At 47.5% G+C, this 57671-nt stretch carries 55 protein-coding genes, 1 other RNA gene and 1 pseudogene (1 of these 57 running past the window's edge); 34 read left to right on the top strand and 23 right to left on the bottom strand.

Going from position 1 to position 57671, the window contains the following annotated elements; genetic code table 11:
• Positions 1–177, top strand: partial view of an NAD(P)H-dependent glycerol-3-phosphate dehydrogenase gene (locus SPB21_RS17475; RefSeq protein WP_163671854.1) — the 3' portion only. Its footprint begins 759 nt before the window's first position; 177 of the gene's 936 nt are visible here — the last part of the coding sequence; its start codon lies beyond the left edge, outside the window; the stop codon is at positions 175–177.
• A gap of 40 nt (positions 178–217) precedes the next feature.
• Here the strand turns inward: SPB21_RS17475 and SPB21_RS17470 are convergent, their stop codons facing one another.
• Positions 218–1792 carry a hypothetical protein gene (locus tag SPB21_RS17470; protein WP_499867292.1) on the bottom strand — a complete coding sequence of 525 codons (1575 nt, stop codon included), beginning with the start codon at positions 1790–1792 and terminating at the stop codon, positions 218–220.
• Positions 1793–2381: 589 nt separating this feature from the next.
• Between SPB21_RS17470 and psaA the strand changes: the two genes are divergently transcribed.
• Complete coding sequence (psaA, locus tag SPB21_RS17465; protein ID WP_163669349.1) at positions 2382–4649, top strand: photosystem I core protein PsaA; 2268 nt, start codon at positions 2382–2384, stop codon at positions 4647–4649.
• Positions 4650–4672: 23 nt separating this feature from the next.
• A complete protein-coding gene (gene psaB, locus SPB21_RS17460) occupies positions 4673–6877 on the top strand; it encodes a photosystem I core protein PsaB (protein WP_163669350.1) in 2205 nt (734 codons plus the stop codon).
• A 371-nt stretch (positions 6878–7248) separates the two neighbouring features.
• On the opposite strand, the gene SPB21_RS17455 is transcribed toward psaB, so the two are convergent.
• Positions 7249–7974 carry a Uma2 family endonuclease gene (locus SPB21_RS17455; RefSeq protein WP_499867290.1) on the bottom strand — a complete coding sequence of 242 codons (726 nt, stop codon included), beginning with the start codon at positions 7972–7974 and terminating at the stop codon, positions 7249–7251.
• Positions 7975–8252: 278 nt separating this feature from the next.
• On the opposite strand from SPB21_RS17455, the gene SPB21_RS17450 reads away from it, so the two are divergent.
• The 6 genes from SPB21_RS17450 to SPB21_RS17425 all read left to right on the top strand — a co-directional run bounded on the left by SPB21_RS17450 (position 8253) and on the right by SPB21_RS17425 (position 14094).
• Positions 8253–9071 carry a hypothetical protein gene (locus SPB21_RS17450; RefSeq protein ID WP_499867289.1) on the top strand — a complete coding sequence of 273 codons (819 nt, stop codon included), beginning with the start codon at positions 8253–8255 and terminating at the stop codon, positions 9069–9071.
• Between the two features lie 147 nt (positions 9072–9218).
• Positions 9219–11132 carry a hypothetical protein gene (locus SPB21_RS17445; protein ID WP_499867288.1) on the top strand — a complete coding sequence of 638 codons (1914 nt, stop codon included), beginning with the start codon at positions 9219–9221 and terminating at the stop codon, positions 11130–11132.
• 86 nt (positions 11133–11218) lie between these two features.
• The gene (locus tag SPB21_RS17440; protein WP_499867287.1) at positions 11219–11614 is read left to right on the top strand and encodes a hypothetical protein; all 396 of its coding nucleotides are present in this window, start codon (positions 11219–11221) and stop codon (positions 11612–11614) included.
• A gap of 1 nt (position 11615) precedes the next feature.
• Entirely contained in the window at positions 11616–11936 is a 321-nt protein-coding gene (locus SPB21_RS17435; RefSeq protein WP_499867285.1) for a hypothetical protein, read from the top strand.
• A 414-nt stretch (positions 11937–12350) separates the two neighbouring features.
• A complete protein-coding gene (locus SPB21_RS17430) occupies positions 12351–13205 on the top strand; it encodes a DUF4132 domain-containing protein (RefSeq protein WP_499867284.1) in 855 nt (284 codons plus the stop codon).
• Entirely contained in the window at positions 13093–14094 is a 1002-nt protein-coding gene (locus tag SPB21_RS17425; RefSeq protein WP_499868715.1) for a DUF4132 domain-containing protein, read from the top strand. Before SPB21_RS17430 ends, SPB21_RS17425 begins: the two co-directional genes overlap by 113 nt.
• Before the next feature lie 130 nt (positions 14095–14224).
• Here SPB21_RS17425 and SPB21_RS17420 read toward each other — a convergent pair whose 3' ends face one another.
• Complete coding sequence (locus tag SPB21_RS17420; protein WP_163669363.1) at positions 14225–15433, bottom strand: phosphoglycerate kinase; 1209 nt, start codon at positions 15431–15433, stop codon at positions 14225–14227.
• 178 nt (positions 15434–15611) lie between these two features.
• Here SPB21_RS17420 and SPB21_RS17415 point away from each other — a divergent pair, with 178 nt between their 5' ends.
• The 7 genes from SPB21_RS17415 (at position 15612) to SPB21_RS17385 (ending at position 23580) form a co-directional block, all read left to right on the top strand.
• A complete protein-coding gene (locus tag SPB21_RS17415; protein ID WP_163669365.1) occupies positions 15612–16016 on the top strand; it encodes a universal stress protein in 405 nt (134 codons plus the stop codon).
• Entirely contained in the window at positions 16013–16927 is a 915-nt protein-coding gene (gene ylqF, locus SPB21_RS17410) for a ribosome biogenesis GTPase YlqF (protein ID WP_499867282.1), read from the top strand. The genes SPB21_RS17415 and ylqF overlap by 4 nt, the downstream gene beginning before the upstream one ends.
• 174 nt (positions 16928–17101) lie before the next feature.
• A complete protein-coding gene (locus tag SPB21_RS17405; protein WP_163669369.1) occupies positions 17102–18343 on the top strand; it encodes a glycosyltransferase in 1242 nt (413 codons plus the stop codon).
• A gap of 74 nt (positions 18344–18417) precedes the next feature.
• Positions 18418–20505 carry an ABC transporter ATP-binding protein gene (locus SPB21_RS17400; RefSeq protein ID WP_499061625.1) on the top strand — a complete coding sequence of 696 codons (2088 nt, stop codon included), beginning with the start codon at positions 18418–18420 and terminating at the stop codon, positions 20503–20505.
• A gap of 92 nt (positions 20506–20597) precedes the next feature.
• Positions 20598–21596, top strand: a complete 999-nt coding sequence (locus SPB21_RS17395) for an Npun_R2821/Npun_R2822 family protein (protein ID WP_006515657.1) — start codon at positions 20598–20600, stop codon at positions 21594–21596.
• A 14-nt stretch (positions 21597–21610) separates the two neighbouring features.
• Positions 21611–22549 carry an Npun_R2821/Npun_R2822 family protein gene (locus SPB21_RS17390; protein WP_163669375.1) on the top strand — a complete coding sequence of 313 codons (939 nt, stop codon included), beginning with the start codon at positions 21611–21613 and terminating at the stop codon, positions 22547–22549.
• 41 nt (positions 22550–22590) lie between these two features.
• The gene (locus SPB21_RS17385; protein WP_499867281.1) at positions 22591–23580 is read left to right on the top strand and encodes a hypothetical protein; all 990 of its coding nucleotides are present in this window, start codon (positions 22591–22593) and stop codon (positions 23578–23580) included.
• Positions 23581–23586: 6 nt separating this feature from the next.
• Here SPB21_RS17385 and SPB21_RS17380 read toward each other — a convergent pair whose 3' ends face one another.
• Positions 23587–24387: an N-acetylmuramoyl-L-alanine amidase gene (locus SPB21_RS17380; protein ID WP_163669379.1), complete on the bottom strand. Its 801-nt coding sequence runs from the start codon at positions 24385–24387 to the stop codon at positions 23587–23589.
• Positions 24388–24582: 195 nt separating this feature from the next.
• Positions 24583–25227 carry a MotA/TolQ/ExbB proton channel family protein gene (locus tag SPB21_RS17375; protein ID WP_163699470.1) on the bottom strand — a complete coding sequence of 215 codons (645 nt, stop codon included), beginning with the start codon at positions 25225–25227 and terminating at the stop codon, positions 24583–24585.
• Positions 25228–25856: 629 nt separating this feature from the next.
• Here SPB21_RS17375 and SPB21_RS17370 point away from each other — a divergent pair.
• Both SPB21_RS17370 and lptC read left to right on the top strand, forming a co-directional pair.
• A complete protein-coding gene (locus SPB21_RS17370) occupies positions 25857–26489 on the top strand; it encodes a LabA-like NYN domain-containing protein (RefSeq protein ID WP_163669383.1) in 633 nt (210 codons plus the stop codon).
• A gap of 62 nt (positions 26490–26551) precedes the next feature.
• A complete protein-coding gene (gene lptC, locus SPB21_RS17365) occupies positions 26552–27706 on the top strand; it encodes an LPS export ABC transporter periplasmic protein LptC (protein ID WP_163669384.1) in 1155 nt (384 codons plus the stop codon).
• On the opposite strand, the gene SPB21_RS17360 is transcribed toward lptC, so the two are convergent.
• A complete protein-coding gene (locus SPB21_RS17360) occupies positions 27675–28952 on the bottom strand; it encodes a D-alanyl-D-alanine carboxypeptidase (RefSeq protein WP_499867280.1) in 1278 nt (425 codons plus the stop codon). The two genes, lptC and SPB21_RS17360, sit on opposite strands and share 32 nt — an antisense overlap.
• A 178-nt stretch (positions 28953–29130) precedes the next feature.
• On the opposite strand from SPB21_RS17360, the gene SPB21_RS17355 reads away from it, so the two are divergent.
• Positions 29131–29796, top strand: coding sequence for a cofactor assembly of complex C subunit B (locus SPB21_RS17355; protein ID WP_163669388.1), 666 nt, complete (start codon positions 29131–29133; stop codon positions 29794–29796).
• Positions 29797–29855: 59 nt separating this feature from the next.
• Entirely contained in the window at positions 29856–30125 is a 270-nt protein-coding gene (locus SPB21_RS17350; RefSeq protein ID WP_499867279.1) for a YciI family protein, read from the top strand.
• Between the two features lie 163 nt (positions 30126–30288).
• On the opposite strand, the gene SPB21_RS17345 is transcribed toward SPB21_RS17350, so the two are convergent.
• Positions 30289–30825 carry a PTPA-CTERM sorting domain-containing protein gene (locus SPB21_RS17345; RefSeq protein WP_499867278.1) on the bottom strand — a complete coding sequence of 179 codons (537 nt, stop codon included), beginning with the start codon at positions 30823–30825 and terminating at the stop codon, positions 30289–30291.
• Between the two features lie 635 nt (positions 30826–31460).
• On the opposite strand from SPB21_RS17345, the gene SPB21_RS17340 reads away from it, so the two are divergent.
• Complete coding sequence (locus SPB21_RS17340; RefSeq protein WP_163669392.1) at positions 31461–32465, top strand: glycosyltransferase family 2 protein; 1005 nt, start codon at positions 31461–31463, stop codon at positions 32463–32465.
• Here the strand turns inward: SPB21_RS17340 and SPB21_RS17335 are convergent.
• From SPB21_RS17335 to SPB21_RS17325, 3 genes are all read right to left on the bottom strand, one after another.
• Positions 32462–32869 (bottom strand): DUF4346 domain-containing protein, encoded by a 408-nt coding sequence (locus SPB21_RS17335; RefSeq protein ID WP_499867277.1) that lies wholly within the window; start codon positions 32867–32869, stop codon positions 32462–32464. The two genes, SPB21_RS17340 and SPB21_RS17335, sit on opposite strands and share 4 nt — an antisense overlap.
• 213 nt (positions 32870–33082) lie before the next feature.
• Complete coding sequence (locus SPB21_RS17330; protein WP_163669396.1) at positions 33083–34273, bottom strand: GNAT family N-acetyltransferase; 1191 nt, start codon at positions 34271–34273, stop codon at positions 33083–33085.
• A gap of 189 nt (positions 34274–34462) precedes the next feature.
• Positions 34463–35182: a RibD family protein gene (locus SPB21_RS17325; RefSeq protein ID WP_499867275.1), complete on the bottom strand. Its 720-nt coding sequence runs from the start codon at positions 35180–35182 to the stop codon at positions 34463–34465.
• A 500-nt stretch (positions 35183–35682) separates the two neighbouring features.
• Here SPB21_RS17325 and SPB21_RS17320 point away from each other — a divergent pair, with 500 nt between their 5' ends.
• Positions 35683–37695: a sensor histidine kinase gene (locus tag SPB21_RS17320; protein WP_163669401.1), complete on the top strand. Its 2013-nt coding sequence runs from the start codon at positions 35683–35685 to the stop codon at positions 37693–37695.
• Positions 37696–37790: 95 nt separating this feature from the next.
• Here SPB21_RS17320 and SPB21_RS17315 read toward each other — a convergent pair whose 3' ends face one another.
• The 4 genes from SPB21_RS17315 to SPB21_RS17300 all read right to left on the bottom strand — a co-directional run bounded on the left by SPB21_RS17315 (position 37791) and on the right by SPB21_RS17300 (position 40552).
• Positions 37791–38810: a Gfo/Idh/MocA family protein gene (locus tag SPB21_RS17315; RefSeq protein WP_499867274.1), complete on the bottom strand. Its 1020-nt coding sequence runs from the start codon at positions 38808–38810 to the stop codon at positions 37791–37793.
• A gap of 60 nt (positions 38811–38870) precedes the next feature.
• On the bottom strand, positions 38871–39641 hold the full coding sequence (gene rnc, locus SPB21_RS17310) for a ribonuclease III (protein WP_163669403.1): 771 nt from the start codon (positions 39639–39641) through the stop codon (positions 38871–38873).
• Positions 39642–39688: 47 nt separating this feature from the next.
• An RNA gene (gene rnpB / locus SPB21_RS17305) (RNase P RNA component class A) lies at positions 39689–40132 on the bottom strand.
• A 126-nt stretch (positions 40133–40258) separates the two neighbouring features.
• The gene (locus SPB21_RS17300; protein WP_036018518.1) at positions 40259–40552 is read right to left on the bottom strand and encodes an STAS domain-containing protein; all 294 of its coding nucleotides are present in this window, start codon (positions 40550–40552) and stop codon (positions 40259–40261) included.
• 276 nt (positions 40553–40828) lie between these two features.
• Here SPB21_RS17300 and SPB21_RS17295 point away from each other — a divergent pair, with 276 nt between their 5' ends.
• Positions 40829–41608 (top strand): ZIP family metal transporter, encoded by a 780-nt coding sequence (locus SPB21_RS17295; RefSeq protein WP_163669404.1) that lies wholly within the window; start codon positions 40829–40831, stop codon positions 41606–41608.
• Between the two features lie 76 nt (positions 41609–41684).
• Here the strand turns inward: SPB21_RS17295 and SPB21_RS17290 are convergent, their stop codons facing one another.
• Together SPB21_RS17290 and SPB21_RS17285 are read right to left on the bottom strand one after the other, a co-directional pair.
• Positions 41685–42290 carry a pyridoxamine 5'-phosphate oxidase family protein gene (locus tag SPB21_RS17290; RefSeq protein ID WP_163669406.1) on the bottom strand — a complete coding sequence of 202 codons (606 nt, stop codon included), beginning with the start codon at positions 42288–42290 and terminating at the stop codon, positions 41685–41687.
• Positions 42291–42381: 91 nt separating this feature from the next.
• Positions 42382–43005, bottom strand: coding sequence for a glutathione S-transferase family protein (locus tag SPB21_RS17285; RefSeq protein ID WP_499867272.1), 624 nt, complete (start codon positions 43003–43005; stop codon positions 42382–42384).
• A gap of 162 nt (positions 43006–43167) precedes the next feature.
• Between SPB21_RS17285 and SPB21_RS17280 the strand changes: the two genes are divergently transcribed.
• Positions 43168–43728: a TetR family transcriptional regulator gene (locus SPB21_RS17280; protein WP_163669411.1), complete on the top strand. Its 561-nt coding sequence runs from the start codon at positions 43168–43170 to the stop codon at positions 43726–43728.
• Between the two features lie 16 nt (positions 43729–43744).
• Here SPB21_RS17280 and SPB21_RS17275 read toward each other — a convergent pair whose 3' ends face one another.
• The 3 genes from SPB21_RS17275 to SPB21_RS17265 form a co-directional block, all read right to left on the bottom strand.
• A complete protein-coding gene (locus tag SPB21_RS17275) occupies positions 43745–45112 on the bottom strand; it encodes an MATE family efflux transporter (protein WP_499867271.1) in 1368 nt (455 codons plus the stop codon).
• Between the two features lie 471 nt (positions 45113–45583).
• Entirely contained in the window at positions 45584–45892 is a 309-nt protein-coding gene (locus SPB21_RS17270) for a cupin domain-containing protein (protein WP_499867270.1), read from the bottom strand.
• Positions 45893–46000: 108 nt separating this feature from the next.
• Positions 46001–46795 (bottom strand): phytanoyl-CoA dioxygenase family protein, encoded by a 795-nt coding sequence (locus SPB21_RS17265; RefSeq protein WP_499867269.1) that lies wholly within the window; start codon positions 46793–46795, stop codon positions 46001–46003.
• Positions 46796–47078: 283 nt separating this feature from the next.
• Between SPB21_RS17265 and SPB21_RS17260 the strand changes: the two genes are divergently transcribed.
• A complete protein-coding gene (locus SPB21_RS17260; protein WP_499867268.1) occupies positions 47079–48731 on the top strand; it encodes an FAD-dependent oxidoreductase in 1653 nt (550 codons plus the stop codon).
• 424 nt (positions 48732–49155) lie between these two features.
• Complete coding sequence (locus SPB21_RS17255) at positions 49156–49551, top strand: DUF1016 N-terminal domain-containing protein (protein WP_499867267.1); 396 nt, start codon at positions 49156–49158, stop codon at positions 49549–49551.
• A 134-nt stretch (positions 49552–49685) separates the two neighbouring features.
• On the opposite strand, the gene SPB21_RS17250 is transcribed toward SPB21_RS17255, so the two are convergent.
• The gene (locus tag SPB21_RS17250) at positions 49686–49943 is read right to left on the bottom strand and encodes a DUF1883 domain-containing protein (protein WP_499867265.1); all 258 of its coding nucleotides are present in this window, start codon (positions 49941–49943) and stop codon (positions 49686–49688) included.
• Positions 49944–50032: 89 nt separating this feature from the next.
• Positions 50033–50218, bottom strand: coding sequence for a YjzC family protein (locus SPB21_RS17245; protein WP_499867264.1), 186 nt, complete (start codon positions 50216–50218; stop codon positions 50033–50035).
• Positions 50219–50397: 179 nt separating this feature from the next.
• Between SPB21_RS17245 and SPB21_RS17240 the strand changes: the two genes are divergently transcribed.
• Both SPB21_RS17240 and SPB21_RS17235 read left to right on the top strand, forming a co-directional pair.
• Positions 50398–50721, top strand: coding sequence for a helix-turn-helix domain-containing protein (locus SPB21_RS17240; protein ID WP_499867263.1), 324 nt, complete (start codon positions 50398–50400; stop codon positions 50719–50721).
• Between the two features lie 2 nt (positions 50722–50723).
• Positions 50724–51284 carry an ImmA/IrrE family metallo-endopeptidase gene (locus SPB21_RS17235; RefSeq protein WP_499867262.1) on the top strand — a complete coding sequence of 187 codons (561 nt, stop codon included), beginning with the start codon at positions 50724–50726 and terminating at the stop codon, positions 51282–51284.
• On the opposite strand, the pseudogene SPB21_RS17230 reads toward SPB21_RS17235, so the two are convergent.
• A pseudogene (locus SPB21_RS17230) lies at positions 51277–51701 on the bottom strand (Uma2 family endonuclease); the annotation flags it as partial. The gene SPB21_RS17235 and the pseudogene SPB21_RS17230 sit on opposite strands and share 8 nt — an antisense overlap.
• A gap of 95 nt (positions 51702–51796) precedes the next feature.
• Between SPB21_RS17230 and SPB21_RS17225 the strand changes: the two are divergent.
• From SPB21_RS17225 to SPB21_RS17200, 6 genes are all read left to right on the top strand, one after another.
• Positions 51797–51997 carry a hypothetical protein gene (locus tag SPB21_RS17225; protein ID WP_163671665.1) on the top strand — a complete coding sequence of 67 codons (201 nt, stop codon included), beginning with the start codon at positions 51797–51799 and terminating at the stop codon, positions 51995–51997.
• The gene (locus SPB21_RS17220) at positions 51988–52401 is read left to right on the top strand and encodes a type II toxin-antitoxin system VapC family toxin (protein WP_499867261.1); all 414 of its coding nucleotides are present in this window, start codon (positions 51988–51990) and stop codon (positions 52399–52401) included. The genes SPB21_RS17225 and SPB21_RS17220 overlap by 10 nt, the downstream gene beginning before the upstream one ends.
• A gap of 232 nt (positions 52402–52633) precedes the next feature.
• Positions 52634–53188 (top strand): AAA family ATPase, encoded by a 555-nt coding sequence (locus tag SPB21_RS17215; protein WP_499867260.1) that lies wholly within the window; start codon positions 52634–52636, stop codon positions 53186–53188.
• A gap of 205 nt (positions 53189–53393) precedes the next feature.
• Positions 53394–54023, top strand: a complete 630-nt coding sequence (locus SPB21_RS17210) for a LysE family translocator (protein WP_499867259.1) — start codon at positions 53394–53396, stop codon at positions 54021–54023.
• Positions 54024–54025: 2 nt separating this feature from the next.
• Entirely contained in the window at positions 54026–55429 is a 1404-nt protein-coding gene (locus SPB21_RS17205; protein WP_499867258.1) for a sensor histidine kinase, read from the top strand.
• Positions 55430–55487: 58 nt separating this feature from the next.
• Entirely contained in the window at positions 55488–56900 is a 1413-nt protein-coding gene (locus tag SPB21_RS17200; protein WP_499867257.1) for a tetratricopeptide repeat protein, read from the top strand.
• A gap of 299 nt (positions 56901–57199) precedes the next feature.
• Here the strand turns inward: SPB21_RS17200 and rbp are convergent, their stop codons facing one another.
• A complete protein-coding gene (rbp, locus tag SPB21_RS17195) occupies positions 57200–57490 on the bottom strand; it encodes an RNA-binding regulator (protein WP_499867256.1) in 291 nt (96 codons plus the stop codon).
• Positions 57491–57671: the final 181 nt, after the last annotated feature.

The raw sequence follows: 57671 nt of genomic DNA, 5'->3' as shown, positions 1-57671 counted from the left end.
GGGGTGAACACGGCTCACGTCCTGATCGACATGGCCAACCGTGACGGTATTCCAGTTCCCATTGCTCGCCAGGTTCATCGTCTTTTGCGGGGGGTAATCACCCCCCAGGAAGCCGTTGGCAACTTGATGGAGCGGCAACTTAAGCCAGAGGCCTGTGATTTAAGGGCTAAAAACTAAGTCCGTTTACGCCGTAGTAGGTATGGAACGGGAGATTGGCTTAATTGCGATCGCGATTTTTCATGGCGCGATCGCTATAGTCATACAGTTTCTGAAAATAGCGTCTCGATGATGAGTCTTGCTTATCCGTAATGGGTGTCTGTTCAGACAGGGCCTCTGATGAGGGTTCAATGTTTTCCTCTGTATCAGCAGAAGTAGCTGACTCAGCACTTATCTCTAAGTCAAATTTGTCAGAACGTTCTGGCACAGCAGTTGTTTCTGTTACTGGTAAATCAGACTCATCAACTTCAGCATCATCACGATCCTCAGTATCACGATCCTCAGTCAGGCTGTTATCCTGCATGGTCTGATCGATCGAGCCGCCAGTATTTTCAGAGGGCTCAGCGGTTTCTATGATCTCCGGGGCTGCTATGTCAGGAATCTCTTGCTCCAGTGTCTCCGGTTGGGCTGGTGCTAGGTCACCAGGTTTATCTAGCTTTTCCAGAAGGGACGGTGCGGCTACTTCCGGTGCGGCTACTTCCGGTTCGTCCAGAGTGGGCGATTCGATAACTTCCGGTGCGGCTACTTCCGGTGCGGCTACTTCCGGTGCGGCTACTTCTGGTGCGGCTACTTCTGGTGCGGCTACTTCTGGTACTGCTACCTCAGGCTCTTCGACAACCGGTGGCTCATAGGTTGGATCGATAATGCCGCCCACATCTTCTAAGGCCACCTCTCCCCGGATGATTTTTGCAAGACTGTTGTTGTCATTGGGGTCATAGTCAATCAGTCGCACAGTGTTATTAAAAACCCCTGCAATTGGCTTACCGTCCTCGTTAACCAGTGTGAGCTGTACCCAGTTTTTTCCAGGTTTTAAGCCCTCTATATATATAGGTTGCCAATCTTGGAGGGTGATACTGTGGCCATTGATGGTGTATCGCACTCGCCAATCTGAAATCGTTGGGTTATCTACAGCGACTTGATGTAGAGGAGCCTCAGTTAAATAAAAATCCAATAAAATCGGCTCAGCTCCATAGACACCCATGGGTGCACCGTAGGTGAGCAGTGGCTGATTAGCTTTTGGTGCATTTTCATCCGTTTTGGCAAAGATGTGAAATGTCGCTTGGGCATAAGCCCCTTCATTTTTAAAGCTTTCATGCCAGGGGCGTTCAGCAAAGATCCTGATGGTATGGGTGCCTGGCGTTAGATCCGTCAACGTAATAGATTGATCAAGGTCGTATATCGCACCATAGGGCTGATTATCCAGCAGAAGCACTAAGTGAGGCCCCATCTCCCACCTTGTGTCCTTATATATAGGTAAATCTTTCACCCTTAGGACTACACTGACTGTAGTTTTGTCAAAAACTTCTTCAGCTTTGGGTTCCAGGATTTGGACTTGGGGTTCGTAGGTATCTAGCCACGGGGCCAATTCTTGAATCAGTTCCGGTGTGTCTACCTGCTTGATCGGAGGACTTGGCGTAAATAAGGAGGACTTAGCGGTCTCCGTGACGGTTGACGGTTCGATTCCTTGAGGATTGCTACAGCCCGTACTGAATAAAAGTGCTGTTAAAACCAACGCTCCAATTATCTTGACTAAATGCTGTTGCCAACGTCCCAAAACATTAGAAACCAGAGTCATGGTGTAGCTCTTCCTGTGACAGTTAAATGTGCCCCTGCCCTGCCTTTGAAACCAAACAGAACTGTGCTTAATCGATCCTAGCGGGCTACTGTCACGCTTAATGAGGAAATCCTCTACAACCACCGCAAGAGGAGAAAATTACTCAGCTAATTTACAAAAATAAATAAATCTAAATATATGCATGTACGAGACTGAATCCCTTACTATTATTAGATTCTATGGTGTTCATTAGGAAAAAGAAGTTGAGTTTTTGGGTTTGTATGCAATTTCCATGACTTACGGCCCAAAATAGAGATCTCTATTGAGATTTGTTAATATCACCCATGCTCGATGTCAATTTTGTGGCATTGACTACCTTGCGATCCTTATCCTAAGAGGATTTCGGAGGTTGAATTATTGTTAACTCGACGCAAAATTGGTGAAGCGCCAAGTCTATAATGCTCAGGAGCAATCCTATTAATGGCGAGCGTCAAAATTTTCTGTGAGTTAACATCTCAATGAAAATGTTTGCAATTGTTTCATTCACGAAGCATTTGCTGATCTCGTTTTTTAGGCTGTTCGTTCTTTGTCTAGAGAGAGGAGAGTCTCCATGACAACTACCCCGCGGGAGCGGGAGGCAGCAGTCAAGGTGGCAGTTGATGAGAATCCGGTACCTGTTTCTTTTGAGAAATGGGGCAAGCCCGGTCACTTCAGCCGTGCCTTGGCCAAGGGACCCAAAACTACTACCTGGATTTGGGACCTCCATGCCGACGCTCACGACTTTGATAGTCACACCAGTGACTTAGAGGACATTTCTCGTAAAATTTTTAGCGCTCACTTTGGCCATTTGGCCATCGTGTTCATTTGGTTGAGTGGCATGTATTACCATGGCGCTCGCTTTTCTAACTTTGAAGCTTGGTTAGCAGATCCCATTAATATTCATCCCAGTGCTCAGGTGGTTTGGCCTATTTTTGGTCAAGAAATCCTGAACGGTGAAGTGGGCGGCGGCTTCCAAGGTATTCAAATCACGTCTGGTTTGTTCCAGATGTGGAGAGCAGCTGGTTACACCAACTCCTTCCAGCTTTTGTGCACTGCCATCGGTGCGCTGGTAATGGCTGGTTTGATGATTAATGCCGGTGTATTCCACTACCACATCAAGGCTCCTAAGCTTGAGTGGTTCCAGAACGTGGAGTCCATGTTGAACCACCACCTGGCTGGTTTGTTTGGTCTAGGTTCTCTAGCTTGGGCTGGTCACCTGATCCATGTTTCTTTGCCTGTTAACGCTCTATTGGATTCCGGGGTGGCTCCACAGGATATTCCTTTGCCCCACGAGTATCTGCTAGATAAAGTGTTCATGGCGGACTTATTCCCTGGTTTTGCGCAAGGGATTACTCCATTCTTCACCCTGAATTGGGGTGCTTATGCTGACTTCTTGACCTTCAAGGGCGGTCTAAATCCTGTGACTGGTGGTCTATGGATGACTGACATTGCGCATCACCATGTGGCGATTGCTGTCATGTTCATCTTTGCTGGTCATATGTACCGTACTAACTGGGGTATTGGTCATAGCATCAAGGAGATCCTAGAGGGTCAGAAGGGCGATCCGTTGCTCTTCCCTGCTAAGAATGGCCACGATGGCTTGTTTGAGTTCTTGACCACTTCCTGGCATGCTCAGCTGGCTATCAACCTGGCTATGGGTGGTTCGGTAACGATTATTGTGGCTCAGCATATGTATGCAATGCCTCCGTATCCTTACCTAGCAACTGATTACGCTACCCAGCTATGCTTATTCACTCACCATATGTGGATTGGCGGCTTCTTGATTGTGGGTGGTGCTGCTCACGGTGCGATCGCAATGGTTCGTGACTACGATCCGGCCATGCATGTCGACAACGTGCTCGACCGCGTCTTACGCGCTCGTGATGCCATCATCTCTCACCTCAACTGGGTATGTATTTTCCTAGGCTTCCACAGCTTTGGTCTATATATCCACAACGACACTATGCGTGCCTTGGGTCGTCCCCAAGACATGTTCTCCGACAGTGCGATTCAGCTACAGCCTATCTTTGCTCAATGGCTGCAGAACCTGCACACCTTAGCTGCTAGCGGTACCACTGCTCCTAATGCAATTGGCCCTACTAGTGTTGCCTTTGGTGGTGACATGGTTGCCGTTGGTGGCAAAGTGGCTATGATGCCCATTGCTCTTGGCACAGCTGACTTTATGGTGCACCACATCCATGCGTTCACCATTCACGTAACTGTTCTAATCCTGCTTAAGGGTGTGCTTTACTCCCGTAGCTCTCGCCTCATCCCTGATAAGAGCGAGTTGGGTTTCCGCTTCCCTTGCGACGGCCCCGGTCGTGGTGGTACTTGCCAGGTTTCTGGTTGGGACCATGTCTTCCTAGGTCTGTTCTGGATGTATAACTCCTTATCTATTGTGATTTTCCACTTCAGTTGGAAGATGCAATCGGATGTATGGGGCACGGTTTCCGGCGGTGCGGTATCTCACCCTGCTGGTGGTAACTTCGCGACTAGCGCAATTACTATCAACGGCTGGCTCCGTGACTTCCTTTGGGCTCAGGCTTCACAGGTAATTAACTCCTACGGCTCTGCTATCTCAGCCTATGGTTTGATGTTCCTAGCTGGTCACTTTATCTGGGCATTTAGCCTGATGTTCCTGTTCAGTGGCCGTGGCTACTGGCAAGAGCTGATCGAGTCCATCGTTTGGGCTCATAATAAGCTCAAGGTCGCTCCTGCAATTCAGCCTCGCGCACTGAGTATTACTCAGGGTCGTGCGGTTGGTGTCGCCCATTACCTCCTCGGCGGTATTGTGACGACTTGGGCGTTCTTCCATGCTCGAATTCTGTCGATAGGTTAGCGGGGAGGACTTAATAGAACACTATGGCAACTAAATTTCCAAAATTTAGCCAAGACCTCGCACAGGATCCAACTACGCGTCGGATCTGGTACGGGATTGCCACTTCCCATGACTTTGAAAGCCACGATGGCATGACGGAAGAGAATCTTTATCAAAAGATTTTTGCTTCCCACTTTGGTCACCTGGCAGTCATTTTCCTCTGGGTATCCGGCAACCTGTTCCACGTTGCTTGGCAAGGTAACTTCGAGCAGTGGGTCGCTGACCCCCTCGGTACCAAGCCCATCGCCCATGCGATTTGGGATCCTCACTTTGGCCAGAATGCGGTGGATGCGTTCACCCAGGCTGGTGCTACTGGCCCCGTTAACGTGGCGTTCTCTGGGGTTTACCACTGGTGGTACACCATTGGTATGCGGACCAACGGCGACCTATATTCGGCGTCCTTGTTCCTGCTAGTGCTGTCCTCAATCTTCCTGCTTGCAGGTTGGTTGCACCTACAGCCTAAGTTCCGTCCCAGCTTGTCCTGGTTCAAAAATGCTGAGTCTCGCCTAAACCATCACCTTGCTGGTTTGTTCGGTGTGAGTTCTCTGGCTTGGACCGGTCACCTGGTACACGTTGCAATTCCTGAGTCCCGTGGTGTGCATGTTGGTTGGGATAACTTCCTAACTGTTATGCCTCACCCCGCTGGCTTGGCCCCATTCTTCACTGGAAACTGGGGTGTATACGCTCAGAATCCTGACACTGTAAACCATGTGTTTGGTACATCTGAGGGTTCGGGTACTGCAATTCTCACCTTCTTGGGTGGTTTCCATCCTCAGACTGAGTCTCTATGGCTCACTGACATGGCTCACCACCACCTAGCCATTGCGGTTGTCTTCATCATTGCTGGCCACATGTACCGAACTAATTTCGGTATTGGTCATAGCATCAAGGAGATCCTCAATGCTCACCAACCCCCTAGCGGTAAGCTTGGTGATGGCCACAAGGGTCTGTTTGACACGCTCAACAACTCCTTGCACTTCCAGCTAGGTTTGGCACTTGCCTCCTTGGGGGTAGTAACGTCTCTAGTGGCTCAGCACATGTATGCGTTGCCTCCTTATGCCTTTATGGCTAAGGATTACACCACCATGGCTGCGCTTTACACCCACCACCAGTACATCGCTGGCTTCATCATGATGGGTGCCTTTGCCCACGGTGCGATCTTCTTGATTCGCGACTATGATCCTGCTGCGAACGCTAACAACGTCTTAGCTCGCATCTTGGAACATAAAGAAGCAATCATTTCTCACCTGAGCTGGGTAACTCTGTTCCTCGGTTTCCATACCCTGGGTCTTTACGTACACAACGATGTCGTAGTTGCCTTTGGTACTCCCGAGAAGCAAATTCTGGTTGAGCCTGTGTTTGCACAGTGGGTTCAGGCTGCCTCTGGTAAGGCCCTATACGGCTTTGATACTCTGCTTTCCAATGCTGACAGTGCTGCTACAGCTGCTGCTGGCGGCATCTGGCTACCTGGCTGGTTCGAAGCTATTAACAGCGGTACCAATTCTCTCTTCTTGACCATTGGCCCTGGTGACTTCTTGGTTCACCATGCGATTGCCCTGGGTCTCCATACAACTACTTTGATCTTGGTCAAAGGTGCATTGGATGCCCGTGGTTCTAAGCTAATGCCCGACAAGAAGGACTTTGGCTATAGCTTCCCTTGTGACGGCCCCGGTCGTGGCGGTACTTGTGACATCTCTGCATGGGATGCCTTCTACCTAGCCATGTTCTGGATGCTTAACACCATCGCCTGGTTAACCTTCTACTGGCACTGGAAGCATCTGGCTATCTGGTCTGGTAACGTAGCGCAGTTTAACGACAGCTCTACTTACCTGATGGGTTGGTTCCGTGATTATCTGTGGTTGAACTCTTCCCAGTTGATTAACGGCTACAACGCCTACGGCATGAATAACCTGTCTGTATGGGCATGGATGTTCTTGTTCGCTCACCTGGTTTGGGCAACTGGTTTCATGTTCCTAATCTCCTGGCGTGGTTACTGGCAGGAGCTTATCGAGACCATCGTATGGGCTCATGAGCGTACTCCTCTAGCTAACCTGATCAGCTGGAAGGACAAGCCTGTTGCACTATCCATCGTTCAGGCTCGTTTGGTTGGTCTAACTCACTTTACTGTGGGCTTTGTCCTCACCTACGCCGCCTTCCTGATAGCGTCAACGTCTAGCCGATTTGGATAGCGTTTGAAGCTCTCTTAGGAGAATGAAAAAAGCCCTTCAGCTAAGCCTGAAGGGCTTTTTGTTTTTTAAGCATGTTCACGTAAATCAGGTTATATAGGCGGTGAAGCTAGTCAAGGCGGATCAACCAGCGATGTCTCTACATTCACAAATAACGTTATCGAGCTAACCGAAAAGCTGGGTATCCCCATCGAGCACGTGCAGTTGCCCCCATCTGGAACTCCATGACGCGAGATCTCAAACGTGGTTACTGAACAATAATTTTTAGCTGTTCAACGTATTCTTGAAAGATGTCGCAGAGTGAGCCCAGGACTGAGTTTTGTTGCGCGATCGCAAACAACACGGTCCTTAACAAGTCGATGGGCATGGAAACCCTAAAGCGAATCCGGATCAACTCCCAGCTCTCTTAACTTTTCCGCCAATCGATCAGCCCGAGCTTGCTCTTGATCAACCTGAGCCTGGGTCTGATCAACTCTTTCCTCTGGTGTCAGTAACCGATTCCCATCTTCGTCATACCAATAGAGCCATTCCCGCTCACGGCCTAGATAAGTGCCACGCTCACGTCCCAGCCCCAAACCAATTTCAGGCAACCATATTGGCTCATCTTCCAAAAGCTGATAGGTGCCATCCACCAGTTCATAAACCTCTAGCGGCTGTCGTTGCCGACGGGCTCGCGTGCTGCTAGATGGATTTGGCAGATAAACCGCATAGTAGCGAATGCCTAGATCCGCATAAATGTCCTTTTTACGTTCGTATTCCCCACCATAGGTTTTAGAAACCACCTCCAACGCCAAGGTGGGAGCAATATTGTCCTCTTCCCACATCACATAGCTGAGGCGACCCTCTTCGCCAATAAAGCGTTCCACCCCTAAGCTCAGGAAACCATCAGGAACAACCGCAGGTGTTGATGGCGCATAGTAAATCCCCATATCCACACCAAAGAACCAGTCCTGACGGTCAGGCCATGCCATTGCCAAAATTGCCTCCAGTAGATTCGGGATTAAATTCTGTAACTCGTTATCCACAGGGGTATCATCTGAGTCGGGCAACTCAGCAGAGGAAGGCAGACACTGCTGCTTAGGGTCATACTGTAAAACCACTGGTCAAGTTCGATTAGACCGACAATAGAGCTATTGTAATGCGATATCTATAGAGCAGGGTGACAGCGCAACTTAAGCCTGTTTGGCTTTGCTGAGTTGCCGTTGTATCAGACATTCTTGAAAGATGTAGTGGAGTGCGCCAAGGGCAAAACCTTGTTGTGCAAAAGATATCCATTCCATTACGGTAACTTCATGGCATTCACATCAGATGACTACGAAAATACTGTTCTCTAATTGAAGTTTATTGTCAGTGCGCTCATAAATTCAGAATCATAGTTATGGATAGACGTAAGGTCACGTTGAGGTTGTTGGGATGTGGGTTGATTGCTGGGCTGACTGTACTAAACTTACGCCCAGCCATGGCATTTCATAATGAAATTGAAACCCTAGATGCTTTAGCACCTGGCCCCAATGATTTTTCGGCCCATGGGGGTGATGTGATCATGATTCGTACCCAGAGTGCAGGTGGTAATACGACCTGTTTTCCGATGGTGACTCCCACAGAATCTTTGTTGCCTATGGGGGAGGTTAAGCGAACTGCCAGTGATAGAACCTATGTATTTGAGGTTTATGAGGATGGTACCTATGAGTATCGTCTGCCAATGCCTTTAGATGAAACCGGGAGTTGTTCCATCACTGTAGGTTTGGCAACACGTTATGAAACATTAATACTTGAAGCTCAGGAGCTAGAGCGTAATAGTTATTGGGTTGTTTCTGAAGAAGAGGCTGCTCAATCTCTTCAAATGCAACAGGATGCAATGGCACTTTACCAAGAAGCAATTGAGTTGGAACCAGAATATCCTGATGCATATAAGCGGGTATTAGAGTTGTTGTTAGAGATTAATGTGACTGATTTTGATCTGGAACAAGATGAGCTGGATGAGTTAGGAGAGATTTTCCTGTATTGGCCAAACTCAGCGCGGATGACCATGATTAATTATTTAGAGGCCTTGGAACAGATCTATGAAAAGTCTCCTGACTGGCAAGAAGAGAAAGGAGATGATCCTTTATTTTTAAAAGGCTTTGCTGAATTTGTTCAGACAGGAAACGCACCTGACGTGGTGAGAGAGTTATTACTGGAAGGCCAAGGAGGTTAGGGATCATAATATAGGGGGCTATCCCCCCGTAAGTTTCTTTTTAGAGTTGCTTCTAGAGCCTGTGTAGACTTTGGGTAAAGTTCGCATTAGGCTCTTGTGGGACGATATCCTTAGCTAAAATAATAGGAACTTAGATTTGGAGCTGGGATGATGTCGTTAACTGCATCACGTTTGACCAAGTCAGTTTTGAGAATATGGTTAGCGTTACTAGCTCTGTTGAGTATTCCCTTATCTGCTAGGGCACAGCCTGATCCTACACCTGAAGACAATCCGCAAGTTCCCTATCGTCTATTATTACCCTTGCTACAGCCCTATCCTCTATTTGGAGAGACGGTACAGTTACACATTGGCAATGATGTTCCAGATTTACCAACTGAACTACCAGTACCTACTGCTGGAGTGCATCAATGGACTATGGTTACAGCACCTTATCACTTGTTATTTTTTGAGGTAGATGGAGAATACTCGCAAGTTGAGTCTGACTATTTAGAAGACTTGCAACATGCTGGATGGGAACGCTGGATGACGCCTGAGTTAGAACCCGGCCTGGAGATCACCGATACGGAAGATAGCGCTACTACTGGTGCACTAGTAATTTCTATTACCTTTGGTAGACCGAGTGAACCTTTGCCAGAGTCAGAAAATCAACAAATATTTTGCAAGCAAGGCAGTGATATTCAATTATCGTTTAATACTTTTCAAAGCAGTTTAGATACCACTAAGCTCAGAGTTACTCTGATTCCTACACAATCTGGCTTTGCATGTAATTCTGAGAAAGACTCGTGGTCTGAATCCGAGAGTACGTTATCGCTCGAATCCGATATTCCAGACTTTTTACCAGAATTATCACTATCCCCCCCTAACGATGCACAACTTGAATTTTTAGATAGTAACGGTGGTAATAACTATTTAGACACACAGACCAAGATTCAGACAACTTTATCGTTAGGGGTACTAACGGCTCACTACTCAACCCAAATGCGCCAGCAGGGTTGGAGCCTGCAAAGCCGCAGTGGTAATGATCGCTTGCAGTGGTCTGTATGGTCTCAATCGGTTGATTCCGAATTACCGCAGCAAGCGACAGTTTATCTGTTTGCCACAGAAGAACCCGAGCACTATATAGGAATGTTTGGCCGGAGACGCAGCTCGCAACAAGATTTTTGGCCCGATCTTGTTACTGATAATATTCCAGATGGAGAAATCCCCGAAAGTACAGCCCTGGGAATCTTGAAAGATATGGGGCAACTCTCTGACAGTGAGGAAATTGAGTTATGGCTGAACCAGCTGCCACCTGCCTTTTCTGATAACTTACCTGTTCCTCCAGAAACGGTTGTTTTAGGGGGTACATCAGATGTTGTAAAAGATATTGCGATATTAGAAACCTCACTACACCCCGGACTAATATCTGACTTCTATCGTGAGTCTTTGACTGAAGATGATTGGCAGATTCGTGAAAATGTTCAATTGCCTAGCTTTAATTTTGGTTTCGAGTCTTCTAGATTTTATTCTTGGTTTCCTCAATTATTTTGTCATTCGAACGGAGTAGATGAGCTTATTTTACAAATTCGACCTGTTCAGAAGGAAGCATCAACTATTTACCTTGAGCGCCATGCCATTGGTTCGTTATCTCCTTGTAGTAGCGAGGATCAGTTTTACGTAGAAAGAGGTAGGCTCTCGGATATTTGGGGAGATTTAAATCTCCCCATACCAACCCTGCAAACACCATCCAAGACATTTGTTCAAAGCCTAGGCAGTGGGGGTAGTGCAACGAACTTTGATTCAAATGTTCATATTTCTAGTCAGCTAACGACAGATGAGCTAGCAGAACACTACTTAGGACAGATGCATCAGGCTGGCTGGCAGCAGCAAGCAGTAGCACAATCAGACAAATCACTAGTCAGTGTTTGGACCTTTACAGACGACTCGGGTGTGCTCTGGCGGGCGTGGTTAACCCTAATTGCGCAAACTGAAACAAATCAATGGCATGGTTCTTTGTCCACATTCACTGAAAATAGGGATGTACAGCATATAGAAGAACCAGCTCTTGATTTTTCCGAGTAGTACGCATAGACTAATTTTAGTGGCCTTCTAGTTCATATGATCTAGATTGCGGAATCATTGGTAATGGCTCATTTTCCGGAGGTGCTATGGGCAGCAAGCTTCTAGTTCGTGATGAGACCACATTGGGGCAAAGCAGCCATAGCCTGATGCTGACTTTCCCAACGGAACGTATTACCGTTCAAGAGCTGATTCGTAGCCGTATTTATCAAGAAGTTAAAGATTATAACGTCAAACTGTCGGATCATTTCCATGGCTTAGTAAAACCCACAGAAGCAGAGCAGACGCTAAATGGATATAAGTTGCGTCTGCCTAGGAAGATTGATTGGGAAAAGCAATATGAACAGGCTATTGAGGCATTTTTGGGTAATGGCTTTATTGTGCTTGTTGATGATCAGCAGGTGGATTCTTTAGAAGAACAGATTGAAATTCGGTCTAATACTTCGGTCTCTTTTCTCAAGCTGGTACCGTTGGTAGGAGGTTAATGTGTCTAGAAAACACTTTGATGATAGTATCTCCGTTGTGCAGTCGCTAATGAAGGAGCCAGATTTCCAGTGGCATCAAAAATTACAAGAAATCAATTCTGGGAGCCAGGTTTTAGCTATGAGCCCAGAAGAGCAATCTTTGGTAGTACTTGAGATTGCAAATCAACTATCGTTATGCAGTGACGATGATTGGAAATCTCGCTCTAATCTACGACAAGCAATCTCTGAGTTGCTTGTAAAGCCACTGCCGATGACCCATGATCACCTGTTGTTGTTATTCAAGTATTTAGAAGCGTTTGCCTACCCTTGTGAAGAGAAATAAAATAGGAACTCTTGGCATAATGAAGATGCCATCATTGAGAATTTACCCGCATTAGCTGAAACCGTTGAACGTTATTCGAAAGATAACGAGTTGACATAAGAACTCCAAGCAGCTATCGAGACACTCTGCTCAAAGTTGGAGAGCGGTCATATATATTACCGTCGGGAAATCTCTCAACTCAGGATAGCCAGCCAGCTTTTGCCTGTTGTCTCTGGGGAGGCTTGGTCAGATGTGGCAATATCGGATTTGTCAGCTCTATCAACATCAGCACAGTCTGATTGGAAAAAGTTGCTTATTATCTGTGCCAGTGCTAGGCAGTCCAAACCTAGTGCGAAATGGAAGCGTGTATCAGCGGCTGCGTTAGATAAGGTCGGTCACGAGGATTTTTGCCAAGCTATTGTGAGATGGTTCCCATTGGTTGATAAACCTCGTACTCAACCAATTAGACATTATGAAGATCAGAGTCATCTACTTCATGAGGTTAATGTAGATATTCTCAAAGGCTTAGTCTGGCTGTGCACCAATTTTGAGACGGCAGATATTGTTCGAGCAGTGGGTGCTGTAGGGTTATCTGCCTATCGACGGGTCAAAGGAGTCGGTGAACGCTGTGTCCGATTAGGCAATGCCTGTGTGTGGTGTTTGGGGCAGATACCGACTGAAGAGGCCATGGGGCAGCTGGCCATTCTCAAAGCTAAGGTTAAATATAGGGGGGCTCAGAGAGAGATTGCTAAAGCGTTGACGGTTATTTCCAATAGAACAGGGCAATCGCTAGAAGCCTTAACTGAAGAGGCTGTTCCTACCTATGGTCTCTCAGAAGTTGGCAAAAGACAGGAGCAATTTGGAGACTTTACGGCAACGTTGTCAGTTGTCGACACTCAAACGATAGAATTTGCCTGGTATCGGCCAGATGGGAAAAGACAAAAATCTGTACCAAAGTTTGTTAAAGAAAATCATCCTAATGAGCTAAAAGCACTTAAACAAGCAGGAAAGGATATTAAGAAACTGTTGTCGGTGCAGTGCGATCGCATTGAAAGCAGTTATCTGCAACGTCGCACCTGGACCTATGCAACCTGGTGTAAAAACTACCTAAACCACCCATTAATAGGAATTTTAGCCAGACGGCTCTATCTGGCAGTTTCATATCCAGGAGCAAACAATTCCAGCCATTTGGTGGCAAGGCCAGCTTATAACGGTAGAGGGAAAACCGCTGGAGGAAATACAACCAGACACTACGGTAGACCTATGGCATCCTCTAAATATGGTCACTGAACAGGTGTTGGCTTGGCGTAGTTGGCTGCTAGATCATCGAGTAAAACAACCCTTTAAGCAAGCCCATCGAGAAATTTATCTATTAACTGATGCAGAGAAAACAACAAATACTTACTCCAACCGATTTGCGGCACACATTATCAAGCAGCATCAATTTAATAGTCTATGCAGAATTCGAGAATGGGAGAACTACTTAATTTTATCGTTTGATTGCTGTGAACCGGGTTCACAAGCGCGACGACAACTATCTGAATGGTCACTACAGGCAGAATTTTGGATTGAGGCCATTGTTGATAATGCTGAAGATCCATACGGCGCATATCCATATCTCTCTACGGATCAAGTCAGATTTTATACTACTGATACGCCTGATACTCCAATATCCCTATCAGATGTTCCAAAACTAGTATTTTCTGAGGTGTTGCGTGATGTGGATCTATTTGTAGGCGTTGCCAGTATCGGCAATGACCCTAACTGGCGACCTGGTCAGCAGCAAGAGCGCTACAACACTTACTGGCAAAGTTATTCATTTGGGCAACTGTCAGAAACTGCCAAAACGCGACGGCAGCTTTTCGAGAACCTGATCCCTCGTCTGAAAATAGCTGACTGTTGTCACGTCACAGAGCGCTTTTTAGTTGTTCAGGGCAAACTACGAACTTACAAAATTCATTTAGGAAGTGGCAATATTCTTATGGAGCCAAACGATCAATATCTCTGCATCGTACCGGGTCGTACATCCAAATCTAATACTACGAATGTGTTTTTACCATTTGAAGGTGATGGCACCACAGCAATAATCTTGAGTAAAGCTTTTTTACTCGCTGCTGACGATAAAATTAATGACCCTACGATTGTTTCGCAGTTAAAACTCAGGAGTCTATCTGCTTGAAATCTCATCAGGCAGTATTAATGTGTGGAAGCTGGATAAAAGAAAAGCCCCCACTTATAGGTAGGGACTTAAAGAACTGAACAATCAGGGAATAGTGTGCGAAAAAAATTATTCGCTTTCCCTACTTTTTCTACTTGTCATCCAGGGCAGCAATACCGGGTAGAGTCTTACCTTCTAGCAGCTCAAGGCTGGCACCACCACCGGTAGAAATGTGGCTCATCTTGTCAGCAACACCCACTTTCTCAACAGCGGCAACGGAGTCACCACCACCGATGATGGACATGCAGCCATTGCTGGTAGTAATCTCAGCTAGAGTGTTCGCTACAGCTTCAGTACCCTTAGCAAATTTGTCGAACTCAAATACACCCATGGGGCCGTTCCAGATAACGCCCTTGCAGTCAGCCAGAGCAGCCTGAAATACCTTAATGGAGTCGGGGCCGATGTCTAGACCCATCCAACCATCGGGAATCGCTTCAGTACTAACGGTTTGATCGTTGGCATCAGGAGCAAAGTTGTCGGCAACCACCACATCAGTAGGTAGCAATAGCTCAACACCCTTCTCCTTAGCTTTAGCTTCCAGTGCCTTAGCCAGCTCTAGTTTGTCTTCCTCAACTAGAGACTTACCAACATCCAGGCCACGAGCCTTGTAGAAGGTAAAGATCATGCCGCCGCCAATGAACAGTTTGTCCACTTTCTCTAGAAGAGTTTCGATGACGCCAATCTTGGAGGATACCTTGGAACCACCTACGATGGCAGCAAAAGGACGCTGAGGACTATCTACAGCGCTTTGTAGATACTGAAGCTCTTTCTCGATGAGTAGACCACTAACAGAGGGGCTAAGATATTCAGTGACACCTGCAGTAGATGCATGGGCGCGGTGAGCAGTACCAAAGGCATCGTTGACATACATTTCAGCAACGGAGGCCAGGTTCTTCGCAAACTCAGAATCGTTGTTAGTTTCGCCATCGTAGAAACGTACGTTCTCAAGCAAAGCAACCTGACCATCAGACATGCCATCGACAGCAGCTTTAACTGCGTCGCCAATGCAGTCGTCACACTTGATGACATCCTGGCCTAGCAGCTCAGAAAGACGAACAGCAACTGGCGTCAGACGCATGCTGTCAACAACTTGACCCTTGGGACGTCCGAAGTGGCTGCAAAGAATCACCTTAGCACCCTTGCTGGTCAATGCTTGGATGGTAGGCAGTGCAGCACGAATCCGGGTGTCATCAGTAATTTTGCCTTGATCATCGAGGGGCACGTTAAAGTCTGCCCGCATCAGCACGCGTTTGCCTGACAGATCAGCCGCTGACAAATCAGTCACGGATTTCTTTGCCACAGAACTATCCTCCTTATCTCCTAATGCAGTTTTGTTACGTTACGTACACCCCACTTCAAAGCTAGGACAAGCTTGATTACCCTAGATGTAAAGCGTTGATACATTTTCGTTACTCACTAGGTATTATCGCTTATTGCGGCTCTGATTTTTGATCGAAGTCTGAGGGTTTTCCCACGTTATGTTTAAGACCGTTCTATTTCCGATAGATGCTAGTCCCGAAGCTCAACAGGCGGCTTTTAAGACTGCGGAGTTAGTGAAACATCATCACAGCCATTTGATTTTGCTGTCGGTCGTTGAGACCTCAAATGGGCACAATGCTCATCCTGAACAGGCTTCGCCTGAGGCGGTTGCCCAGCTGCTAGAGAAAGCGAAGGCTGTATTTACCAGTCAAGGAATTGAGACAGAAACCATTGAGCGAGAGGGCAATCCTGCGTTTGTAATCTGTGATGTGGCTGACGAGATGTCGGCGGATCTAATTGTGATGGGCTGTCGTGGTATTGGTCTGACCCCGGAAGGGCAGTCGGAAAGCGTTAGCAATCGGGTAATTAACCTGTCACCCTGTCCGGTGATGGTGGTGCCATGACTTCGCCGTCTATTCAGTGGTATCCCGGTCATATTGCTAAGGCGGAGCGCTCTTTGAAGGAGCATCTAAAGCGCGTTGATGTGGTGCTGGAAATTAGAGATGCGCGTATTCCCTTGGCCACCCATCACCCTGAGGTGGATGATTGGATTGGGGATAAATCGCGGGTGTTGGTGCTGAACCGAGTAGATATGATTTCAGCAGAAGCGCGGCAGTCCTGGCAAACCTGGTTTAAAGAACAGGGGCAGGCGGCTTACTTTACCAATGCAAAGCAGGGTAAGGGGGTGCAGAACCTGCTGCGGGCTGCCCAGGATGCGGGCAAGGCGATGAACGAGCGGCGTAAACGTCGAGGGATGAAGCCGAGACCTGTGCGGGCTGTGGTTATTGGCTTTCCTAATGTGGGGAAGTCAGCTCTGATCAATCGGCTGCTAAAGCGTAAAGTTGTGGTGAGTGAGCGCCGGGCAGGGGTAACACGACAGTTGCGCTGGGTAAGGATTTCAAATGAAATTGAATTATTAGATGCTCCGGGTATTATCCCGCTGAAGCTCAATGATCAGGAAGTGGCGCTAAAGCTGGCAATTTGTGACGATATTGGCGGTGCTGCCTATGACACGCAGCGGGTGGCGGCTGCGTTTTTGGATTTGATTCAGGCTTTGGACCAATGGGATGAATCGGGGGGGTATAAAGGTGCGATCGCATCCCGCTACGATACCCCATTAACCTCTGAGACTGGCGAATTCTATACGGGGGAAACCTACTTATCAATATTGGCCCAGCGTCATAACGATGATTTAGAGCGAGCGGCCCATCAGTTGCTCAATGACTTTCGCAAAGGCCATCTAGGTAACCTGGTGTTGGAATTACCTCCAGTACCGATGGTTGAACCCACATCATCACTTGCTGTTGGCCATTAGCATATCGTGTCCCTAAGTGTACGTTTGACGTGTGAATCTTCGACAAAGATTAAATTCATCCATCGGTTTGAGATCACGTACTGAGATAGGATGCGGATCAAATGGGAAATCTTGATGGGTAATAGTGATAGATAGCCAGGCACTATTACCCAAAAAGGGACACAAATCAGAGCGGTGAATTTATCTAATGCCCCCACGACCAAGGTGTCGGTCATCGCCCCAGATGTTTCTGGTGGTGGGATGACGCGTGTTTATCTAGTCAGTCAGATTTTGCAAAAGCTAGGGCATGATGTCGAGGTCATTGGCTGTCAGTTTGGGGATGTGATTTATCCACCGCCCCCTGACACGTTGTCGGTGACTGCGGTGCCAGGCCAACAACTGCCTCAGTTTATTCAGTCGGCCACTCAGCTACTCAATCAGATTCGGGGCGATGTAATTTACGCCATTAAGCCTCGACCAACGAGTCTTGGTATTGCCCTTTTGAAAAAGATGTATACTCGCCGACCCGTTTTACTCGACATGGATGATTGGGAGTTGAGTTGGTTTGGGGGAGAGGACTATGCTTATCGTCCAACGGTTAAACAGTTGGCCCGTGACATTTTTAAGCCCGATGGAGCGCTGCGGGATTTGGAGCATCCCTTCTATATATCGTTAGGTGAACAGTGGGTGCGGCAGGCCGATGTGGTGACAGTCAATAACCAGTTTTTACAGCAGAAGTTTGGTGGCCATTATCTACCTAATAGTAAAGATACGGATATTTTTGACCCAGCTCGTTTTGACCCAGCAGTCAGTCGGCAGACCTACGGGTTGTCTGACTATCGGGTGTTGATGTTTCCAGGTACAGCCCGTCCCCATAAAGGGTTGGAGGATGTGTTAATGGCCATGGATCAGCTAGACCAGCCCGATTTACGGTTAGTCATTGTCGGTGGTCGTAAACCAGATGGCTACGAAGATGACCTGATGGCTCGCTGGCCCCAGTGGTTGATTAAGCTGCCGCGATTTCCCTCGGATCAAATGGCGGAGGTGGTGGCTGCTGCCCATGTGGTGGTGGTGCCCCAGCGAGATACATCGATAGCTCGCGCTCAGTTTCCCATTAAACTCACTGACGGCATGGCGATGGCCAAACCCATACTGTCTACCACGGTGGGGGATATCCCTAAAATTTTGGGAGATACGGGCTATCTTGTAGCGCCCTGTGCTGCTGATCAACTGGCTCAGATGCTACAAACTATTTTAGATAATCCAAGGCAAGCGGCTGAGCGCGGGCGTCTGGCACGGGAGCGTTGTATTCAACACTACAGTGTCAATGCCATGGCAGAAACCCTAGGGCCTTTGATCCAGCAGTGTGTGAAGAGGCAGCCACGGAATCAGTTAGGCTATAAGCAAAATTACAGGCGTATGGAGAGTGGCCGCTAATTGCTTGATTTAAACAATATCCATACATACGTATTCAAAGTTATATTTCTTAAGCGTCGCCTGCCTACTTATTCATGTCTTCCACCCGCTTATTACTTCAGTCGGTTCTCAGATATCCAGTTCTGTTATTTTTTACGATATTACTGGGTTTTTCAGGGGCGCTATTTAATGGTGTAAGCACCTTGTTGATTGTGCCAATCTTACTGGAGCTGTTAGGGCAAGCGGCGCAGTACGCAAGATCTCTACCGCCGATTTTGCAGCGCTTTATTGGCATATTTGATGGCCTGCCTGACAATGCGCGTTTACCGGTGATGGCGTCCGCTGTAGTCGGTGTCATTGTTCTTAAAAGTCTTTCGGCCTATGCCAGTGCTCTGACAGCTGGCACATTGAATCGAAAACTAGCGATGTCGCTGCGGCAACGGGGACTTAGGCTGCTTTTAGATGTGGATTTAGGGTATTTTGCCAGGACTAAAATTGGAGATCTGATTAACCAATTAAACGTTGAGGTGAATCGCACCACCATTGCCATTCGAAATTTGGTGCGCATCATGGTAGTGATCATTACGATCACGGTGTTTTTGATCTTGTTGCTGCTGACTTCTTGGCAGCTGACGCTGATTTCAATCGTGACACTGGGGTCGGTTACCCTGCTGAATCAGTTTGTCGTTAAACGCTCCAAGTCCCTGGGTAAAGAACTGTCTAAAATCTCCAAGGCGTATTCTTCGCGTGTGTTTGAGATTTTGTCGGGTATTCGTTTGGTGAAGGCAACAGCCAATGAAGAGCGAGAATATCAACGTTTAGACAAAATTATCGTCGAACGAGAAAGCGCTGAGTTTAACTCCCAGCTGATTTTTGCGGGTATTGGTCCTTTTAACGAAATTATTAATATTCTGGCGTTGATATTGATCACTGTACTGGGTCGAATGGCCTTTAGTAATCAGCTTGAGGTATTTTCATCGTCGTTGCTGACATACCTGATTATTTTATTTAGAATGCTGCCTTATATTGGTCAGCTCAATAGCCAACGCAGCACTTTAGCGAATACTTCGGCCAGTGTTGAGGTCGTGACTGCCTTGCTCCGGCGAGATGATAAGCCGTTTATGCCTCGGGGCGCTCAGCCATACCGAACTTTACAGGAAGGTATTCGGTTTAACCAGATTCGATTTAGCTACCCAGGCCATGATCAGGAGGTTTTGCAGGGGATTGATCTGTTTTTGCCAAAGGGGCAAACCCTAGCTTTAGTCGGTTCTTCAGGGGCAGGTAAGTCTACATTGGCGGACTTATTACCCCGATTTTATGATCCCACCCATGGGTCAATTGAGTTGGATGGTGTGGATCTGAAGACCATAGATATACATAGCTATCGTTCTAACTTAGGGATTGTCAGTCAGGAAACCTTTTTGTTTAATGCGTCTGTGCGGGAAAACTTGCTATACGGTCGCCCCGATGCCACAGACGAGGAACTTAGGGCAGCGGCTAAGCAGGCCAATGCCTATGAGTTTATCGAGAACCTACCCCAAGGCTTTGAAACCATGATTGGCGATCGCGGTGTATTACTGTCTGGGGGACAGCGCCAACGGTTAGCCATCGCTAGAGCCCTGTTGCAGGATCCTGACATTTTGATTTTGGATGAAGCGACGAGTGCTTTAGATACGGTCTCGGAACGGTTAGTCCAAAATGCAATTGATGATCTCAGTCGTGGCCGTACCACGCTGGTTATAGCCCACCGTTTGTCCACTGTGCATAAAGCTGACCAAATTGCGGTCCTAGATCGAGGCAAAGTAGTGGAATTAGGGACCCATACTGAGCTATTGGAGAAGAGAGGGGCCTATGCCAAACTCCATGCGATGCAGCTGACTAAAAGTATTCGTGAGAATGCCAATGGCAGTGGCACCCTTGTGTCGAATGTTTTGCCTGTTTACCGTAAGGCGATTGGTAAGTCATCCTATGAGTTGCGATCGCAGCTAAACTCCATGATTGGTCTGCTGGCGTTGATCCAGGACGATGTTGATGACCCCTATGAGCAAGCAGAGCTGATGGTTCATGCCCAGAACATCGCCATTGACCTGCTCAGTGTTGTGGAAAATCTCGAATCCATTAGCACACCTGTGAGTAAATCCCAACAAACCGAGGCGTCTAGTCCAGCACAATCCACCCCGTGATGCTGACAGGTCTGTTTTCTCTAGCATTCCATCTTGTCTGACCCTGTATTTTTAATGTGATTTTTTATACTTAATTACCCACTGGACGTCCTATGAAGCGCGGCATATACACCCTGGCAAACGATGTAGTTTACGACCAGTTGGTCGCTTTACTCAACAGTATTGAACAAAATTCGGGGCATATTCCGGTCTGCGTGATTGCCTACAACGACCAGATAGAGAAGGTTGCTGCTGAAGTCGCCAAGCGAGAGAATGTATCTCTGCTGAATGACTCTGAACTATTTAAATTTTGGGAAAACTTTTCACTACGGGTATGGCAAACCCATCCAACGGCGATACAACAGTGGAAAGCGTCAGGTGTGAAAACCCAATTTTATCGAGTGGGAGAAAACCATCGCTATGTTTCCTTTGACCCGGCGGCTCCCTTTGAAGAATTTATTTATCTAGATGCTGACACGTTGGTAATGCAGCCTCTGGACTTTATGTTTGAGCGTCTAAACCGTGCCGATGTCGTGGTTTATGATTTTCAGTTCAAAGACCTCAGCCACATTTTTAATGTCAATTCTGACAAACTGACCACGGTACTGTCCGAGGAACGACTCAAGCGTGACATCTTTTGTTCTGGTTGCTATGCCTCTAAGCGCAGTCTATTTTCTGAAGCAGAGCTGGATCATGTGGTAGAGACCCTGGCCCAGGGGAATTCAGATGTGCTGTACATGGGAGCGCCCAATCAATCGCTGCTGAACTATATGGTGCAGATTAATGATCATACTGTTCACAATGTGGCATTAGAGTGGCGTGCTGAAGGCAAAGCGACGGGAAATGCAGTTTCATCGAAACATTTTGAAGAGAAAGACGGTCTGGTTTACGACGACGGTAAGTTGTTGAGCTATCTGCATTTCATTGGGCTGTCCTCAAAGATATTTCGTCGCGTTTGTGGTGGTGAAAACCTTGATTTTCCGTATCGTAAAACGTTTTTGCACTATCGATATTTACATGAGCCCATGCCAGAGTTTCAGGGCAAACCCCAGCAATATAATCAGCCACCGTCCCTACAGAAACGACTGATGAAAAAGATTGGACTTACCTGAAGGGAGGACTATTGATGACTGGTAAGAGAGGTGTGTATATTGTTGCGAATGAGAAGGTGGGGGACAATGCGATCGCACTCCTCGCTAGTCTGCGCCTTCATGATCCGGATGTACCGGTATATATGATTCCGTTTAACGATGACTATCAATCGCTGTTTCAAAAACTAAATACACTTTACCAAGTGCAGCTCTTTCCAGATCTAGCTTTTCTTGAGGCGTTTACCCAAAAAATTAGCGAGATTTTTCCCCGTGATTTCTTGGCACTCCCCAATAAAATGCGCAAGTTAGCAGCCTGGTTTGGGCCGCTGGATGAGTTTCTTTATATAGATACCGATATTCTTTTTTTTGAGCCAGTTTCTGATACCCTCGCCTATCTAGATCAAGCAGATTTTATTTGTTGTGATTATCATTTCAAGGGTCGTAAACTGCGTGATGTGTTTTCGCCCAGTGTGATTGAACGAGGCATTTTTCCTGAAGATATTGTCAATTCTGTTTTTAATAGCGGTCTCTGGGGGGCTAAAAAAGACACCATCACCCTTCACCAGATGTATCAGCGTTTAAGCGAATGTGCCCAAAATCGCGATTATTTTGATTTTTCGGGGGGCACAACAGACCAGCCCATCATGAATTATCTGGTCCTCAACAGCATCGATACACGGCTCAACATTGTTCAAGTGAAGGCTGATGAGCCCGGCAGCTGGGGAGGGATGCAACACTTTGTATCCCGAGACCATGCTCTCTATGATGGCGATACACGGCTGCGTTATTTGCACTGGGCGGGCACACCGATGAGATCGGGGGGGCCTTATCGAGACCTGTGGGAATATTACCGCTACCTCGATGATCCGGATGGTCGTCCGTTAGCTGGCAAGTCCCCATCTCAATTACAGCGTCAACCGATCCGCAAACTTAAACAAGCAATCGGTCGGTTGGCTAGACGGATGAAGAAATAACGTTTCACCCATAGTGGGCAGTACCCACCCTAAAACGACCTATGAATCTTCCTCGCTGTTCATTGTCCATCATGGTGGCTCGCACCGATATTCCATTCATGATGGAGACGATTCCCCACCTGGTGCACACTAGCCATTATCCCTTTGTGGAGCGGGTGTTGTTTTTAGATACGGCCCCTTTGACGGGGGATAAAGTGGGGCGACCCGGCATTGGTACCTTAGAGCAACTGCGGGATAACTGTGCCCAGCTGATGGAAATGGGGGTAGTGGATCGGCTGGTTGATATGGACTATGACAACGCCTATCGTCAGCGAGTCTATCAAAAGCACTTTGGCTCTGTGCCTAAACCCACCCACAACTGGAAGGGCTATCCCATTCTGGGCACAATTTTCTCTTTAGAAGAAACGGTGGGTGATTATGTGGTGCATTTTGATAGCGATATGCTGCAGCATCAGCAGCCTGGCCACAGCTGGATTACTGAGGGCATAGAGCTAATGGACAAGCGACCCGATGTGTTGTTTGTCAGGCCTTTATCGGGGCCACCACGGGCTGACGGTACCATGAACCAGCGTGTGCCCTATGAACAGGACGATGGGTTCTATCGGTTTAAGTTTTTTGGCAGCCGTGCTTATCTGATTAAAAAGCAAAGCTTCGATGCATTTCTACCAATTCCTGTCCTGTGGATGGACTATAAAAACGAATGGCTAAAGCAGTTACCACCCAGGGTGCTGACCTGGTTAAATTACTGGACCGGTCGTGGCAAGTTAGATTCTTGGGAGGTGATGATTTCTCGGGAGCTTGAACGCACTCACGGTTGGCGGGCAACACTTTCAAATCCTGATGCCTGGACGCTTCATCCTGTGGTACGGAGCCAAGATTACATTGCCGCTTTGCCGCAAATTATTAATGCCATCGAACAGGGGGAATATCCTGCTGGCCAAGAAGGCTATTACGACCTCAACCTCGATCTGTGGTTAAACAAAGTTGTAGGGGCGCACAGCCGTGCGCCCCTACAACTAGAGGATTCCTAATCTTGTCTACGCCGCTCGACTAGGATACTGGTGCAGATATTCTAAAAAGTGAGCCCAGTTAAAGCTGCGGGGATCCTGTCGAGAACCTGAACGATCAACCGCTGCATGGGTGGTAATCCGTGCCTCAGGAATTGTTGTCTGGGCCATTAGCCAGGCTAAGGACTTATACTGCGCATCCGTATAACCACTGTGGGTAGAGGCATTATCCTGGCCATCGGAGGGGGTGACTAAGGAAATGTGATACGCAAAGTTATTGACAGATGACGCAAACGCGGGATTCGTCACAGCGGTTTCAGGACCGTTGGGCCCCTCAAAGACAGAGTTACCTGCGCCAAAGGCCCGTTTTTCAGGAGGGACAACATAGATAACCGTGCCATCGCGGTCAATGATGCTGTGGTAACTCACCTGGTCTTCGTCCCGTGGGTGATACGTTTGAAAGGTATTAATCGCACTGTTGGCGCTCCATACAGTTTCGTGAAGCACGGCCAAAAATTCATGGTTGAGGGGCTGACCATAGGCATCGACATCATATCGTTCGCCATAGTTCGATGGGTCAGCCAGTTCTACCCGCTCAAGGGGTCTATAGGTAGGGTTATTTTCCGCCGTGTATATGAGCCCATGGTTAGCTGAGGGCACGTTAGCTCCTGTCGGCGCTACTTCTACGGTGTAAGAGGGGGCTGCTGCTGCTATTCCCTGGGGTGGCCCAAAAAATACTTTGTAGGTCGTTGCCAATACCATTGTCACTACCATGGCTAAACAAAACGCGCCTACGTATACCCCAATTTTGAACCAACGACGATCACCCATGAAAGTTTTTAGGAAAGAACCGGATGGTGAATTTGTATGTGCTCATTAAGGTAATGCCTGAATGGCCAATACTTCAAAGAATATTACTCATTTTTTCTAGAATATTGGGTTTGTTCCGATTGTTGAAGTAGCCAAATGAGCAAATTATCTAAATTTGTTGAGGGTATTTAGGCAAACCGTTGATGTTTGGACAGCTTAGCGGTTCTGACGATGCATAAACTTTCGATAATACTGTCGATAAGCGATTTCAATACGGCCACCATAATCTGCGATCGCAGCCCGCTGCCGACGATATAACCCTTGAAAGACATTGGCAAAGAACAGAGTCACCATGGCGACCACTAAGCCAAGGGCTGTGGAAATCAATGCTTCGCCAATGCCTGCTGTAACACCGGATGCCCGAGCCGTACCCACATCGCCAATTTGCAAAGACGACAGGGCCTGAATCAACCCTAAAATAGTGCCCAGTAGTCCCAATAAGGGGGCGAGACCAATGACGGTTTCAAACACAGTACTAAACCGCTTAAGCATCGGGATCTCTGCTTGAGCCGCGCTCTCTAAAGCCAATTTAAATTCATCAGGGGTGGCCTGCTCTAGGGACAGCGCCGCCAAAAAAATTCGCACCATGGGTAACGACGGCTGCTGCTTTAGTTGTTGAATCGCTGCCTTAGGCTGCTGGGCATAATCTACTAGAAACGTATTGACCACACGTTCCTGGTGCTGAGAAATCTGCCACCAAAACCAGCTCCGCTCCAAAATTAGAGTCACTACTAAGATTGATGCGACCAGTAGTGGCCAAATGACGACCCCACCAGCCTTAAAGAGTTCTGAAATTCCCACTAATAGCTCCCTGTTGGTTTTTGGCAGTTTTTGCTATTTATAAAGCAAAAAAACGAAGCTTGCGATCGCAATCGCTATTTATCGGCATATTGCAGCTTAATCCATGATAAGGCTCGATAATACTGACATTTAAATGCTGACATTGAATACCTCAGCGGTAATAATCTGCGTTTATGAGCATTTCAAGACATGTGCTTTTATATAGCATTTTTAACCCTTGTAAACTTATTTGCCAATGACTTTTAGTTAGGTGTCAAAACCTATTATTTTCACGTCAGGATTTCAATAAATACCCACTCAATTTTTAATCACATTTATTTTCTACTTCTTGAGAAGAAATTAAGTTACAGCCATATTGCTTTCATCTACAAATGCCTCATGTATGATGAAGTCAAGCCTTTATTTAATGGCGTGTGTACTTTGATTGGTGGGTTTAAAGGACAATTCAAGACAGGCTAAAAGTTGTGCATGGCTAAGTAATTATTCGCTGTGTTTCTTCCCCTAGGAGCCCTTTGTAAACTCTTGACAAAATATCCCTCAATTGCCCTTGAATACTGGGGGTTCGTTAAAGGGCAATACTAACCACAAGTTAGGGGTGTAAATCATAATAAATTGGATAGGATTAAATCATGTTGAATCACCGTAATACCCTCAGTCATGACACTGGATTTACGCCAGAGCAAGTATTAGAAAATCGTGGTAGGGTTGCCATTTTTATTGATGGTTCGAATCTGTTTTATGCAGCGCTTCAGCTTGGAATTGAAATTGACTACACCAAGCTGCTATGCCGATTAACCGCAGGCTCTCGATTGTTTCGTGCTTTTTTCTATACAGGTGTTGATCGTACTAATGAAAAGCAGCAAGGGTTTCTGCTGTGGATGCGCCGCAATGGATACCGAGTCATTGCCAAAGATTTGGTACAGCTGCCTGATGGGTCTAAAAAAGCTAATCTAGATGTTGAGATCGCTGTCGATATGATGGCCCTTGTCGGCTGTTACGACACAGCTATTTTGGTGAGTGGTGACGGAGATTTGGCCTATGCGGTTGATGCTGCTAGCTATCGTGGCGTCAGGGTAGAGGTGGTCAGTTTGCGCTCTATGACCAGTGACAGTTTGATCAATGTATCTGACCGCTATATTGATTTAGACGGTGTCAAAGACGATATAAAAAAGACTCCACGCAGCCACAGCAATGGCTATACCTATCGCCCACTCACTGGTTTGAGCGTTATGGAAGAAGAGGCAACCAGTGAGCCGGGGTAAGAGCCGTTATCCGTTAGGATGATCTGGGTGACTAGATTATGTACTGGCACAACTAACGCTGTATGAATAAATGGTATCGGTTTGCGGTGATTGCGGCGTTTGTTGCTGTGATAGTCGTAGCTGTACGAACTTGTCAATCGTCAGGAGATACCCTGCAAAGTCTTCAAAATCAGGACGGCACTGAACAAACCGAAGCAGAACTAACGCTTAAAGATGTCACCCTAGAGCAGCCTGACGAGAATGGTGGGCTGCTTTGGCGTGTGAAGGCAAAAGCAGCTACCTACAGTCCCGATCGTCGATTAGCTAGCGTGAAGTCCCCAGAGGGTGAGCTTTTTCAAGACGGAAAGTTAGTATACCGAGTCAAAGCCGATCAGGGGGAAATCCGAGAAGATGGCAAGTCAATATTTTTGCAGGGCAACATTGTCGCCACTAATCCAGACAATCAGCTCACGCTCAATGGCAATAGTTTGGAATGGATCCCCGCAGAAGATCTACTGTTAGTGAGAGACCGTATTCGTGGCGATCATCCCCAGCTCAAAGCCACAGCCCAGGAAGCCCGACTATTTAATAAAACTCAGCGTCTGGAGTTACTCAACGGTGTGGTTGCTAAAACTCAACAAGAGCCTTGGATTGGGTTTGAGTCAGACAAATTAGTATGGCAGCTAGATGCTGAAAAACTCGAAACAGACACCCCCCTAAAGGTAGAGCAGTATGTCTCTGAAGATGATTCTACGGTGACTGATCGCTTAGTGGGTAAGCGGGGAGAGTTTGACCTGGCACAGCAACAAGCCACATTACAGCAGCAGGTACAGCTCAACGCATTTGAAATTCCTTTGCAAACCAATAGTGATATCGCTGTTTGGGATGTGGAGCCAGGTATTATCACGATTGATAAGCCTGTACGCATTCAGTATCCCGAGCGAAAAATCACGGCTAATGCTAATCAAGGCCGTCTAAATTTGATCACTGAGATTCTTGTCTTAAATGGCAACGTTAGATCCGTCGATCAAACCAGACAATCCCTGTTAACGGCTGACCAGCTCACTTGGAATATCAAGACCCAGGATATAGATGGGCAAGGCAATGTGAGCTATCGCCAGCAGGATCCTGCTGCCACGGTGAACGGTGATCGTGCGGTCGGTAACCTAGAGCGGCAAACGGTGGTCGTTACTGGTCGCAATGTCGTCACTGAGATTGTGCCTGAGGCGGTTGAATAATCTCATTGCGTTTAGGATCGCCTAAACGGTACGGCTCTTGATTGAACTGTAGTGTAGCCTTAATGGGATTGGGAACTTGATTCGCCTTACCCCACTGTTTTTCAAGGGAAGCTAGCAACCGATCCTGACGGGCACGCAACGTTTCTAGCCCTGAGCCGTAGTTAATAATGGCAAACCAGACAATACCCTTTTGCTCAGTGGGAAAAGCCCCTGCCAGCGCGCTAACCACGGCTAGGCTCCCTGTTTTGACTGAAGCATTGATGGGTAACGTACGGTCGATCAAGGTGCCCGTGTCGGTGCCAGAAACTGGAAACAGGTCAGCGAAGTTGAGATTGTAAGGCTGTAGTCGGTTCTGAATTGCTTGCATAAGTATAATCACGGCACGGGCTGAGAGTTGATTGTCTTCTCCCAAGCCCGAACCGTTAATCAGACTAATTTCACCAGGAGTGACTCCCGTCTGCTCGGCAATTTTGACCACATTGGCTGAGCCACCGGATAGATTAGCGATCATCTCGGCCATCACATTGTTGCTGTAGATATTCATCGCTTTCAGAATCACTGCTAGCGGTAGTGACTTGTGGCGTACCAACCAGCCTGAGGCCTGATTGATGGTGGGTGCTGCAGAGGCTATCTGTACTGGTCCTTGGATTTGCAGTGTGGGTTTAGGGGTGCCGGGTGGCAGTGTGGCGTATTGTTTCTCTACTGCCCAGCCCCAAGTAACAGAGTTCATGGCCTGTTTCAACATTTCCCCTGATGCCAATGGGTCTGTGTTGAAATTCATTACAAACTGATCAATGACAATTAAGCTACCCGTGACCTGTTGAATACCAAGCTGCTGTAGTGTATTCCCCAGGGCAATTCCCTCTTCCCAAACAAATAGGGGATCGTAGGCCCCTTTGATAATGAGATTGCCCTGGAGGGTGCCGTTGGTGATGGTCCCTTGCCAGCCGATAAAGGTTTCGAACTGATGATTGACGCCATAGGTCTCAAGGGCAGCTAAGGTGGTGGCCACTTTAGTTAAGGATGCTGCCGGTAAGCGACGAGATTCTTGGTGACGAGCCACTGGATAGCGCCCCACATCGACGGCCACACTTTGCTGGCTAGCCGTAAACCCCAGACTCGTTAGGTCTGCTACATAGCCATTAAGGATGGTCTCAGCGACCGGATCGGCTGCTAGTTTTTGCTGGAGCCATGGTGATTCCCAGGTCGGTCGGATATCAATGTCGGCGAAGTTGATGCTGCCCATTGGTTGCCAAGGACGGGGACCAATGAGAGCGGAGATGAAGGCTAGTTGGAAAAGCCAGTTCACAGCAGTAGAGTATCAGCAGTTTTACTGGCTAAAGATACACTAGTAATCGACTAAAGGCAGTAGTTAATTGACGGGTTTATCTTAAAGATACCCATGGGCAATCGGGAGATAGGGGATGGCTAAAGCAGCAAATGATAACCAGTGGTTGCGGCGATTACCGCTGATTGTAGGCAGTGTGGGCGGTACGTTGCTTATGCTAAATCGGCTGTTAACCCCCGTTGTGACTGACTCCCAGGCGCGTGCTGATGTGGTGGGTGTCTTTTTAAGTGCAATTTTGATTTTGACAACATTGCTGTGGCGTCAAATTCAGCCGGTACCACCAGAAGCTGTGATTTTAGAAGGGGAAGAAGGCTTTGAGTTAGCAGATGGTCTGTCGGAAGATGTTGCTACTGAATTGGCCTGGGCTTCTCACCTATTGCTGACCAATACGGTTACTCGTTCGTTGGTGGCTTACTACGATGGTCAGACATTGATGCGGCGCGGTATTCTTGGTCCCAATAAAGAGGTTGAAGTTGGCCCCATTATGGAGCGTACGCTGACTAGAAAACAGCCGGTTTATTTGGTGAATCTTAAACTTTATCCTGGTAAGGTTGAATTCAATTATTTGCCTGAAAACACCCAAGGAATAATTTGCCAACCCATGGGGGAAAAGGGGGTACTGGTTTTGGGGGCCAATGCGCCTCGCAGCTACACTAAACAGGATGAAAGCTGGGTTGAGGGCATTGCCGATAAGCTAGGGGCCAGTTTGGATACGCAGGCTACTCGTGAAGTGAAGGCCTGAGGCGATGGTCTTGTATTCTGTCTATTGTGCTAGTGAACAGATAGCAGGAGTAAAGAGCCATGGCCAAGTTTGTGATGTGGGGGAGCTACTGTGAGAATGCTCTGGAGAAACGCACCCCTTATCGTGCAGATCATCTCGCTGGACTGCAAGCACAAAAAGAAAAGGGCGTGTTGACCTCGTTGGGGCCAACAGCCGACAACAGTAAAGTGTTCGGTACCTATGAAGCTGATGATGAGGCCATAGTTCGGCAGCTAGTGGAGAATGATCCTTATTGGGTTAATGGTATTTGGACCGAGTACGAAGTGTACGAGTGGAATAAAGTCTTCTAACGCTGGCATCGGTCGCTGGCATCGGTCGCTGGCATCGGTTGCTGACATCGGTCCAATGGCTCAGGATATTGTCTTCGTCTTTGTTTGATTGTTAGGCATTTGGTTAATATGCTCAGTTGTTGTCTAGTGCGCCTGTTATAGGCACACTAGACCAGCTATAGTCCTAAGCTTCGATGGATTGCTTCCGCTTACGAATAGCCGCCAGCCCTAGTCCAATTAAGCTCGGCAGTAGAGCCGGTGTAGGAACCTGTTGGAGTACGGCAAACTGAACATCAGATATGTCAAAGGGGGTGGGTATACATTCGTAGAAATCAGGGCGATCGCAAGAAGCGGCAAACACAACCTCTTGATATACCTCGTCTCCGTAGTCTCGAAACTCGGGAGGAATGGTGGCAACAAAGGCAGGATCATACTTGATTCCAATGAAATCGAGGCCAACGAAGCGCTCACCAAATAGATGTGCGAACAGGGGACCTTTAGTTGCATGCTGTGTTGCTAGATCTACGGCGAGTTCCTCGTTCCCGTAAAAGAGCTGTTTTTTTAGTGTGGGCAAGACATCTTCATATGTCTCACCAGAAATTGTTGAAACAGAAAATTCGCGGCTACCAATAAAGATGTTGGCGGCAGCAGCAGGTGTTGTCGTCGAAAGTATGGCAATGCCAGCCGCAACTAGTGCCACAGAAGTATGTTGAGCTTTCATCGAGCTTAGCTCCAAAACAACAAAGTAGAGGTAAGCCACAGCTTTTACCACTTTGCCAAGATCTCATAGACGATTTGACGAGAGAGATTTGGCGAGTTTGAGATCACAACAAGGACGTGACTCGCGATCGCACACAGACAATCAGCACAGACGAGCACTGCATACAGCCCCATACAATCAATCAGGTCACAGCGCTACGTTATTGCTGAGTCAAAAGGGCGCAGGCTGAGATGAACCAGTAGATGAAAGCTGTGGGATAGATGACAACAATACAGTGATGGACACCACTGGAAAGTGATGGACACCGCTGGAAAGTGGTGGGCAACCCTTACGGTCGATTATTTAGTTACTACGCAATGAACGTAACTCGTCAGGCAAAAGCTGCATCATAAATTCACTCAGTTGGGCCTGACGCGCAGCAGATTGGCAAAACGTGATGCACGGGCACAACTTTAACGAAACAGTGACCTTTGCAGGCGGTGCTAATGGACAGTTAGTGATGCGTCTAAAGCATGGTTAACGCTTATCGGGGCACTTAAACACGTCTATTCTGACCTCTGAAACCGAATAATGAGTGGTGGGGAATGTTAGTGTTTGTTTAGCTCTGCCTAAGTCCATTGGATTCAAATCCCACTATGGTGACCTCCCCCAGTCAAATTGCTGCCGTTAATACTCGGTATGAGTTATCGGTCGTTGTGCCTATTTATAACGAATATGACAGTATTCCGTTGCTGGTGGAAAAAATTACCAACGCAGTTCGGACCATGGGGGTTTCCTATGAGTTGATCTGCGTGGATGATGGCTCAACGGATGGTTCAGCGAAGCTACTTAAAGCCCTGGCCAAAGAACGCCATGATTTGCGGGTGATTTTGCTACGACGTAACTATGGCCAGACTCCTGCCATGGCAGCTGGATTTAACTACGCTAGGGGGCAGGTGATCGTCACCCTGGACGGAGACTTGCAAAATGAGCCTGCAGATATTGCCACGGTCTACCAAAAGCTGCACGAAGGCTACGATCTGGTAAGCGGCTGGCGTAAAGATCGGCAGGACAATGCCATTACTCGACTGCTGCCATCCAAAATTGCCAACTGGCTAATTGCCACGGTAACCGGCGTTAGGCTGCATGACTATGGCTGTTCACTGAAAGCCTACAGCGCCGATGTGGTCAAAGATATGAACCTCTACGGTGAGCTCCATCGATTTCTACCAGCCCTAGCTTACATTGAGGGAGCGCGTATTAGTGAAGTCCCCGTACGCCACCACGCTCGTCAGTTTGGCCAAAGTAAATACGGTCTGGGTCGCACCTTTCGAGTTGCCCTAGATTTATTGACCATTTACTTTATGAAAACCTTTTTGACCCGCCCCATGCACGTCTTTGGGCCGTTTGGAGCCATATCCGTGTTTGCCGGGTTAGGGCTGAGCATTTATCTAGCATTTGTAAAGTTTATTTTGAATGCTGAGATCGGCAATCGCCCTCTGTTGATGTTGGCAGTGGTGTTATTTATTTCAGGAATTCAGTTATTGAGCGTAGGACTGTTAGCTGAGCTGATGATGCGCACCTACCACGAATCGCAAAAACGCCCCATTTATCGGGTGCGCGAAATCGTGGGTGGCAAATTGAGTGGTGTTCAGGATTAGTCCTGAACATAAGGCTCATCATTGACCAGGGCAATTTCAGCGCGCACAAACTCTCGACCAAGATAAGCAGCATGGTCTAAATAGCTTATGGGGCAAGGGTTTTCTTTGTCTTCGAAGATTTTCATGCACAACTCTTTAGCGGTGCGACCCTGATATAAGCGAGAAGACTGGCGTGGGGCCTCAGTCTTTTTCCCCAATAAAGGTTTGCCTGTGTCTGGATCACAGGCTACGCCCTTGTCGTTAATGACATTGGTAAAATGCTTGGCGCAGATCAGCCCTTGCTCAGTGTCTAGATAGATCAAAAAATAACCGTCAGGATCGAGTTCAATAAACCGTTTAGACAGTTTGTTATCTAGGGTTTTGAGGGTGGCGGCAGATGGGCGTGTGTCTTGACTTAGAGCCATGGTAAAGAGACGGTTTCACAACGTGAGAACATTTTTGGGACCCATAGGGTCCTTTGGGTCCCATATTCTACCGTGCAGATCCCTTGATTTCACCTAGGATCGTGCTGATTTAGGGGATGCACCGGTCTAGCACTATGGCGATTTGACGGTGTCTCACCCCTCAAGTTATCCCGAGGCTCAGCAATGCTTCTATTTTATTTATTCCGTCCTTATTTATTCCGTCCTTAATGGCTTGAGGGGGAGGTCTGCATTGATGTCGTCAATTTCCTGCTGTTCGGCGACATTAATGCGGTCGATGTAATTGTCTAGCACCTGGGCCAAGGTGGGATGATAGAACTTATGCAGGCTGTGGTTAGGGGAAGCGGGGAAACCGCGTCGTTTTTTGTGGCGTCCTCCAGCACCAGGGTCAAATAGCTTAATGCCGTTGGCGATGGCCCAGTCGATAGGTTCGTAATAGCAGGCGTTGAAGTGCAGGTGATTGTACTCTTCAAAAGCTCCCCAATAGCGCCCGTAGAGCTTTTCTCCCTTGGTCAGGCAAAAGGACATGCCAATGGGATCGTTACTGTCGTCGCTGTAGGCGGCAAATACAACGGTGCGATCGCAAAACTCTGGATATAGCTGCTGAAAAAACTTGCGGGTTAAATATTTACTACCCCACCAGCCAAACTTGTCACAGGTATCACTGTAAAAGTCGTACACCAGGTTGCACAGGGTATCAGATAGGCCATTGCCAGTATGCACTTCAAAATGCAGTCCAGCCTTGGCGACAGACTTGCGTTCTCGCTTAATATTGCGGCGTTGGTTGGCATTAAATCGAGCTAGATAATCGTCAAAGCTGCTGTAGCCTTCGTTTTTCCAGATATAGCTATGGTGTAGCCATTTTTGAAAGCCCAGCTTTTCCATTGACGCCCGCCAGTCAGGGTTCGCGTAGAGAAAATGGCAGCCTGAAATCTGATTCTGGACGCAAAACTGGTCGATAGCTGCCACCATGACTTGGGTGAGTGCAGTCTCATCTTCCCCAGCCGCGATTAAAAACTGATACCCTTCGACAGGGGTAAATGGCGACATGCCCAGCAGCTTAGGGTAGTAGTCAATGCCCAGCTGATCTGCTAAATCTGCCCACTGATGGTCAAATACAAACTCACCGCGACTATGGCCTTTGAGATATAGCGGTGCGGCAGCCACTAATTTATTTTTGCACCACACTGTCAAATGGTTGGGCAGCCAACCGGTCTGAGCTTTAGTACTGCCAGAGACCTCCATGGAATTTAGCCAAAACCACTCGAAGAAAGGGGTCTTGATCGATTGTGCCATGCTATCCCAATCGGCTGCGGGTAAGTCTGCCATACGATTGACCCAACGCAGCGTATAGTCGGTCAACGGCTGATTGATGGTTTTCCCCATTACTTGGCATAGCGTATTGATCCACTACGGTAATGTAGCGCGGCAGATGGGGAATGGGAATGGGGCAAAGTCGGCGTAGGGTAAGTTTTGAGTTTTGTAAGTTCTTGCTTCCTGGTGCCTTGTTCTTAGTTAGTTGCGGCTTGGCAAGTTCAAACCAGGCAAACTACGTCAGCTCAAAACTCAATAGTCTTAGCGGTGACGTTTATAGTTTAAGAACACTTCATTCCCAACGGTTTGATGCGATATCAGGGTGAATCTTGGTGCATTGTCTAGGGAAAATCCATCTCCGTCGCAGGGGGTGGGGGACTTGTCTCCGCCGATGATTAAGGGGCAAATGGTGAGCCAGAGTTCGTCAATCAAGTCAGCGGCCATCAGAGCCGCCACGAGTTGACCGCCGCCCATGATAATTAGTTGATGAATATTTAAGGCCTTGAGTTTGGTCAGGATTTGTTCCCAAGCGAAGTCTTGGCCTGTGGGGGCAGTAGGGGCGATCCATAGCCGTTCAAAATGATCTGTGTCTTGCCAGTTGGCTGCCCCATGGCTGGTTGTTAACAACCAACGGGGGATTGGCTGAGTAAAGAACTTAGCAGTCGGATCTAATTGGCCTGATCTGGAGCAGACGATGTGGATGGGTTGGGGGTGTTGAGTGTTTTGACGCCGTTTTTCCAGGAGCTTTGCGTCTTTGATCAGGGCCGTGGTGCCGTAGGCTCGTAAGGTGCCAGCGCCGAATAGAGTGGCATCTGCGATCGCTAATCGCTTTTCTAGATGGTGCTGGTCGGCGGCTGATGGAAAACGAGCAGCACCGCGCTGAGGATTACTGATCTTGCCATCGGCACTCATGGCCAAAACAGTAGTGACGTAGGGACGATTGGATGTTTTGGCGTAGGGCTGTAGGTTTAACGGCGGCATTTATTCAAAAAGCGGTGATGGCTTCTTCTCGGTATGAAGCAATTTGTGAGAGGCTGAAGCATAGCGAACATGACCGATCGATTGACGGATTGAAGCATCGACACTGACCTGTCTGATGCCTGACAATATTCAATTTCAAGGGATTAAGCTACCTTTGATAAGGCTTCATCTATGTGAGTGCTACTTCAACTTTTGGCTTGCTAGCCGGTAGCTAGACAAGACCAGTCGATAAACTAAGTGGGTGTTAGTACCGGTATCAGTAATAACACGATGGTCATGGGTACGGTCGTTGCGAAAACTGATATTGGTTCATTGTGGTTTACCAGTGGATATAACATCAAAGTAAATGAGACGGTGACGTCTGCGGACCATTTTGGCTAGACTGCGGCAGACCAAGATGGCAAGCGTTTTCTTTTGTTGTTATCTACGAATTTGACTCCATGTCTTATCTACGTTTCCTTGTTGAAGTCAGCGACGATCCTATAAGTTGTTAGCGGTTTATGGCTAAGCGTCCTCTTTCATTTCGCCGGTTACTGATACTGCGTATCTTGCTATTGAGTACGCCTGTGCTACTCATTGGTCAGGCGATTACCTTGCGTAAGGCGCGTTCAAGCCTATTGGACACGGCCCGCCAAAACTTGACCAGCAGTGCTATTAACAAGGCAAGTGGTCTTAGGGACAGCATACGAGCAGTAGAATCAGAGCTGATGTTGCTCGCTGATAGCCAAGCTTTGAGAACTGGAGAGACCCCTGAAGTCTCTAGAGCCCTGAGGCAGTATACCGAAATAGCTTCCCACACGGTTGGGTGCTTAGAGCTGACTGATGCTGGCACCGGTAATGTCGTGTTAAGTACCTGTGAGTCTTCCCTCTTGCCCACACCGTTACAGCTGCCTTGGCAACAGGAATCCACGGGAAAGTCAGACTTCTATTTAGTGGACCTTGATAGCCCTAATCGGACGGTTTCAGAAACTGTCCTTGAAGTGGAAAATGAAGAGCAAGGGATGCACTCTTCCCTGCTTGATTTGATTGTCGCCACACCTATTTATAGCCCCGAAGGGCAGCTGCGCTATACCCTATCAGCTCAGTTTGGATTTACGCAGCTAGAAGACACCAATCCCCGTTCTCTGGTAGGTAAAACGGTCATTATCGATCCCAATGGCATTGTCGTTACCCACCCCAATCCAAACCTAGTCGGTCTATCGGTCGATGACCTCCATGGTGCTGATCGGTTTGTTAGCATCATGAGCAGTATTCGCGTAGGGAATTCGGACACCCTGCACCTGTTTAGTTTGCTGGAAAGTGGTGACGAGTGGCTAGCGGGTTACAGCGGTGCCAAACTGCCGGTGTCTACCGGTCAGATTCAGACGTGGAATGTGTTAGCGGTAACGCCGCTTGATCAAGCCCTCCACGCGCTGTGGGAAATCCGGATGATTCTATTTTTGCTGACCCTGGGATTGCTAGCTGCCAATGCTCTGTTAGCGCTTTATGTGGCCCGTAGTCTGTCATTGCCGGTGGAGCGATTGATTCACTATACTCAGCAAGTTCAGGACCTTTCCTCTGAGGTCAAGGCTGCGCCCAAGAACCGAAGTATTTGGGAACTTGATTATTTGGGGCAAGTTCTAGAACGCATGCTGCGTCGTCTGGAAGGAGGAGCCCAGGAGTTACGCCAGGCTTGGGAAAACGCCCAGATGGCCAATCAGCTTAAGAATGAGTTTTTGGCGAATACATCCCATGAATTGCGCACACCACTGAATGCCATTATTGGCTGTGTCCGTCTGGTGCGCGATGGCTCCTGTGATGATCGCGAAGAGGAACTGGAATTTCTAGAACGGGCGGATAATGCAGCCATTCATTTGCTGAAAATTATCAACGACATTTTGGACATTGCCAAAATTGAATCGGGCACCGTCAGTCTTGATCTAGATACTCTGGACTTGGGGGGCATCGTTCAAGATGTTCTGGATATGCAGGTTCTACAGATTCAGCAAAAGGGCTTGACCCTGAATCGTCCTGAGAAGTCAGACCCCATCTGGGTGAAGGGGGATGGCGATAAGCTCAAGCAGGTGTTCCTGAATATCGTTTACAACGCCGTTAAATTTACCCACAGTGGCAGTATTACGGCCAAGATTGAGATAGTGCAATCGGTTGATGCTCCAGATGACGATTCTGCACCAGTGCCCGCACCTCGCGTGAGCGTGACTATTCAGGATACTGGAATTGGCATTGATCCCAAGGATCAGCAAAAGCTTTTCCATCCTTTTGTAATGGTGGACGGTAGTCACACCCGCAGCTATGAGGGGACGGGGTTAGGCCTGGCGATTTCGAAGAACTTTATGAAACTGATGGGGGGCAGCATTAGCCTCTACAGTGAGGGGGTGGCTCAAGGTACGGCAGTTACCGTGAGCCTACCGCTCTTGGCTAACCAGGGTGAAGCCGATGAACCCGAGACTCCTGAAAAGGATAAGACGGAAGCTGCTGAGCAGGTGCTGGTGGGGCAGAAGACAGAGGGGTAAGTTTGGAGTGTTTAGTTTTGAGTTAACGGGTATAAACTCAACTCAAAATAAAGATCTGAGAACGCAAAACGACTCTTGTTTTTACTGTCTTGCTTTTACTGTGTAGAAATCCATGCGCCTGCTTGATTTAGGGATTTGGATAAGGCTTCTAGGATGGCGACTAGATCAGTGCCAACGATGCCCGAAGATATGGATGATGACTGATTGGTGAGCACGCTTTGGACAAAATGCTCGCACATCGTGGCCAATGGCTCCTGCTTAGGAATGTCGATGGACTCTGTACTTAAGCCTATGGGACTAAATGTGTCGGCTTCTAGCTGCCCTAGCTGTAGTGTGAGGGGCGATTCAGGTCGCATTTCGTCAAAGATGAGGCTGCCGCGATCGCAAACCATAGTCAACTGTCGTTGCTTGTGGGGATTGGCCCAGCATAGATGTACCGTTGCTTCAAACCCACTGGCATATTTCAAACGACACCACACCACATCGGCTAGCTGCACTTGGTTTGAACGCTTTAGCCAGTTCAGACCTTGGGCCTGCACATGTGTGGGAAAATCCCCCAGCCAATGGTTAAAAATAGCAATGTCGTGGATCGCTAGATCCCAGAGGGCATCAACATCGTGACGTACGGGACCCAGGTTAGTGCGGGCGGCATAGCCGTAGCGTGGAGTGCCTAGACGGTTTAGATTGGCATTGGCCACCATAACAGCCGGATGGAAGAGATAGGTGTGGTCAATAAATAGCTGCCGATTTTGCTGACGGGCTAATTGGCAAAGTGCCTTAGATGTATTGGCAGTCAGCGTCAAGGGTTTTTCACACAGCACATGCAGCTGACGTTTGAGGGCAGCGGTGACAATAGCCTCGTGGGTGGTGGCGGGGGTGGCGATCGCAACAGCTTCTAAACCGTCAATGTTTAAGGCCGCTTCCCAACTCCTGAGTAGTGCCACTGAGGCATCTAGGTGAAACGTTTGGGCTATGGTCGTCAACCGTTCTGAAGACGGATCGACGACCGCCCTCACCTGAAGTTGGGGATGAGCCAGACAGTTGCGCAGTAGATGGGTGCCCCACCGCCCCACTCCCATCAGTGCCAGCTTGATTTGCCTTGTTTCTGGATCCATTGCCCTATACCTCGCTGAGCGGTCCGCTGCCCATTTTGCCCATTGTGGCAGTCAGGGTTACTAGCTATTTGAGTTAACGGTAATCAAGGGTTCCAATTGTTGATAGGCTTGCTGCGCGGCGCGTTGTTCTGCCTGTTTAATGGAGGGACCTTTGCCATCTCCCCAGAGTTTGCCCTGATACTGGACCTGGGCATAAAACCGCTCCGGATCGCCGTGGCGCTGGCTAATTTCTTCGACAGTATATGCTGGCAGCTGTTTACTGTGGGCCTGGGTGAGTTCTTGGAGGGCTGCTTTATAGTTGTGGCGGGCTGGGTCGTTTTTGATGGTTTGGGTAAGCCGCTCAAACTGACGATCAAGCCAGGGATGAATCAGGCTGAGATCTTGGGTGCTCAGGTAGAGTGCGCCCAAGACAGCTTCAAATGCGTCTGCCAGCCGTGAACTTCTGCCGGCCTGGTCCCCAGCGGCACTAGACGATATATGTAGGTAGCGCCCAAAGTTGTAGTCTCTGGCCAAAACTGCCAACGTGCGGTCGCTGACAAGTTGCGATCGCACTGCTGCCATTTCTCCCACCGACATGTGGGGGTAGGTTGCTTGCAAAAATTCTGCGGCAGCTAGCCTTAGGGCTGCATCACCTAGAAACTCCAGCACTTCATTATTTTGATCTGCTGAGCGAGAAATATCTATCAGGGCCTGATGCAGCAGGTCCCAACGCACTGCCGTAGGATCCGTTACCCCTAACTTTGCTACAAATTGTGATAACTCTTGTTGTCGTCGTGGATCATCCTTGATTGCTGACTGATTGCTGTCTACTGCCCTGTGGCCACTTAGCATTCACTGTTATTTGGTGGACTTGCCCCACCCTCCTATGCTCAAAAAAATGGAAAGAGTCAGCCGTAAGCCGGGTTCTGTTCTCGCTGATGCGAACATCAACGGGCGGTTATCTATCTGGGACGACTGTTACCAGTTGCCTCTAGCGGTACACCAAAAGCGGGGCTGGAAAAAGGTCAACCATGACCCCTGCGACCTTGCTCCTAGCCGGGGTTTACCGAGCCAGCACCTCTCGATGCTGCTGGTGCGCTCTTACCGCACCTTTGCACCCTTACCTGTAAAAGGATGAAGGATGAAGAATGAAGGATGAATTTAAATTCCGCCTTCCGCCTTCCGCCTTCCGCCTTTCCATTGGCGGTATGTTTCTGTGGCACTATCCTCACGGTCACCCGCACTGGGAATTACCCAGCAAGCCTGACCTTTCAGGAGCCCGGACTTTCCTCAAGCTAAGGGCTTTGCTAAGTCCTTAGCCCGCAACCGCAGCACCAACTCTTTCCGACTAACTATAATATCGCGGCGTCACAGTGTAGCGTCAAAGCCGATAATTAAGTTAGGGCATCGTCAGTGCGGGCATGGACGATCAAGGCGTATTGTTCTATCGTTTGGCATTTAGCTGCCATTTACAATTCCTGTAAATGGTGCAGTAGGCCGGATCGTTCTAAAACAAGCTTGACCTGCTCATTCATGTCCCTAGCAATAATTTTGGCTCCTTCTTTGCGAGATTGTATAATTCCTGCCCAAAATACAGATGCTGCCGCAGGTTCGAGAAACTTAGTCTTTGCCATGTCGATGATGATGGTGACGCCAGGCTGAAGCTTCTGTTTCAAATCTTGCTCAAAAAACGGTGAGATAAAACTATCCACACGACTGGGTAGACGAATGACTACATGGGATGCAACCGAACTTGTATTCATGGGTAGTAAATGTTACTCAGTACATTACTAAATTAAGCGAGATATCTCGATGAATCCTTGGGTTTTTTCACGGAGATAGACACCATTTTGCGTAAAGTTTCCACATGATGTGTCGTTTCTAAGAACCGTAATATCCCTGAAAACACTTAGATCTTTGTCGTATAGAACTGCACATCTTTAAAGATCGGTGCTTGTGTGATTTAACTCACCCGTACTCATAATGAGTTTGAGTTAGTATGGAGTCCTGAGTCGGAGATTTTCTGTCGGAGGTTTTCTATGGAACAGCTCTCTCAATCCTGGTCTAGTGTCGCGTCGGATGTGATGTCTGACGGGGTTACATCTAGTGTGTTAGCCAGTTTTGGCACAGGTGTGGGTGCGGTACCCATACTGTTTACGTCTCAGTTAAGTGATCGTTGGCAGACCCTGTTGCTGAGTATGGGGAGTGGGGTGATGCTCTCAGCGGCAGCATTCTCGTTATTGATACCGGCTGTGCAGTTGGCGGGGCAGTCGGCTGGCTATGGCACAGGCACAGGAGAAATTGTGGCTGCCGTCATTATTGGTGTTGCGATTTTCTATGGTTTAGACCGTGTATTGCCTCAGCCAGAGCTGACACAGCCAGGCCATGGGCGACACCTGTGGCTGTTTGTGTTGGCTATTGCTCTACACCATTTTCCAGAGGGCTTGGCAGTGGGTTTGGGGGCAGCGTCTACCCATGATGCGGGCATTGCCATTGGTGTGGCTGTGCAAAATTTGCCTGAAGGCTTGATGGTAGCGCTAGCTTTGCGTCAGTTAGGCTATGGCATCGGTTTATCGCTGCTGTTTGCTACCCTATCTGGCTGGTTAGAACCCTTAGGAGGATGGTTGGGAGTAACACTGGTCGATGGGGGGCGTGCGATCGCCCCCATGGGCATGGCATTAGCGGCAGGTTCCATGCTGTTTGTTGTATTCCATGAGCTATTGCCTGAGTTAAACTTGAAGACCCTAAAAAGCAGCGGTTCGGTTGGGTTGTTGACTGGCGTTGTGATCATGGGAATGGTCGAACAGTTTTTAGGCTAAAGAGTTAGGAATTATTGAATGAAAAATTATCTCGTGTAGGGATGTGCCATGGAACGTCCCTACACGAGAAGAGAGATTAACCTTGAAGACGATTTTCTAACGCGATAATTTTTGCCTGTAGGGGCGCTGTAGCTGCCTCAATTGCCTCCTGAAGGTCTTGCTCAGAATAGCGTACGGGAATATGTTGAGGGCAATTCTGGCTAAATGCTTCAAGGGTGAATAAGACTGCACGTTCGATCTTCGCTGGGTACCCTGGCATGTGGAGTTGTTCAATTAATTCAGGATCATTTTCGACATAGTGGGCACGACCCCACAGTTTGAACCGACGGCGATGTCGATAGTCCATCAAAAAGAGAAAAGATTTATCGTTTTCAGACAGATTACCCACCGTGATGTACTGCACATTGCCGGAGAAATCAGCGAAGCCAATGGTCTTATTGTCTAGTACTTTGAGAAAGCCAGGTGGTCCCCCGCGAAATTGTATATAGGGATAGCCGTTAGAACCGATGGTGCCTAGATAGCCACCATCCATCTGAGTGATAAACTCAGCCAACTCCGGCGTGATTGTGTCATTTGGCGGGGCTTTGGCGGTGTAGCGTTCGTAGGTTTTTCGAGAACCTCGCTGGGTTTGGGCGGCTTTGACGGCAGGGGTGAAGGCAATGTCGGCGAATTTGCTGGGCATGGGTTTAGGGGGGAAAGATTTGAGAATATTTAGGGTTTCACGAATCTTGTAGGGATGTTACATGCAACGTCCCTATAAGATTTGTTTTTCACTAGGCAGTCACTGCAAGAGTTTCGATTCCTCGCATGCCTACGAAACCAGGGAGCTGTTTGACTCGTTTAATCCAGGACAACACATGGGGATAGGGCGAGAGGTCAATTTTGCCATCGGGCGAAAGGGCAACATAGGGAAAGACGGCAACATCAGCAATAGTAGGCGTACTACCAACCAACCAATTATGGTCGCTCAGATGCTGATCGAGCTGGTTGAGAATAAATGTTGCTTTTTCGGTTGCGCGCTCAATGTTAATGGTTTTAGCACCAAACAAATGGTATAGACGCGCTGACTCTGGACCTTGGCGTACTTCCCCCGTCGTAATGGAGAGCCAGCGAATCACTTCGGCCATGGCCAATGGTTCCGTTGGTAGCCATGCCCCATTGTTGTCATATTTACGGGCTAAATAAACCAGTGAACCTTGGGCATCAGCTAGAACAACGTCGCCATCGGTGAGTACAGGTACCTGGCCAAAGGGGTTGAGTTTTAAGAATTCTGGCTGTTTATGTTCACCTTTTAGCAGGTCTACGGTGACCCAATCGTGGTCTATCCCTAGGAGGTTCAAGAACAGTTTGACTTTGTAGCTGTTGCCGGACATGGGATGACCATAAAGTTTTGGCATGGGTTGAGACCTTAAATGATTTAATATTGAACCGAACGATCGGTCTGGTTAATTTATACCGAACGAACGGTACAATGTCAATAAAGATGATTCTCTTTTAAAGGTGGCCGTAAGGTTGATCCCTTTTGGGAAGGCTCAAGACTGTAAGTTTGGTGGTTGTTTGTGGCGCGTGAACCCTATTTGCCAGTGCTATTTCGGTTATTTCGTCGTCATGGTTATGACGGGGTGAGTTTGGCGAACATTGCTGAGGCGACGGGTCTCGGTAAGGCGAGTTTGTATCATCATTTTCCAGGTGGGAAAGCGGAGATGGTACGGGAGACGTTGGCCTATTCGGGTAGATGGATGGCGGACAATATTGTGGCCCCGCTGCAAGGGGATGGCGAGCCGTTGGAGCGGTTAAGGGGGATGTGCGATCGCATCTCTGCCTTATATGAGGCCGGTGAACAGCCTTGTTTGCTGGCATCGCTGACGCTGGGGGCATCGCGGGATATGTTTCATGAAGCGATTAAGGATCGCTTGCAGACGTTGGTGGATGCGATCGCATCAGTCTTAATCGAAGCTGGCTTAGATCCAGACCTGGCCCAGCAGCGAGGCGAAGATGCTGTAATGACCATCCAAGGATCATTGATTTTGTCTCGTGGTTTAGATGACCCCAAACCATTTCAGCGAGCTATAGCTCAGCTTCCAGATCGCCTTTGGGACGGATTGCCTATGAAGGTTTAATTTTTGAGCTTTTGCACTACTGATTCAAAGCTTCTTGAGGTGTGGCCTGAATCGTTGCTGGTTTAAAGCACATCTTACGATTCCAGCAATAGGCTCCTATTCCCACGGCTAAATTGGACACCAGCGCAGCAACAAAAATTCCTATGGGTCCAGCGATACGGCTACCTAGGTAGGCCAATGGAATATACAGCACAAACATCCGAGTAATGGTCATAATAATGGATGGCACCGGTTTACCCATGGCGTTAAACGCAGAACTGCTAACCTGAATAATGCCTGCAGTGCCATAGCTGATGGGCACTAGCCATAGATACTGGGTGGCCACGGCAATTACATTGGGATCTTGATTAAATAAGCCCGAAAGAAAGCGTCCGCCCAGTCCTAGCCCTATGGCCATAAATAATCCCCAGCCCATGCAGAATAAAAAGCTTTGGCGCAGGGCAAGGCGGACTCGGCCAAACTCTTGTGCTCCCCAATTTTGACCAACAAAAGGTCCCATGCTGGCGGATAGGGCCATAACGGTAATGAGGGCAAAGGCTTCCAGTCTTGAGGCCACACCAAATCCGGCAACAGCTGCAGGTCCGTGGATGGCGAGAAAACTGGTAATCACTCCGATGGAGATGGGGCTGATCATACTGGAAGCTGCCGCTGGGAGACCGACTGTGAGAATGTCTTTCCAGCACCAGAGAGTTTCGTTGATATCTGGGAATTGGGTAGAGAGAAGATTCTCTTTAAAGCGAAGAACGAGCAAGGCGGCGACTAAGGTGGTGGCACGGGCAATAACCGTGGCGAGGGCTGCGCCTTGGATTTCGAGGCGGGGGAAGCCGAGGGCACCCGTGATTAATAGCGGGTCGAGAATGATGTTGACGGCGGCGGACAGGGTCATGATGATACTCGGCGTCAGGGTGTTGCCTGCGGCACGGATAGCGCTGTTACCAACCATAGGTACAACCAGGAAGACCATGCCAAAGTACCAGATGCGCATGTAGTCACGGATGTAGGGGAGAACATCAGGACCTGCACCAAGGGCTTTGAAAAGTGGGTTGATGGTGAATAGACCCAGACTGACGAAGAGGATGACGGCAGTGACGGCAAGGGTAAGGCTATTGGTAGTGAAGCGTTGGACTCGACTCATGTCGCCTTCGCCAATGGCACGAGCGATGACGGAAGATGCACCAACACCAAGGCCCATGGCGAGACTGCCGAAGGTCATGACAACGGGGAAGGTGAAGCTCATGGCAGCCAGCTGAGCGGTGCCGAGTTGGCCGACGAAGTAGGTGTCGACAAGGTTAAAGGCGATGATGGCGAAGACGCCCCAGACCATGGGGATAGTGAGGGTAATGAGTTGTTTGCCGACGGGGCCTTGGGTGAGTTTTTGGTTCATAGAGGGGCAAGGGGTTTTGCTCAGTGTAGAGTAGGTGGTGATTGGAGGTTGTACTGAGATCTTGCACTAAGTCGATTGTGAGGCTAAAACCCACGTTGGGTTCAAAACCCAACGCTAATTGAGGGCTGTCTGCTAAAGCGACAACGTTGGCTATGATGCCCTAAATATAGGCTTTCAGCGATTCTTTAACCCCTTTAGAGGGTTTTGATCCAATTAGCCGTGCGACTTTGAGTCCACGGTGGGTTATCGCCACCACGCCAGGTGCAAGATGTGAGTTGGATTAATTAATTTGGATCACCTCATAGGGGCACTCCCTTGTGGATGCCCTCCGATATTTGCAGCGATTGACCAGACTCTCATAACGTAATTCTTTTTGTTTGCCTAATCCTTAGGCAAACCTGAAAGCCCTCCAATGTTTGGGGATTTAAGAGTGGTGGATAACTGAATGTGTCTTTACTGAAAATTCTCTATCTAATCTGCTCTGAACCAGAATTCAATTTCTGAGGTTTCTTGTTCGAACCTTGCCGCATGGACTGCTTGGGCGGGAACGTGATACCAATCACCTGGCTGATAATGACTCTCTTTACCATTTATAATCAGAATAAGTTCGCCTTGGGTAATGACGCCAACATTGTCGGTATTGTAATGGTGGGGTGAGATTTCTGTTCCAGCGGGATAGGTGGCAAAGAGAACATCGCAGTTTTGGGCCATGAGTTTATAGGCATCAAATGGGCCATCGAATTTAGGTAAAGCACGTAGCTGTTTGGGAAAGTGGGTCATAGATCGGTGCTGAGAAGATTTGTAGATACTACTGTTTTCCAAAAAACCTTGGGAGTTACACCTAAACGTTATCAACAACTGCTGGCCTCACAGGGTGTCACTCCGAATCTATTGCCAGTTGTGGGAGGGTACAATGTTTCGTGCCAGATCATACCAATTACTGTTCTGGATATGTTTGATTTCTTCGTCAGTTGGTAGACCTGTCGGGTCTAGAAAACTTTCGACTAAAGGGTGAGGTTTGCCTACACAAAGGTCTAGCGCTTTGCGGGTAGGATTTAGAGCATAGTTGCCTCGATGAATTATTTGAGCGCTAAAAATCAGTACATCCCCTGGTTCAAGTTCAATTAAGACAGAGCCAGGCAGGGATTCATAATTTCTATGGCCATTTTGCTCGAAGCGTACGTTTCTTTCTAGTTCAGTGTCCCAACGTTTGTGGGTTTCAGGTATGAGCTCTACTCCTTTTTCTGCAACAAGGGGAATTCTCACATGGAGACTAAGCATATTGTTATGTTCAGCGGCTTGCACATTATCATCAATGGGGCTGTATTGCAGATCACGATGCCAGTAAGGCTGTTTTTCTTTGTCGTGGGGGTTAAAAAAGAGTTGTGTATTGTGAAAATAAATATCTGTCTTGAAGATACTCTCTAATCTATTCGTGAGTTTACTTGGTAAGAGTAGTTCGAAGAACTCAGTTCGTTTATGACTGCAACCTTGAAAATATCTAGGGTTAGTCAGCGAGTGCATATTGATGAGTTTCTGCTCAATCAGGGCATCATGATTTTCTTCCTGCCACTGATTGTAGATGCGGTCAATGATACGAGTAAGTTGATCAATCTCCTCCGGGTTAAAGAATCTAGGCAGAATAACATGACCTTGCTCTTCAAATTGTTTAGCCGTATTCATAGAAGCCTGGTTGCAAAGTATAAAAAGACAAGTTTAGACAAGACAATAAGATCATAGTGCGTTGCTGCCTGGTCAAAATTTTTGCGAATTATCGACTCAAGCATAAATATAACTGAGACATTGTAAGGCTTAGCTTTTTAAGGATATACCGGCTGTTCTAATGATTTTAGGCGCAAAACCTCCATCAAAATGAAAATCTTGAGCCCATGCCATTGGCAATTCTCATGTCAACAGGGCTTAGAATTTGTAAGAATGCGAGAAATAAGTTAGCCTTCTTTGCCCCATGGATAAGCCTGTCATTCTGACCATTGATGATGATCCTGCTGTGCTACAGACCATTGCCCGCGATCTGCGCAAACAATATGGGGATCGCTTTCGCATTGTACGGGCCGACTCAGGTGCAACAGCCCTAGAAGCTGCCCAGCAGTTAAAGTTGCGTGGCAATACTGTGGCGTTATTTTTGGCAGATCAGCGTATGCCGGGCATGAGCGGTGTCGAGTTTTTGAATCAAGGTTCCGACATCTTTCCTGCTGCTAAGCGAGCATTATTGACGGCATATGCTGACACGAATGCAGCTATCGATGCCATCAATATGGCCCAACTAGATTATTATCTACTAAAGCCTTGGGACCCGCCAGAAGAAAAACTTTACCCAGTATTAGATGATCTGCTGCACGATTGGCAGGCAACATTTAAGCCAGTATTTCAAGGGGTAAAGGTAATTAGCGATCGCTGGTCACCAGATTCCCATGCGCTGCGGGATTTTCTCTCGCGGAATCAAGTGCCCTATCGTTGGCTAGATATTGAGTCGAACCAAGAAGCGCGGCAGCTAGTGACCTATGCCGGCGAGAAGGATAACCCCTGCTTGCCGCTGGTGCTGCTGCCCAGTGGTGAGAAACTGGTAAAGCCTAGTACGGCTGACCTGGCGCAGCAGGTGGGGATGCAGACTGAAGCGGCGAATCCATTTTATGACTTGGTGATCGTCGGTGGTGGTCCGGCAGGGTTAGCTGCTGCAGTGTACGGTGCTTCAGAAGGGCTGCGGACCGTGATGATTGAGCGAGAAGCTCCTGGCGGACAGGCGGGGACAAGCTCTCGGATTGAAAACTATTTAGGCTTTCCGGTGGGACTTAGTGGAAGCGATTTAGCTCGACGCGCAGTCACCCAGGCAAAACGTTTTGGGGTGGAGATTTTAACGCCTCAGGAAGTAACGGGGATTCGGTTGGAAGACAATTATCGGATTGTGACCCTATCAGATGGTAGTGAGATTAGTTGCCATGCTCTGATCTTAGCCATGGGTGTGTCATGGCGTCGGCTATCGGTGCCTGGTGTGGAGCAGTTTACGGGGGCAGGTGTTTACTACGGTGCGGCCCAAACAGAGGCGGCTGCCTGCAAGGATGAGGATGTGTATGTGGTGGGCGGTGCCAACTCAGCAGGGCAGGCGGCCATGTATTTCTCGAAGTATGCCCGCAAGGTACGGATGTTAGTGCGGGGTGAGTCGCTGACAAAAAGCATGTCGCAGTATTTGATTGACCAGATTGCAGGGACTGACAATATTGAAGTGATGCCGTTTCACAGTGTGGTGGAGGCTAAGGGGGGTGATCGACTAGAAGGGATTTTGGTGAAAGATTCTCAAACAGGAGAGGTGAAAACGTTTAAGACCAATTCGCTGTTTATCTTTATTGGGGCAACACCGAGCACAGGCTGGCTTGATGATGTGGTACAGCGGGATGAGCGTGGCTTTATTTATAGTGGGGCGGATATTCCCAATGGTGCGCTCTGGCCGTTAGAGCGCGATCGATTTTTGTTGGAGACGAATGTTCCAGGGATTTTTGCGGTGGGGGATGTGCGTCATGGGTCGGTGAAGCGGGTGGCGTCTGGTGTGGGTGAAGGGTCGATTTGTGTGCAGTTTGTACATCGACATTTGGCTAATGTGTAGGGCCTGCCTGGGCACAGCTTTAAGATTTCTTTGGGGCAATCGATAGCGAAATTGCGTATACTGAGTTGCTGGTGATCAGCGTTGTTTTCTAGCTATAGGTAGGTTATCCCCATTATGCGTCAGATGCCGAGGCCCCCTTCCGTCCCCCAATACTGGAGAGACTTAACTTAAAGCCCCCAGCATTGGTGTTTGGGGGCTTTTACGAGGAGGCCAATCGTCTAATCTTCTGTTTTATAAATGATTAGGTCAACCTACTTAGATGTTTGAGCAGACGTTTAAGAAGATTTTGGATGTGGAGATGGCGAAGATTTTGACAGGGATTGGGGCACTGTTGTGAGTGAGATGACGCCCCAGGGCTATGGTAGCTTTTTAATATGAGGTGAAGCAGCGAATCTCGTGAGAGGAGCTACAGGCGTTACGTAGTGTGAATCGTGAGCTGGTGGAACTGTACTGGGAAATTGGGGAACTGATCCATCAAAAGCAGCAGGCTTTGGGTTGGGGCAAGTCGGTGGTGGAAACGCTAGCGCAGGATTTGCAGACTGATTTTCCAGGACGTAATGGATTTTCGGCCCGAAACCTTTGGAATATAAGGGAGTTTTATAATTCCTATGCCGAGCGGCCAAATCTGCAACCGCTGGTTGCAGAAATTAGCTGGACAAAAAACTTGGTGATTTTTAGTCGCTGTAAGGATGACTTAGAGCGGAAGTTTTGCCTGCGGGCAACGGCTCGCTATGGTTGGACTAAGTCGGTACCACAGAAACAGGTGGATAATAAAAGCTATGAGAAGTATTTGCTAAATCAGGCAAACAATGAGTCATGACGAATGCCTCTGAAAGCTGTTGGACTTGCCAGAGACATTGCTTTTGATAGCAAGACGTAAATATCAGTGTTTGGGCTGGACAAACTTTCTTAAGGTAAGAGATTACCCTCTTGCCTTAAGAAAATTGAGAACAACTAAGTAATACTTACGCTAGCTTTCACTGAGCCGGAGTATCCATCTAGATCAATTACCACATGCCAGTTTTTATGACTTGGTGGAGTGAGCCATATAGGAGAAGCTTTCGCGAGCCCTCCTTGAAAGGAGTAGCGACTACCAGAACAGTATCGTTGATAGTTGATGTTATCCATCAATTTGACATTTGCTTGCTTATTAAGTTCGACACGGATACAGTCACTAGGTCCAGCATTGACTGTGTAATGTAAATGGTTCATACTTGAACTCCTTAATTGAAGTGTAAGTAGGTGCCAGACAGCTGCAACTGTCTAGCACCCTAAGTCAAAAACCTCCTAATCCTTGAGGATTAGGAGGTTTTTTTCGGTGGGCCAATACGCACCCAGGTTCTACCAGGTACTTGAGTTGGCGGCAGCTTAGGATCACCAGGTTCGATCGTAACTTGTCGTGGCTTGGACACATGACCTCCACGTTTACCACGCTCTTGATACTCTCCGGGGCTAGTTGGCTTTTCGCCAGGTTTTTGAAGGACCATATTTTTCCTCATCAATACAACGCCCAAATGTTATGCGAAGTACGAAAAAATGTCAATATTTTTATTGTATTTTTTGTATGTCATTCTTGGAAACGTTTCTGGGAATGACATTAATTGCTAAACTTGTATTTCCAACTAGTCACTGTGTTGTAAAGATTGTTTTGTAAAGGTTGGTAAAAATGGTTGCCTTAGATAAGGATGCGTTTTATCTAGACTTAGGTAAGAAAATTCGTGCAGTGCGTGAGGAGCGTAAGTTAACTCAAGAAGCTTTGGCATCACTTTTGGGAATTACTCGAACCTCTGTCACAAATATTGAAAAAGGTAGACAAAAGATGTTTCTGCATACTTTTTTAGAAATCGCCAAAGTTTTGGGCATTTCTCCTGATGAACTTATGCCTTCTATACAATATGCAAGTAGCCTTGAAGATGTTTTAAAGGAGCAATTGAATCAGAAAGAGTTGAATTGGGTGCAAGAAGCTATGAATGAAATTAAGAGGGACTAATTATGCCTGCATCGGTTAGGAGGAAATTTATCAGAGCTACTGCTGAAGACATTCTGAGAAGAACTAACCATTTTGAAGCTCCTGTGAATGTTTTCGAGATTTCTGAAAGCCTTGGCATATTAGTTGTTGAGCATTCAGCAGAGGATGATTTGTCGGGTTTTTTATTGAGAGATCAAGAAACTAAGAGAGTTGTTATAGGAATTAACTCTGCACATCATGAGAATAGACGTCGGTTCACGATAGCGCACGAGTTAGGTCACTTCCTACTGCATGAGGGTGAAGTGATTCATATCGATAAGCAAAATGAAAGTCAAGGATTTCAACTCAATTTTAGGAATGCTAAGTCGAGTGAAGGCATTGATGTGAAAGAAAAAGAAGCAAACTTATTTGCTGCAGAGCTTCTTATGCCATCAAAATTTATACACAATGATTTATCTAAGTTGAAAAGTATAGATTTACTCGGTCCAGATGAACAATATTTAAAGGACTTAGTAGAAAAATACGCTGTTAGTCTTCAAGCCTTCATGATTAGACTATCGTACTTAGATTACATTCAATTTTAATGCGTAAACTGTCTAATACCTTCGAAATCTTAATTGATTGATAGTTGCCTGATTCAGTTAAACCAAACGCAAATAGGCGTATTCCTTTTTCATCAATCACCCAGTACTCGGGGATGCCTAAACTGGCATAGAGTTGTTTCTGTTTATCCAAATCTAGACGTAAGAGTGGTGTCTCCAATTTCACCGATCAAGTCTGGCAGCCGATGAAGAGTCGTACTACACCACCTGGGTTCACCCGATTGCCATTTAGTAAGAGTATTTTTCCCCTTGTAGAGGAGCAAGTCTGGCGCGCAAGCCTGAGTTTCTGGTTTCTCAATCAAGCATCGCCCGTAGGACTGAAACACCTCATCAGGATGCAAGAAAGCCCAGATAAAAGAAAATTGCCGTTACTAAGTCACTAAACGAAGCATCATTTGGTATCAAAGCTATTGGCGATTGCTAAGATGATGCGTCATGATAGGCAAAGCCCAAGTCAAGTCACCTTACTAGACCTTAGAGGAGTAAGCCTGATGATATTGATCCAAAAAATCATCCACGAACTGCAAGTTATTCCTGAGGAAAAGTTGGTCGAACTTTACGACTTGATTCATTACTTTCGATTAGGGTTAGCAAAAGAACATCCTCAGCCTCGTACACCTGGGCTATTAACCGGTCAGCTGGATGATACCTTCTTCGAGCCTCTACCCGAAGAGGAGCTTCAAAGATGGGAATGAGCTATCTTCTCGATACACATATCCTATTGTGGTGGCTTTTTGATGATCCCAAGCTGAATGCTGACTGTCGGGATATTATTCGAAATCCGGAGCATCGCATTTTGGTAAGCAGTGCATCTGCTTGGGAAATTGCTACCAAATATCGCATTGGTAAACTTCCTGAGGCCAAAGAGCTGGTTGAGAATTATCCGCAGATTTTGCACAAAGCAAGGTTGATCGAATTAGCGATTACGGCTACCCATGCTCTTAGAGCTGGAAATTTGCCGATTGCCCATCGTGATCCTTTCGACCGTATGCTTATGGCTCAAGCGGAACTTGAGCAATTGCCAATCATTACCTATGACAATGCTTTTCAAACTGGACTCATTCAGTTAATTCCCGAATCAGAATCAGAAGATGAATAAGACCGAAACTCATACCATGCTAATCCGATGATGGCAACATACTTTCATCAGTATTTTCCAATCCTATTACGACTATCCAATTCTCTAATCATTGTTTAGAGAAACTAGGTTGTTATCCTTTCTCTCTGATGAAATGCGGAAAATGTGTCTGAACTGATTATGTTTGGCGTAAATTAACTGAATTCTGTTGTAGAAGTAAATCCTGTGCAACATTGGTTAGGGTGTAGGCGCTATGCAAACAGGTTTTTCTGGTCAGCGAATTGCAGTGGTGGGTACGTCCGGCTCAGGCAAAACAACCTTGGCGCGTGAGGTTTCCCAAAAATTACAAATTCCTCACTTTGAATTGGATGCCTTGTATTGGGAGCCAAACTGGGGAGAACCACCAGACGATATATTTCGCCAACGGGTATCAGATGCACTGATGGGCAATTGCTGGATTATTGATGGCAATTATGGCCAGGTGCGCGATATTGTATGGGGACGAGCCGATACGGTTGTATTGTTAGATTATCCATTTGGCTTGGTGTGGCGACGATTGTGGCGACGCACCGTACGACGGGCATTTCAGCAAGAAGAATTGTGGAACGGTAACCGCGAAACGATTCGGCAGTCTTTTTTTAGCCGGGAGTCCATTTTGTTATGGATATTGCAAACCTATTTTAAACGCCGTAAACAATATCCTCAGTTGTTGAAGCAACCCGAGTATAAACATTTGAAAGTGGTACATCTGCAATCTCAGTTCCAAACCGATAACTGGTTAGCCACGCTTGGTGATGTGAAGGCTTAGGGGACTGCACAAAAATAAAGACCCAGGTTGGGGCTGTAGATGGGTGGATGAGTGATGGGGGATTATTTAAGCGTAAGCGCCTTAGATCAGTGTTAAACCCGCTAAAATAGCCGCAGGAACTTGAAAGTCATTTTTTTATCGAAAGAGTTAAAAGAATACAAATTAACGTTAGATAGTCTATTGGCCCCATCACTAAGTGTTTCCCATGCCTGATTTTGCTACCTTTTCATTGTTTCTCAGTGCTGCCATTGTGCTGGCGATTACTCCTGGTCCCGGTATTTTGTATGTGATGACCCGCAGTCTCAGGGGTGGTCGCATTGAGGGGATTGCTTCAGCAATCGGCACCTCAGTGGGGGGAATGTTTCACGTGGTAGCAGCAGCCTTAGGGATTTCGATTGTGCTAGCAGCGTCAGCGTTTGCGTTTAATTTGGTGAAATACCTGGGCGCAGCATACCTGATTTATCTTGGCATCAAGACGATTCTGAGCCGAGATCACCATATAGGGATGGCCAATGTTCGTAGCACAGGGTATAAACGGGCATTTTTTCAAGGGGTGACTGTCGAAGTTCTGAACCCTAAGACAGCGCTTTTCTTTTTAGCGTTTATTCCTCAGTTTATTAATCCAGATGGTGTTGTGTTTGCTCAATTTCTGTTGCTGGGTTCCACATCTGTTGCCCTCAATACTAGTGTTGATTTTCTTGTTATTGTCCTAGCCGGCCCCATTGGTCAGTGGTTGAAGTCCAGTCCGAGGCTGAGGAGAGGACAGCGCTATGCGACGGGAACAGGGCTGATTGCGCTGGGTAGCTATGTGGCGTTAACTGGTGAGGGAGAATAACGATGCTCTGTGTTGATTCTCTGTTGCAGATGAAACCGTTTCAAACATTGCCTCGGGAGCGGTTGGATTGGATTTGCGATCGCGCCGAACACATCCATCTCTCTGCCGGTGAAGTCCTAGTTAAAGAAGGCGATCGCCCCCGAGGATTCTTTATTCAGCTAAGTGGTCAGACTACCATCAGCCGTAAAAGTAATGGTGTCGATATGCCCCTGGGTCGGAACGTGAGCCCATCCTTTTTTGGAGAGATTCAAGTACTCACAGAAGATCTGGTGCCGGTAACCTTGACAGCAGACACAGATGTCGACCTCTATCGTCTACAGTGTGCCGACTTTTTAGACGTTATCCACAGTTGCCGAGAATTTGAACGCGATATCTTTCGCACCGTTGGCAAACGATTGCGGGGCTTAGAATCATTTATCCAGGGCCGCGAAAAAATGGCCGCATTGGGCACCCTGTCCGCTGGGTTAGCCCATGAACTCAATAACCCAGCAGCAGCTCTTGTGCGAGCACTTAAGGATCTGCAACCTGCCATGCTGGAGTTGCAGCGGATGAACCTGGTATATGGTCAACAGCAAGTCGAGGATGACCATACTGAGGAATGGGAAGCCATTCGCGATCGCGGGTTTGCCGCCATTGCCCATCCCGATAATGACCCCTTAGCCCAGGCTGATCGAGAAGATGCCTTAACGGACTGGCTAGACGATTACGGCGTAGAAGATGCGTGGAAGCTGGTAGAACCCTTAGCAGCCGGTCATGTTGACCCTGCTAAGCTAGAAGACTTAATGGCGCGTTGGCGCGATGACCCAACTGAACTGCGAGATATGGGACTACGCTGGCTAGCCTTATCCTTTGACGTCATGGGAATGATTCAGAACGGTTTAGACGGTGCCGAACGGATTTCTACCCTGGTTCAATCGATGAAGTCCTATTCCTACATGGATCGGGCGGCCCAGCAACAGATTAATGTCCATGACGGCATTGAAGATACCCTACGGTTGTTTGCCTTTAAACTGAAACACGGCATTACAGTGGAGCGCAAATATGATCAGACGCTTCCCGAGATTACGGCCTTTGGTAGTGAGCTAAACCAGGTATGGACTAACCTGATCGACAATGCCATTGATGCTCTCTGTGAGAGCGACTCAGGAGTACCGCCAAAGATAACGATTCGAACCTGTGAGAAAAATAACTGCCTTAGAGTAGAAGTCGAGGATAATGGTCCGGGGATTCCAGAAGAGATTAAAAACCGATTAACGGAACCATTTTTCACCACCAAACCCATGGGCAAAGGCTCTGGTCTGGGATTAGATGTGGTCCGTAGGATTGTTGAAAATCGCCATGAAGGTAGCCTGATGATTGAGTCTATGCCAGGATGTACCTGTTTTATTGTGCTGCTCCCACTTTAAGGGAACTGTATATCTGTAGGAACATCAATTATTCCGATCCTGTAGACGGAATCTAGGCATGGCCCAGATATTACCCAAATCATTGCCCAGCCATACTCCTCCTGTGCAAATGGCATTGCAAGCCTATGCTCAGGAGCTAGCGCGATTGGCGAAAAACTCTGACACTATAGCGAAGCAGCAAGTTTTGCGATTACTGTTGATCCGAGATGCCCTTGAGAGCAAACTCCAGGCAACTGGCTCTATTATTCAGCAGGCAAATACGTTAGCTCGTCTCAGTGATTTGGATAATCAGCTCCAGCTTCTGGCTCCAGCTTTGCTTAAAGATGGCAAACTGGCTGACTGTCGTCGTAGTCGACAACCTGATGAAACTGCTTGGTGGTGGTGGTTAGAGCCCTATGTATCCGAAGAAAAGCGTCATAGATTAGATCGCTTTGACTGGCTGTGGAATTTTTTGAGTGCCAGTTGTTTGGTGATTTCAGCGTCATTCTTAACCATTACAGCACAGGCATTTTCGGTTGTCGGTGGGTTTGATTTGATCCAGGCCTTGAGTACGTTGTCCCAAGCGACAGGGCTGGTGGTAATTGCCAGTGGTACCTTAACCCACCGTGGTCGCAGGTTAGTCAAAAACACTCTCAAAAAAATTAATATTCCCACCTATTTTCACTCGGAAGCAACGCTGGTGGTTTCTATTTTGTTATTGTTGGCGTCCTATGGGGTGTATAACTCTCTGCCTCAGTTTTCTAATTACTATTATCACCAGGGGCTTAGGGCTCAACATGCTGGTAATCTCTATGTGGCAGTTGAGTACTATAAAGAGGCCATTGCATTTAATCCAGATGCTACAGAGCCCCATAATCACCTGGCAGAAGTGTATCAGAATTTAGAGAAATTTCAAGAAGCCCAAGCCGAATATCAGGATGGTTTGCTGAAAGGAGATCTGGTTGCCCTTAATGGCATGGGTACTTTGAGTTTAGCTGCCGCTGAAAACGAGCAATCTACTGAGTTTGGAGAACTTAGTGGTTTATTGGATGCAGAAGTTCTGTTTCGTATCGGGTTAAATCAGTTGGAGGATATGGACGAGCTAGATGACAGAAAGCTGTTTCTAAAGGCATCAATGCATCGAAACTTAGGCATTACCCTTATGAAACGAGGGAAATCTGAGGATGTTTCTGACGTAGAACAGCAGGCATTACTTACAGAAGCTCATCAGCACTTTCAAGCATCAATCAATATTGAGAAAATGGTCGTGAATGAAGGCACGTATCCAGGTCAGGGGGTGGCTTATTGCTATATTGCTACCCTGGATGAACAAAATGAGCGTTTGAGTAGTGCTGCGGATAACTGGCAGAACTGTCAACAGAATGCCTATCCCGCATCGTTGGAGCAGTACGAAGATATTTTACGACTAGGCACTGGGGCTATTGGTTTGCAGTTGAACACGAAGCACATTCTTGAATCTAATTTAAATTAGGCTTGCATAAAATGGGAGACTTGAGGTGGGGGTGAAAGGTGTAGACCATTTTTCTACCGTTGCCCCTGACAGTTGACGTAACTGTGGTTTATCTGCGACCAAGGTAAAAGCAATGTGAGCCATGGCCCTGGCTGCAAAGTCTAATCAGTTGAATGAGACGATATTGAGCGAGTTGGACCATTATGTGGCCTTAGGCCGACACCCCTGTGGTCTAAAGTGAGCCAATAAAAAGCGAGTGATTCCTAGAACCACCCGCGAATAACACTAACAAAATCTCGATTTAGTTAGCAGTTAAAAGTCTAGAAAGAGTTGCGACGATAGCCACCACCACCACTACCTGCAGATGCAGTACGAGGCTTGGCTTCGTTGACTCTCATCACACGACCCATCCACTCAGCACCATCTAGTGCTTCGATGGCTTTGGCTTCATCTTCTTTAGCCGCCATTTCTACAAACGCAAAGCCGCGAGGACGACCCGATTCACGATCCATGGGTAAACTGACTCGGTTTACACGACCGTATTCATTGAAAACGTCTTCGATATCTTCACGAGTGACATCATAGGACAAATTGCCCACATAAATAGACATAAGGAAATCCCCTTAATTGAAAAACATGTAGCGAGTTAAACGGAGATATTCCTGTTACTGAAATTGAGACTGCAACAAAACTGATTTCTCTGCCGAAAACTTACCGTACACTATCGTAGCATTTGACTTTAGGATTTGGGAACCCTATGGTGATAGCTTTTTTAGTTAATAGGGTGGAGTT

It is taken from the genome of Leptothoe sp. ISB3NOV94-8A, assembly GCF_043421595.1.
Taxonomy (GTDB): domain Bacteria; phylum Cyanobacteriota; class Cyanobacteriia; order Phormidesmidales; family Phormidesmidaceae; genus Leptothoe; species Leptothoe turfae.
Note: the sequence above shows the minus strand (reverse complement) of the source record. Positions and strands in the feature narration are given on the sequence as shown.

What these genes read in the sequence shown, in the direction of transcription:
- SPB21_RS17340 (WP_163669392.1), top strand. Translation starts at nt 31,461, where the DNA reads ATGGTGACCTCCCCCAGTCAAATTGCTGCCGTTAATACTCGGTATGAG.
- SPB21_RS17400 (WP_499061625.1), top strand. Translation starts at nt 18,418, where the DNA reads ATGTCTTCCACCCGCTTATTACTTCAGTCGGTTCTCAGATATCCAGTT.
- psaB (WP_163669350.1), top strand. Translation starts at nt 4,673, where the DNA reads ATGGCAACTAAATTTCCAAAATTTAGCCAAGACCTCGCACAGGATCCA.
- SPB21_RS17335 (WP_499867277.1), bottom strand. Translation starts at nt 32,869, where the DNA reads ATGGCTCTAAGTCAAGACACACGCCCATCTGCCGCCACCCTCAAAACC.
- SPB21_RS17320 (WP_163669401.1), top strand. Translation starts at nt 35,683, where the DNA reads ATGGCTAAGCGTCCTCTTTCATTTCGCCGGTTACTGATACTGCGTATC.
- SPB21_RS17245 (WP_499867264.1), bottom strand. Translation starts at nt 50,218, where the DNA reads ATGGTCCTTCAAAAACCTGGCGAAAAGCCAACTAGCCCCGGAGAGTAT.
- SPB21_RS17450 (WP_499867289.1), top strand. Translation starts at nt 8,253, where the DNA reads ATGGATAGACGTAAGGTCACGTTGAGGTTGTTGGGATGTGGGTTGATT.
- SPB21_RS17290 (WP_163669406.1), bottom strand. Translation starts at nt 42,290, where the DNA reads ATGCCCAGCAAATTCGCCGACATTGCCTTCACCCCTGCCGTCAAAGCC.
- SPB21_RS17200 (WP_499867257.1), top strand. Translation starts at nt 55,488, where the DNA reads ATGGCCCAGATATTACCCAAATCATTGCCCAGCCATACTCCTCCTGTG.
- SPB21_RS17470 (WP_499867292.1), bottom strand. Translation starts at nt 1,792, where the DNA reads ATGACTCTGGTTTCTAATGTTTTGGGACGTTGGCAACAGCATTTAGTC.
- SPB21_RS17285 (WP_499867272.1), bottom strand. Translation starts at nt 43,005, where the DNA reads ATGCCAAAACTTTATGGTCATCCCATGTCCGGCAACAGCTACAAAGTC.
- SPB21_RS17370 (WP_163669383.1), top strand. Translation starts at nt 25,857, where the DNA reads ATGTTGAATCACCGTAATACCCTCAGTCATGACACTGGATTTACGCCA.
- SPB21_RS17380 (WP_163669379.1), bottom strand. Translation starts at nt 24,387, where the DNA reads ATGGGTGATCGTCGTTGGTTCAAAATTGGGGTATACGTAGGCGCGTTT.
- SPB21_RS17355 (WP_163669388.1), top strand. Translation starts at nt 29,131, where the DNA reads ATGGCTAAAGCAGCAAATGATAACCAGTGGTTGCGGCGATTACCGCTG.
- SPB21_RS17215 (WP_499867260.1), top strand. Translation starts at nt 52,634, where the DNA reads ATGCAAACAGGTTTTTCTGGTCAGCGAATTGCAGTGGTGGGTACGTCC.
- psaA (WP_163669349.1), top strand. Translation starts at nt 2,382, where the DNA reads ATGACAACTACCCCGCGGGAGCGGGAGGCAGCAGTCAAGGTGGCAGTT.
- SPB21_RS17445 (WP_499867288.1), top strand. Translation starts at nt 9,219, where the DNA reads ATGATGTCGTTAACTGCATCACGTTTGACCAAGTCAGTTTTGAGAATA.
- SPB21_RS17415 (WP_163669365.1), top strand. Translation starts at nt 15,612, where the DNA reads ATGTTTAAGACCGTTCTATTTCCGATAGATGCTAGTCCCGAAGCTCAA.
- SPB21_RS17300 (WP_036018518.1), bottom strand. Translation starts at nt 40,552, where the DNA reads ATGAATACAAGTTCGGTTGCATCCCATGTAGTCATTCGTCTACCCAGT.
- SPB21_RS17260 (WP_499867268.1), top strand. Translation starts at nt 47,079, where the DNA reads ATGGATAAGCCTGTCATTCTGACCATTGATGATGATCCTGCTGTGCTA.
- SPB21_RS17385 (WP_499867281.1), top strand. Translation starts at nt 22,591, where the DNA reads ATGAATCTTCCTCGCTGTTCATTGTCCATCATGGTGGCTCGCACCGAT.
- SPB21_RS17295 (WP_163669404.1), top strand. Translation starts at nt 40,829, where the DNA reads ATGGAACAGCTCTCTCAATCCTGGTCTAGTGTCGCGTCGGATGTGATG.
- SPB21_RS17350 (WP_499867279.1), top strand. Translation starts at nt 29,856, where the DNA reads ATGGCCAAGTTTGTGATGTGGGGGAGCTACTGTGAGAATGCTCTGGAG.
- SPB21_RS17210 (WP_499867259.1), top strand. Translation starts at nt 53,394, where the DNA reads ATGCCTGATTTTGCTACCTTTTCATTGTTTCTCAGTGCTGCCATTGTG.
- SPB21_RS17330 (WP_163669396.1), bottom strand. Translation starts at nt 34,273, where the DNA reads ATGGGGAAAACCATCAATCAGCCGTTGACCGACTATACGCTGCGTTGG.
- SPB21_RS17250 (WP_499867265.1), bottom strand. Translation starts at nt 49,943, where the DNA reads ATGAACCATTTACATTACACAGTCAATGCTGGACCTAGTGACTGTATC.
- SPB21_RS17235 (WP_499867262.1), top strand. Translation starts at nt 50,724, where the DNA reads ATGCCTGCATCGGTTAGGAGGAAATTTATCAGAGCTACTGCTGAAGAC.
- SPB21_RS17240 (WP_499867263.1), top strand. Translation starts at nt 50,398, where the DNA reads ATGGTTGCCTTAGATAAGGATGCGTTTTATCTAGACTTAGGTAAGAAA.
- SPB21_RS17265 (WP_499867269.1), bottom strand. Translation starts at nt 46,795, where the DNA reads ATGAATACGGCTAAACAATTTGAAGAGCAAGGTCATGTTATTCTGCCT.
- SPB21_RS17395 (WP_006515657.1), top strand. Translation starts at nt 20,598, where the DNA reads ATGAAGCGCGGCATATACACCCTGGCAAACGATGTAGTTTACGACCAG.
- SPB21_RS17345 (WP_499867278.1), bottom strand. Translation starts at nt 30,825, where the DNA reads ATGAAAGCTCAACATACTTCTGTGGCACTAGTTGCGGCTGGCATTGCC.
- SPB21_RS17220 (WP_499867261.1), top strand. Translation starts at nt 51,988, where the DNA reads ATGGGAATGAGCTATCTTCTCGATACACATATCCTATTGTGGTGGCTT.
- rbp (WP_499867256.1), bottom strand. Translation starts at nt 57,490, where the DNA reads ATGTCTATTTATGTGGGCAATTTGTCCTATGATGTCACTCGTGAAGAT.
- SPB21_RS17270 (WP_499867270.1), bottom strand. Translation starts at nt 45,892, where the DNA reads ATGACCCACTTTCCCAAACAGCTACGTGCTTTACCTAAATTCGATGGC.
- SPB21_RS17390 (WP_163669375.1), top strand. Translation starts at nt 21,611, where the DNA reads ATGACTGGTAAGAGAGGTGTGTATATTGTTGCGAATGAGAAGGTGGGG.
- SPB21_RS17315 (WP_499867274.1), bottom strand. Translation starts at nt 38,810, where the DNA reads ATGGATCCAGAAACAAGGCAAATCAAGCTGGCACTGATGGGAGTGGGG.
- ylqF (WP_499867282.1), top strand. Translation starts at nt 16,013, where the DNA reads ATGACTTCGCCGTCTATTCAGTGGTATCCCGGTCATATTGCTAAGGCG.
- SPB21_RS17325 (WP_499867275.1), bottom strand. Translation starts at nt 35,182, where the DNA reads ATGCCGCCGTTAAACCTACAGCCCTACGCCAAAACATCCAATCGTCCC.
- SPB21_RS17205 (WP_499867258.1), top strand. Translation starts at nt 54,026, where the DNA reads ATGCTCTGTGTTGATTCTCTGTTGCAGATGAAACCGTTTCAAACATTG.
- SPB21_RS17360 (WP_499867280.1), bottom strand. Translation starts at nt 28,952, where the DNA reads ATGGGCAGCATCAACTTCGCCGACATTGATATCCGACCGACCTGGGAA.
- SPB21_RS17440 (WP_499867287.1), top strand. Translation starts at nt 11,219, where the DNA reads ATGGGCAGCAAGCTTCTAGTTCGTGATGAGACCACATTGGGGCAAAGC.
- lptC (WP_163669384.1), top strand. Translation starts at nt 26,552, where the DNA reads ATGAATAAATGGTATCGGTTTGCGGTGATTGCGGCGTTTGTTGCTGTG.
- rnc (WP_163669403.1), bottom strand. Translation starts at nt 39,641, where the DNA reads ATGCTAAGTGGCCACAGGGCAGTAGACAGCAATCAGTCAGCAATCAAG.
- SPB21_RS17275 (WP_499867271.1), bottom strand. Translation starts at nt 45,112, where the DNA reads ATGAACCAAAAACTCACCCAAGGCCCCGTCGGCAAACAACTCATTACC.